The 57671-nt window shown below is 35.4% G+C and carries 61 protein-coding genes (2 of these 61 running past the window's edge); 43 read left to right on the plus strand and 18 right to left on the minus strand.

The features are described 5' to 3' along the window. The 8 genes from AC2A1G_RS09305 to AC2A1G_RS09340 form a co-directional block, all read left to right on the plus strand. Positions 1-87, plus strand: the end of a protein-coding gene (locus AC2A1G_RS09305) for a peptidoglycan-binding protein LysM (RefSeq protein ID WP_484046645.1). It extends 459 nt beyond the left edge of the window; the window shows 87 of its 546 coding nt (coding positions 460-546); its start codon lies beyond the left edge, outside the window; it ends in the stop codon at positions 85-87. A 201-nt stretch (positions 88-288) separates the two neighbouring features. Then, a complete protein-coding gene (locus AC2A1G_RS09310; protein WP_484046879.1) occupies positions 289-834 on the plus strand; it encodes a peptidoglycan-binding protein LysM in 546 nt (181 codons plus the stop codon). An 81-nt stretch (positions 835-915) separates the two neighbouring features. Beyond that, complete coding sequence (locus AC2A1G_RS09315; RefSeq protein WP_484046646.1) at positions 916-1716, plus strand: fimbrial biogenesis chaperone; 801 nt, start codon at positions 916-918, stop codon at positions 1714-1716. 27 nt (positions 1717-1743) lie between these two features. After that, positions 1744-4530 carry a COG1470 family protein gene (locus tag AC2A1G_RS09320; protein ID WP_484046647.1) on the plus strand — a complete coding sequence of 929 codons (2787 nt, stop codon included), beginning with the start codon at positions 1744-1746 and terminating at the stop codon, positions 4528-4530. Positions 4531-4540: 10 nt separating this feature from the next. Beyond that, entirely contained in the window at positions 4541-5977 is a 1437-nt protein-coding gene (locus AC2A1G_RS09325) for a hypothetical protein (protein WP_484046648.1), read from the plus strand. Positions 5978-6001: 24 nt separating this feature from the next. Beyond that, positions 6002-8095 carry a response regulator gene (locus AC2A1G_RS09330; RefSeq protein WP_484046649.1) on the plus strand — a complete coding sequence of 698 codons (2094 nt, stop codon included), beginning with the start codon at positions 6002-6004 and terminating at the stop codon, positions 8093-8095. A 60-nt stretch (positions 8096-8155) separates the two neighbouring features. Then, the gene (locus tag AC2A1G_RS09335; protein ID WP_484046650.1) at positions 8156-8890 is read left to right on the plus strand and encodes a sensor histidine kinase; all 735 of its coding nucleotides are present in this window, start codon (positions 8156-8158) and stop codon (positions 8888-8890) included. Beyond that, entirely contained in the window at positions 8887-9534 is a 648-nt protein-coding gene (locus AC2A1G_RS09340) for a response regulator (protein WP_484046651.1), read from the plus strand. The genes AC2A1G_RS09335 and AC2A1G_RS09340 overlap by 4 nt, the downstream gene beginning before the upstream one ends. A gap of 436 nt (positions 9535-9970) precedes the next feature. On the opposite strand, the gene AC2A1G_RS09345 is transcribed toward AC2A1G_RS09340, so the two are convergent. The 9 genes from AC2A1G_RS09345 to AC2A1G_RS09385 all read right to left on the minus strand — a co-directional run bounded on the left by AC2A1G_RS09345 (position 9971) and on the right by AC2A1G_RS09385 (position 17962). Continuing rightward, positions 9971-10618 (minus strand): MarR family winged helix-turn-helix transcriptional regulator, encoded by a 648-nt coding sequence (locus AC2A1G_RS09345; protein WP_484046652.1) that lies wholly within the window; start codon positions 10616-10618, stop codon positions 9971-9973. 207 nt (positions 10619-10825) lie between these two features. Beyond that, positions 10826-11524, minus strand: a complete 699-nt coding sequence (locus tag AC2A1G_RS09350; protein ID WP_484046653.1) for an SDR family NAD(P)-dependent oxidoreductase — start codon at positions 11522-11524, stop codon at positions 10826-10828. Positions 11525-11619: 95 nt separating this feature from the next. Then, positions 11620-11901, minus strand: a complete 282-nt coding sequence (locus tag AC2A1G_RS09355; protein WP_484046654.1) for a TIGR03643 family protein — start codon at positions 11899-11901, stop codon at positions 11620-11622. Continuing rightward, entirely contained in the window at positions 11901-13379 is a 1479-nt protein-coding gene (locus AC2A1G_RS09360) for a cryptochrome/photolyase family protein (protein WP_484046655.1), read from the minus strand. Before AC2A1G_RS09360 ends, AC2A1G_RS09355 begins: the two co-directional genes overlap by 1 nt. After that, on the minus strand, positions 13367-14668 hold the full coding sequence (locus AC2A1G_RS09365) for a DASH family cryptochrome (RefSeq protein ID WP_484046656.1): 1302 nt from the start codon (positions 14666-14668) through the stop codon (positions 13367-13369). The genes AC2A1G_RS09360 and AC2A1G_RS09365 overlap by 13 nt, the downstream gene beginning before the upstream one ends. Beyond that, complete coding sequence (locus tag AC2A1G_RS09370) at positions 14620-14775, minus strand: DUF2256 domain-containing protein (protein ID WP_484046657.1); 156 nt, start codon at positions 14773-14775, stop codon at positions 14620-14622. The genes AC2A1G_RS09365 and AC2A1G_RS09370 overlap by 49 nt, the downstream gene beginning before the upstream one ends. After that, entirely contained in the window at positions 14776-16098 is a 1323-nt protein-coding gene (locus tag AC2A1G_RS09375) for an ABC1 kinase family protein (RefSeq protein WP_484046658.1), read from the minus strand. Then, on the minus strand, positions 16099-16758 hold the full coding sequence (locus tag AC2A1G_RS09380; RefSeq protein ID WP_484046659.1) for a TetR/AcrR family transcriptional regulator: 660 nt from the start codon (positions 16756-16758) through the stop codon (positions 16099-16101). An 835-nt stretch (positions 16759-17593) separates the two neighbouring features. Next, on the minus strand, positions 17594-17962 hold the full coding sequence (locus AC2A1G_RS09385; protein WP_484046660.1) for a prevent-host-death protein: 369 nt from the start codon (positions 17960-17962) through the stop codon (positions 17594-17596). A gap of 87 nt (positions 17963-18049) precedes the next feature. On the opposite strand from AC2A1G_RS09385, the gene AC2A1G_RS09390 reads away from it, so the two are divergent. The 6 genes from AC2A1G_RS09390 to AC2A1G_RS09415 all read left to right on the plus strand — a co-directional run bounded on the left by AC2A1G_RS09390 (position 18050) and on the right by AC2A1G_RS09415 (position 23009). Then, positions 18050-18424 carry a hypothetical protein gene (locus AC2A1G_RS09390; RefSeq protein ID WP_484046661.1) on the plus strand — a complete coding sequence of 125 codons (375 nt, stop codon included), beginning with the start codon at positions 18050-18052 and terminating at the stop codon, positions 18422-18424. Positions 18425-18467: 43 nt separating this feature from the next. Next, positions 18468-18869 carry an SdrD B-like domain-containing protein gene (locus AC2A1G_RS09395; protein WP_484046662.1) on the plus strand — a complete coding sequence of 134 codons (402 nt, stop codon included), beginning with the start codon at positions 18468-18470 and terminating at the stop codon, positions 18867-18869. A gap of 535 nt (positions 18870-19404) precedes the next feature. Then, complete coding sequence (locus tag AC2A1G_RS09400) at positions 19405-20499, plus strand: fatty acid desaturase family protein (protein WP_484046663.1); 1095 nt, start codon at positions 19405-19407, stop codon at positions 20497-20499. Between the two features lie 18 nt (positions 20500-20517). Further along, a complete protein-coding gene (locus AC2A1G_RS09405) occupies positions 20518-21696 on the plus strand; it encodes an acyl-CoA dehydrogenase family protein (RefSeq protein WP_484046664.1) in 1179 nt (392 codons plus the stop codon). A 3-nt stretch (positions 21697-21699) separates the two neighbouring features. Next, complete coding sequence (locus tag AC2A1G_RS09410; RefSeq protein WP_484046665.1) at positions 21700-22428, plus strand: PIG-L deacetylase family protein; 729 nt, start codon at positions 21700-21702, stop codon at positions 22426-22428. After that, positions 22425-23009 (plus strand): class I SAM-dependent DNA methyltransferase, encoded by a 585-nt coding sequence (locus AC2A1G_RS09415; protein WP_484046666.1) that lies wholly within the window; start codon positions 22425-22427, stop codon positions 23007-23009. The genes AC2A1G_RS09410 and AC2A1G_RS09415 overlap by 4 nt, the downstream gene beginning before the upstream one ends. Here AC2A1G_RS09415 and AC2A1G_RS09420 read toward each other — a convergent pair. Continuing rightward, positions 22979-24163 carry a glycosyltransferase family 2 protein gene (locus tag AC2A1G_RS09420; RefSeq protein WP_484046667.1) on the minus strand — a complete coding sequence of 395 codons (1185 nt, stop codon included), beginning with the start codon at positions 24161-24163 and terminating at the stop codon, positions 22979-22981. The genes AC2A1G_RS09415 and AC2A1G_RS09420 overlap by 31 nt on opposite strands. Before the next feature lie 232 nt (positions 24164-24395). Between AC2A1G_RS09420 and AC2A1G_RS09425 the strand changes: the two genes are divergently transcribed. The 10 genes from AC2A1G_RS09425 (at position 24396) to AC2A1G_RS09470 (ending at position 32138) form a co-directional block, all read left to right on the plus strand. Continuing rightward, positions 24396-24821 (plus strand): hypothetical protein, encoded by a 426-nt coding sequence (locus tag AC2A1G_RS09425; RefSeq protein ID WP_484046668.1) that lies wholly within the window; start codon positions 24396-24398, stop codon positions 24819-24821. Between the two features lie 566 nt (positions 24822-25387). Further along, a complete protein-coding gene (locus AC2A1G_RS09430; RefSeq protein WP_484046669.1) occupies positions 25388-26500 on the plus strand; it encodes a glycosyltransferase family 1 protein in 1113 nt (370 codons plus the stop codon). Next, positions 26493-27596 carry a UDP-galactopyranose mutase gene (gene glf, locus AC2A1G_RS09435; protein WP_484046670.1) on the plus strand — a complete coding sequence of 368 codons (1104 nt, stop codon included), beginning with the start codon at positions 26493-26495 and terminating at the stop codon, positions 27594-27596. Before AC2A1G_RS09430 ends, glf begins: the two co-directional genes overlap by 8 nt. Then, a complete protein-coding gene (locus AC2A1G_RS09440; protein WP_484046671.1) occupies positions 27586-28764 on the plus strand; it encodes a hypothetical protein in 1179 nt (392 codons plus the stop codon). The genes glf and AC2A1G_RS09440 overlap by 11 nt, the downstream gene beginning before the upstream one ends. A gap of 138 nt (positions 28765-28902) precedes the next feature. Continuing rightward, positions 28903-29028 carry a hypothetical protein gene (locus AC2A1G_RS09445; RefSeq protein WP_484046672.1) on the plus strand — a complete coding sequence of 42 codons (126 nt, stop codon included), beginning with the start codon at positions 28903-28905 and terminating at the stop codon, positions 29026-29028. Positions 29029-29041: 13 nt separating this feature from the next. Continuing rightward, the gene (locus tag AC2A1G_RS09450) at positions 29042-29245 is read left to right on the plus strand and encodes an alpha/beta fold hydrolase (RefSeq protein ID WP_484046880.1); all 204 of its coding nucleotides are present in this window, start codon (positions 29042-29044) and stop codon (positions 29243-29245) included. Between the two features lie 165 nt (positions 29246-29410). Beyond that, positions 29411-29827, plus strand: a complete 417-nt coding sequence (locus tag AC2A1G_RS09455; RefSeq protein ID WP_484046673.1) for an OsmC family peroxiredoxin — start codon at positions 29411-29413, stop codon at positions 29825-29827. Positions 29828-30021: 194 nt separating this feature from the next. Beyond that, complete coding sequence (locus AC2A1G_RS09460; RefSeq protein WP_484046674.1) at positions 30022-30864, plus strand: AraC family transcriptional regulator; 843 nt, start codon at positions 30022-30024, stop codon at positions 30862-30864. 225 nt (positions 30865-31089) lie between these two features. Next, positions 31090-31509 carry a hypothetical protein gene (locus AC2A1G_RS09465; protein WP_484046675.1) on the plus strand — a complete coding sequence of 140 codons (420 nt, stop codon included), beginning with the start codon at positions 31090-31092 and terminating at the stop codon, positions 31507-31509. A gap of 143 nt (positions 31510-31652) precedes the next feature. Continuing rightward, positions 31653-32138, plus strand: coding sequence for a hypothetical protein (locus tag AC2A1G_RS09470; RefSeq protein ID WP_484046676.1), 486 nt, complete (start codon positions 31653-31655; stop codon positions 32136-32138). A 458-nt stretch (positions 32139-32596) separates the two neighbouring features. Here AC2A1G_RS09470 and AC2A1G_RS09475 read toward each other — a convergent pair whose 3' ends face one another. Further along, positions 32597-32824: a hypothetical protein gene (locus AC2A1G_RS09475; protein WP_484046677.1), complete on the minus strand. Its 228-nt coding sequence runs from the start codon at positions 32822-32824 to the stop codon at positions 32597-32599. Between the two features lie 571 nt (positions 32825-33395). Next, entirely contained in the window at positions 33396-33737 is a 342-nt protein-coding gene (locus AC2A1G_RS09480; RefSeq protein ID WP_484046678.1) for a winged helix-turn-helix transcriptional regulator, read from the minus strand. Between the two features lie 103 nt (positions 33738-33840). On the opposite strand from AC2A1G_RS09480, the gene AC2A1G_RS09485 reads away from it, so the two are divergent. The 3 genes from AC2A1G_RS09485 to AC2A1G_RS09495 all read left to right on the plus strand — a co-directional run bounded on the left by AC2A1G_RS09485 (position 33841) and on the right by AC2A1G_RS09495 (position 36652). Beyond that, entirely contained in the window at positions 33841-34587 is a 747-nt protein-coding gene (locus AC2A1G_RS09485; protein WP_484046679.1) for an SDR family oxidoreductase, read from the plus strand. A 523-nt stretch (positions 34588-35110) separates the two neighbouring features. Next, complete coding sequence (locus AC2A1G_RS09490) at positions 35111-35701, plus strand: Crp/Fnr family transcriptional regulator (protein WP_484046680.1); 591 nt, start codon at positions 35111-35113, stop codon at positions 35699-35701. A gap of 198 nt (positions 35702-35899) precedes the next feature. Continuing rightward, positions 35900-36652, plus strand: coding sequence for an SDR family NAD(P)-dependent oxidoreductase (locus AC2A1G_RS09495; protein ID WP_484046681.1), 753 nt, complete (start codon positions 35900-35902; stop codon positions 36650-36652). A 186-nt stretch (positions 36653-36838) separates the two neighbouring features. Here the strand turns inward: AC2A1G_RS09495 and AC2A1G_RS09500 are convergent, their stop codons facing one another. The 3 genes from AC2A1G_RS09500 to AC2A1G_RS09510 form a co-directional block, all read right to left on the minus strand. Then, positions 36839-37597 (minus strand): SDR family NAD(P)-dependent oxidoreductase, encoded by a 759-nt coding sequence (locus AC2A1G_RS09500; protein WP_484046682.1) that lies wholly within the window; start codon positions 37595-37597, stop codon positions 36839-36841. Positions 37598-37944: 347 nt separating this feature from the next. Continuing rightward, positions 37945-38514, minus strand: a complete 570-nt coding sequence (locus AC2A1G_RS09505; protein ID WP_484046683.1) for a Crp/Fnr family transcriptional regulator — start codon at positions 38512-38514, stop codon at positions 37945-37947. Positions 38515-38713: 199 nt separating this feature from the next. Beyond that, on the minus strand, positions 38714-39109 hold the full coding sequence (locus AC2A1G_RS09510) for an NmrA family NAD(P)-binding protein (RefSeq protein ID WP_484046684.1): 396 nt from the start codon (positions 39107-39109) through the stop codon (positions 38714-38716). A gap of 93 nt (positions 39110-39202) precedes the next feature. Between AC2A1G_RS09510 and AC2A1G_RS09515 the strand changes: the two genes are divergently transcribed. The 9 genes from AC2A1G_RS09515 to AC2A1G_RS09555 all read left to right on the plus strand — a co-directional run bounded on the left by AC2A1G_RS09515 (position 39203) and on the right by AC2A1G_RS09555 (position 48869). Further along, complete coding sequence (locus tag AC2A1G_RS09515) at positions 39203-39961, plus strand: SDR family oxidoreductase (protein ID WP_484046685.1); 759 nt, start codon at positions 39203-39205, stop codon at positions 39959-39961. Between the two features lie 20 nt (positions 39962-39981). Further along, positions 39982-40899 (plus strand): helix-turn-helix domain-containing protein, encoded by a 918-nt coding sequence (locus AC2A1G_RS09520; protein ID WP_484046686.1) that lies wholly within the window; start codon positions 39982-39984, stop codon positions 40897-40899. 122 nt (positions 40900-41021) lie between these two features. Further along, entirely contained in the window at positions 41022-41591 is a 570-nt protein-coding gene (locus AC2A1G_RS09525) for a Crp/Fnr family transcriptional regulator (RefSeq protein ID WP_484046687.1), read from the plus strand. 99 nt (positions 41592-41690) lie between these two features. Then, positions 41691-42533: an SDR family oxidoreductase gene (locus AC2A1G_RS09530; RefSeq protein ID WP_484046881.1), complete on the plus strand. Its 843-nt coding sequence runs from the start codon at positions 41691-41693 to the stop codon at positions 42531-42533. Positions 42534-42757: 224 nt separating this feature from the next. Then, on the plus strand, positions 42758-44335 hold the full coding sequence (locus AC2A1G_RS09535) for a Na+/H+ antiporter (RefSeq protein WP_484046688.1): 1578 nt from the start codon (positions 42758-42760) through the stop codon (positions 44333-44335). A 771-nt stretch (positions 44336-45106) separates the two neighbouring features. Then, positions 45107-46003, plus strand: coding sequence for a helix-turn-helix domain-containing protein (locus tag AC2A1G_RS09540; protein WP_484046689.1), 897 nt, complete (start codon positions 45107-45109; stop codon positions 46001-46003). A gap of 100 nt (positions 46004-46103) precedes the next feature. Next, on the plus strand, positions 46104-46907 hold the full coding sequence (locus AC2A1G_RS09545; protein WP_484046690.1) for an enoyl-CoA hydratase/isomerase family protein: 804 nt from the start codon (positions 46104-46106) through the stop codon (positions 46905-46907). Positions 46908-47029: 122 nt separating this feature from the next. Beyond that, a complete protein-coding gene (locus AC2A1G_RS09550) occupies positions 47030-47851 on the plus strand; it encodes an SDR family NAD(P)-dependent oxidoreductase (RefSeq protein ID WP_484046691.1) in 822 nt (273 codons plus the stop codon). Positions 47852-48047: 196 nt separating this feature from the next. After that, positions 48048-48869, plus strand: coding sequence for a helix-turn-helix domain-containing protein (locus AC2A1G_RS09555; protein WP_484046882.1), 822 nt, complete (start codon positions 48048-48050; stop codon positions 48867-48869). Between the two features lie 12 nt (positions 48870-48881). Here AC2A1G_RS09555 and AC2A1G_RS09560 read toward each other — a convergent pair whose 3' ends face one another. After that, positions 48882-49799 (minus strand): helix-turn-helix domain-containing protein, encoded by a 918-nt coding sequence (locus AC2A1G_RS09560; protein WP_484046692.1) that lies wholly within the window; start codon positions 49797-49799, stop codon positions 48882-48884. Between the two features lie 37 nt (positions 49800-49836). Further along, positions 49837-50640: an SDR family oxidoreductase gene (locus AC2A1G_RS09565; RefSeq protein WP_484046693.1), complete on the minus strand. Its 804-nt coding sequence runs from the start codon at positions 50638-50640 to the stop codon at positions 49837-49839. Positions 50641-50852: 212 nt separating this feature from the next. Between AC2A1G_RS09565 and AC2A1G_RS09570 the strand changes: the two genes are divergently transcribed. From AC2A1G_RS09570 to AC2A1G_RS09590, 5 genes are all read left to right on the plus strand, one after another. Next, positions 50853-51587: a hypothetical protein gene (locus AC2A1G_RS09570; protein WP_484046694.1), complete on the plus strand. Its 735-nt coding sequence runs from the start codon at positions 50853-50855 to the stop codon at positions 51585-51587. A 33-nt stretch (positions 51588-51620) separates the two neighbouring features. Continuing rightward, entirely contained in the window at positions 51621-52160 is a 540-nt protein-coding gene (locus tag AC2A1G_RS09575; RefSeq protein ID WP_484046695.1) for a carboxymuconolactone decarboxylase family protein, read from the plus strand. A gap of 188 nt (positions 52161-52348) precedes the next feature. Beyond that, positions 52349-53173, plus strand: coding sequence for an SDR family NAD(P)-dependent oxidoreductase (locus tag AC2A1G_RS09580; RefSeq protein ID WP_484046696.1), 825 nt, complete (start codon positions 52349-52351; stop codon positions 53171-53173). 135 nt (positions 53174-53308) lie between these two features. Then, positions 53309-54166, plus strand: coding sequence for an alpha/beta fold hydrolase (locus AC2A1G_RS09585; protein ID WP_484046697.1), 858 nt, complete (start codon positions 53309-53311; stop codon positions 54164-54166). Positions 54167-54217: 51 nt separating this feature from the next. Beyond that, the gene (locus AC2A1G_RS09590) at positions 54218-55108 is read left to right on the plus strand and encodes a helix-turn-helix domain-containing protein (protein ID WP_484046698.1); all 891 of its coding nucleotides are present in this window, start codon (positions 54218-54220) and stop codon (positions 55106-55108) included. A 146-nt stretch (positions 55109-55254) separates the two neighbouring features. Here the strand turns inward: AC2A1G_RS09590 and AC2A1G_RS09595 are convergent, their stop codons facing one another. Then, positions 55255-55611, minus strand: coding sequence for a winged helix-turn-helix transcriptional regulator (locus tag AC2A1G_RS09595; protein WP_240199589.1), 357 nt, complete (start codon positions 55609-55611; stop codon positions 55255-55257). 102 nt (positions 55612-55713) lie between these two features. Between AC2A1G_RS09595 and AC2A1G_RS09600 the strand changes: the two genes are divergently transcribed. Together AC2A1G_RS09600 and AC2A1G_RS09605 are read left to right on the plus strand one after the other, a co-directional pair. After that, complete coding sequence (locus tag AC2A1G_RS09600; protein ID WP_484046699.1) at positions 55714-56607, plus strand: MBL fold metallo-hydrolase; 894 nt, start codon at positions 55714-55716, stop codon at positions 56605-56607. Between the two features lie 133 nt (positions 56608-56740). Beyond that, positions 56741-57671 carry the 5' portion of an L-dopachrome tautomerase-related protein gene (locus tag AC2A1G_RS09605; protein WP_484046700.1) on the plus strand. 143 nt of this gene lie beyond the right edge of the window, so 931 of the gene's 1074 nt are visible here — the first part of the coding sequence; the start codon lies at positions 56741-56743; its stop codon lies off the right edge, out of view.

Here is a 57671-nt window from a genome sequence, read left to right on the forward strand (position 1 = left end):
GCTGCAGAATCATCTTCTTCTAAAATTTTAGGTAAACCAGCTGGAACTTATACGCAGACGGTTACGTATACTGCTACCGCATTGTAATTATTTTTGGAAATAGTTTATAAGATAAAGTCTTCATCATTTAAATACTGAGGGCTTTCTTTTTAGATCAAATGAATAATCCTTGTAGTTATTTTACTACATCAACTTCCATTTTCAACTACAAAAAAATCTTTGTCGCCGCTGTAGATTTGCAGTGTTCAAAAGAGAACAATTAAATAAAATAAAAAAATAAATAGTATTATCATGAAAAAAATCTTAATCTCAGCTTTAACTTTCGGAGCAATTATATTAGGAACTAACGCTGTTCAGGCACAGAATTCCACCGCAACTACAGCAGTAAGCATTATCTTGAGCGATGTGATCTCTATCGATTCCGGAAGTACTGCGATTGGAGGTACATTAGCCTTTACTTACGCTTCTGCATTAGATTACAACTCGGCACAAACTGTTGCTCAAGCCAATGCTTTGAAAGTAACTTCAACTAAAGCTTTTAATGTAAACGTAAAAGCAGGTGGCCCTAATTTTATCAATGGAGCCAACTTCATCCCCGTAGATGTTTTGACGATTAAAGCTGCTACATCTTCAGGAACAATGGGCGGAACAAAAAGTACTGTTGTTTTATCTCAAACCAATCAGCTATTAGTTGCAAATGCTCCACTTGGAAGCGCATTAACACTTAATTTGGATTACACTATTCCTGCTGCAGAATCATCTTCTTCTAAAATTTTAGGTAAACCAGCTGGAACTTACACGCAAACAGTAACTTATACTGCGACTGCTTTATAAGAAAATTTTTAAGATTGTAAAGGTTCCTTTAGTTACGTTTCAGTAGTTTTGGGAATCTTTTATTTTTAAACAATTTACACCATGCGCAAGTTTATTAACCTTTTTATTTTCGTGATCATCACAGCAGCTTCTTCAGCTCTGGCACAAAGTATCTCTATGTCACCTACACGTCTGTTTTTTACGGGCAGTCCAGGAGAAAAAGTGACCCAGACAGTCACGCTGCAGAACAGCTCAGACAAAGATTATGTCTTTAATCTCAACTATAAAGATTGGGTAAGAGACGAAGACGGAAATAAAGTTTATCTTGATGCAGGAAGTTCAAAAACTTCCAATGCTGCCTGGATGTCAACTTTAGAAAACGCTGTCACAGTTCCTGCGAAAAGTACAAAAGAGATTGTAGTAACCATGCAGATTCCGGCAAATGCGTCTAAATCTGCTGTCACAAACAGCATGCTTTTCTTCACGCAATTACCACAGCAGGCAGATCAGGCAAAGGCTAAAAACGGGATTGGGATCATCACATTATTTGAAGTCGGACTTCATATCTTTTATACACCATCAGGAAACCTGGTTAAAAGCCTTGATATTACAAATATCGCAGAGATTTCTTCTGAAAATACTGTAAATAAAAAAGTCGCAGTAAGCATCCACAACGACGGAGACACGATTAATGATGCGACCGTTGAGTTTGAACTGACAGATACTGACAGCGGCAAGGAAATAAAATTACCTGCAATTTCAATATCCATGCTTCCCGGAGCCAATCAGGTCGTTCAATTTTATTTACCGGAAAATATTTCAGGAAATTTCCTTGGTGTGGCCATTATCAAAATGGCAGGATCTAACGATTTGCGTGTAGGCGAGAAAAACTTTAAATTTTAAAATTAAGTCTTAAAACCACTAAATAGAATGTCGATATTAATTCTTAGGAGAACAACTTTACTTTTAGCATTTGTTCTTTTAAACTTTTCATTTGCTTTTTCGCAGGATAAAAAGGATATCAAAATCTATTTTGAAAAAGACAGTGTAGCAGTTGAGAAAGGTTCAACTTTTACCAATTTCCTGGTTATTGAGAATAAAAGTTCTGAAGCTGTCACAATTCAGAATATCACGCCTCAGGAAAATTATCCGGGATTGTTGTTCTATCCAAAAAATGAATTGATAATCGATGCCGGACAGTCTAAAAATCTGCCTGTAAAACTGATAGCCAATGTGGATTTTATGAAACTAAGATCCAATGAGATTAAATTCAAGATTTCTTACCACACTCCATTGGTAACCAGAACTGAAAGCACATCATTTTTAATCAAAAAGGATGAAAACAGAAACATCGCAATTTACACGGAGGCTTTTGAGAATTTTATTAATCCTAATGCGCCGGACTCTTCAATATTACTCACTGTAGAAAACCAAGGCTATAGTAAACGAAACGTAAAGATTGATTTTCAGTCAATACCCGATGGTTTGGAAATGATGCCAAAACAACAGACTGTTTCTTTGGAAGCTTTGGAAAAACAAACTGTAGAGATCAAAATTGTAATCAGAAAACAGAATACACTTTTCCCAGAGTTTAATATCAATGCAGTCGCCACGGATCTTTTTAATAATGAAATTGTGGGAAGCAACACGCTTCATTTACTCATCTTATCAAACAACAGGCAAATTGCCAGAGGACCTGAAGCTGTAAATGGAAGTAATTTTGCTGAAATGAGCTACAACGAAAACAGCTCAGGTTTCAATTTTCTTCAACTAAGAGCAAATACAGCATTTAGAGTAAGCGAAAACGTGAAATCGCGCTTCAATATTGGTACAGATTACTTTATGGAAGGAGGTCTTTATAACATCTATGATACTTGGTTAGAATTGGAGAGAAAAAATACGGTATTACGTGTTGGAAACATCAACAGTACGGATTACGAATACCCGATTTTTGGAAGAGGTGCAAAAATTTCCACCAAATTTGGTAATAATAAACAGATTGAGTTGCTTGCGCTGGAAAATAATTACAATCTTTACAGTACATATTTCCAGCAAATAAATGGGTCTAACGTGTTGGGTGCAAAGTACGGGTTTGGAAATGCCAAAACTTTAAATGGAAAAATTTCATATATATACGACCACGATCCACGCTTGAATGTGGATACACAATTGGCAAATGCTGTAACGTCTTTTTTAATAAAAGGCAAACACACCATCCGGGCGGAAGTTGGTCTGAGTCATGAAAAAGGTATTGTAAATAAGGATGAAAATGCGGGAGGCCTGGTGGGGGCAAATTATGAAGGACGAGTTGGGAAATGGGATTTGCAATCTACTAATTCATTCGCTACCAAAAGTTATGCAGGGATCAAAAGAGGATCTTTTTTCTCAAATCAACGTATCGGGAGACAATTTTCTGATTCTCAACGAGCATTTTTACAGTACCAGAACTCACAGATAGACCCCGGTTTTCTGAGTTTGCAGAATGCGCCTTATCAAACTGAGATCAGTACTAATTTGCGCTATTATTTTAACAGCACCGAAGCATTGGCAACAGGTTACCAGTTTATCGGAAAAAACTGGAATTTTCTTGTTTCTCCAAAAGTTGAAAAGCAAAAAACAGCTAATTTTTATACATCACACGAACTTTTTTCTTACAGACTGGAAACCAACATGAGCACAACACTAGGTAACCATGCGATCAACCTGACTGCGGAATATTCCTATTCAAATGCGGATAATCAATCAGACTGGTTTAACAGTTTAAGAACAACTATTTCGTACAGGTATAAATCGTTCTCTCTGAATGGAACAGCACAATGGAACGCATCCAATGTTTTTGACTTAAATTCTTATTATAATACTGACCGTAATTTTGCCAATTACAATGTATACGCCTCGTATAACTTCCATATGCTGGGTAATAATTTGACAGGATCTTTTTCAGCCGGAACTTTTTATTCGGAGCTTTATAAAAATTTAAACACCAACGTCACGGGAAATCTGGAATATAAGATTTCACCTTCTTGGTCTGGTACGGGTTATTTTAATTTGTCAGGTTATAAATCTATGGCTGAGTATTCAAACAGTGGCAGTTATTATCAGTTCAGAGTGGGTATTAAAAAATATTTTGCACCAGCCACCGCTCTTGGAAATCATAAAGTGACATTTCAGTTCTTTGAAGACAAAAATTTCAACGGACTTCCGGATTCAGGCGAAAAGGTTTTTGCTGACGAGATTGTAAAACTGGACGATTATATCGCAATGACAGATAAAAATGGAAAAGTAGTTTTTCAAAATGTGCCTGAAGGTCTTTACACATTGAAGGTAAACGAAAGTGCAGGTGCCAGATTAATGATGGATCCTGTGATTATGGTCAGTAAAAATATCAACCGAAAGGTAGGTCTCGTAAAAAACATCAGGGTTAGTGGAAAACTAACCGAGATTAAGCAGGCTTACGATGTTTTGGATACTGATGTAACCGGTATAGCTGTGTATGCAAAAGGTGAAGATGGAGTAATCAATACAGCTTTAGTCAACCAGAAAAATGAATTTGAGTTTTTCCTGAAAGATGGAAAATATGAAATCTATATTGAAAATGACAAGTATAGTTATACACAACCAAGGCAGATCATTCAGGTGACAAAAGAAGGTTATTCAGCAAATGTCATTTTTGAATACAAAAAGAAAGACACAACCATTAAGGTGAAAAAGTTTTAAATTTAGAGGTATGAAAACGATGAGGTTTTTTTTAACGGGAATTTTAACTCTGTGCTTCGGATCATCAGTCATGAAAGCTCAGGATATATTTCTGACTATTCCTGAAAATAATATTTATAACAGAACAGAATTCACGTCAGTGCCTACAAGGGTAATGTCGAACCCCAACAGAACAAACTGGATCTACGGCTTTTTGGGATTTGGACCGGTAGCTCCCACATTTACCTCTACATCAGGGCAGAATTTTACGATGCCTTCTTCTTCAGCAACTTTACCCGCCAGCATTCTTACGTGGCAATTGGAAAGTATGGGAGGGCAGTTGCCGGGTACAGGAGTTTCTGGTTCTTTACCAGGTTTTCAGTCTTTTAGTCAAAGTCCTGTAAAATGGTTTGAACCACCGGGCTCCGTGTTTTTGGGAGGAGGATTCAACAGGGGTAATATTAATTTTACATTTAAAATTCCTGCCGCACAATTTTCTGCGAATGCCTTCCGGGCTGGGAATTACTCTATGGATATTGCTCAGAATTATAATGATTTCACGCCAATTAATTTTAAAACAGTGTTAGTCATTCCCTCATCGGTACGCTGGCTTACAAACTCTCTGACGAAGTACATCGAAGTATCTTCTTTGAATGACTACCGCGGAACAGCCACGAAAGTTTGGGATTTGGGAAATACAGAATTCGCAAACACTGTAGATTTTAATTTTTGGGCAAAAGCAGCTTCCACAACGGTTCAGTTCACTTCCTCCAAGGGCGTTCCGGGAACCAGAAATATTGCCAGTATTAAATTGGGAAGTAATGGATCTGCTCTCACTACAAAAGCTTTATCTTCCACTTTTCAGAATTTTTCAGCAACTAATTTAAATGTTGTAGCAGGTAACAGAAACAGCTTTACACCAGAGCTGTATATTTCAGCTGATGATTTTGAAAACTATTTTTTTGAAGCTGGAACGTATACATTTGAGTTGAATCTTAATGCAAGAAGTACAGATAATTCAATTAACAGTCTTCAAAATACAGCTGTTCAAATGAAGGTGCTTCCCAGGTCGGAGATTACAATCCCAAGTTCAGGGAAAAATGTAAATTTCAATTTTAATACAGCAGCATTATACACAAATGGTCAGTCACAGGTAATTCCCAATCAAATTACATTATCTAATAATGAAAGTTTTGAACTTTATGTGAAATCAGACGAAAATTATTTTAAGAAAGGTGGCCTTCAAACCAGCATCAACTCAAATATATTGCAGATTGGGATCGATGGAAGTTCTGTAAACGCACCATTATCCAAAACTCCACAAAAAATTCTCTTTAACGGCACACCAGTTCTGGACCGCCAACTGAATGTGAAATATACCATATCTCCAGCGGATGCCCAGAGTTTGGTAGGAAAGGAGAACAGTACTTACTCCATCAATGTTTATTACAGCTTTACGGCAATTTAATAATATCTTTTTTCAATTTTTTTTATGGACAGCTTTAACAGAAATGATGATTCTTCGAATCAACTTGAAATTGATAAATTGAAAATTTTTGAAACAAGATATGCTGATGTTTTTGATTTTTTAGTGTACACAGCTGCAAAAATGACCAATACGGAACACTGCAGCATCAGTATCGTGTCGGAAGAAAAGGTTTATGTTATCGCAACCAGTGATTCCTCTCCTAATCAGATTTATCCGCAGAATTCTCATTTTCATCCTGATGGTGAGACCTCTGTCTATGAATATAAAATGGCAGAATTTGAATTTAACAGGAGCTTTTTGATCCCGGATTCCGGTGACTATTTTATTGCTTACTTAAATTTATTTGACAGGGAAAATAGAAATCTGGGTAAATCAGAAATAGAAATCCTCAACAAGGTTTTAAAGGAGGCGTCAAAGTGCTTTTTGAGTAAAGAAAAGGAACAGTTTCTAAATAATGATGATGTGCTTTTTGAAACATCCAAAGATGACATCACCGAACGAAAAAAAATGGAGGTCGAGATATTGGAAGCGAAAGAGATTGCAGAAAAAGCTTATACGCTGAAATCTGAATTTGTAGCAAACATGAGTCATGAGATCAGAACCCCTTTAAATGGTATTATTGGTTTTACCGAACTTCTTTTGGAAACAGATCTCGACGAGACACAAAGGCAGTATTTGGAAATTATCAACCAATCTGGCGTATCCCTGTATACCATAATCAATGATATCCTGGATTTCTCAAAACTTGAAAAACAAAAACTTGATCTGAACCTTGACAAAGTTGAGATAGAGGAGCTGGTTTCAGAAGCTTTTAATATTGTTTCTTACAACAATAGCAAAAAGCATTTGGAAATGATCCTGGATATTGACATTGCGATTCCTGCATATATTTGGACTGATGCAATGCGTTTAAAACAGGTATTTGTCAATCTTTTGAGCAATGCTCTAAAATTTACGGAGGAGGGTGATATTGTATTATACGTTAAGGTATTAGATGATCTGGGAGACGGAAAAAAGAAAATTCGTTTTGGAGTTCGCGATACAGGAATTGGAATTAATAAGGAAAAGCAGTCTGAAATTTTTGAAGCATTTTCGCAGGTAGACAGCAGCATCAGTAAGAAATATGGGGGCACAGGTCTTGGGCTCGCAATATCTAATCAAATCTTAGCACTTCTTGACAGCGTTTTACAAGTGGAAAGCGACCAGGGAAGAGGGAGCGATTTTTACTTCGATATGCAATTTGATACGCAGGAGGAAGAATATGATCTAAGCCTGAGCGGTATTAACAAAGTACTGATCGTTGATGATAACGAAAACAACAGAAAAATCCTGAAAAGGATGTTGGAACGAAAAAATATAGAGGTAACGGAATCTGACAGCGGCCTGAAGGCATTACTTCTGATCATGGAAAGATCTGATTACGATGTGATTATTATGGATTATCATATGCCCGTCATGGATGGACTTGAAACCATTAGAAAAATAAGAAATATGATTCCGGATACTTCTGATGTTGCTCCGTATATCGTTTTGTATAGTTCTTCTGACGACACTGAGCTTCAATATGCATGTGACGAATTGGAAATTGAAAATCGTTTGATCAAACCGATTCGTATGAAGCAGATGTATCAGATTTTGTCCGCTTTAAAGACCTCTGAGAAGAAAGGGACTAAAAAAGCAGAAAATAAGGTGACTGAAGTGAATTTACAGGAAATAAAAATTTTAATTGCTGAAGACAATGCTGTTAATTTGCTACTTACCAAAACTTATTTAAAAGATATTCTTCCGCAGGCATTTATCATAGAGGCAAAAGATGGAACTGAAGCAGTTGAGCAATACCAAAAAGAAAATCCCGATCTTATTTTAATGGACATACAGATGCCGCAGCTTAATGGCATTGATGCAACAAAGCAAATAAGATCTCTGGAAAAAAATATTGAAATTCCTATTATTGCATTAACAGCAGGCAGCCTTCCCGGAGAAAAGGAGAAATGTATGCAGGGCGGAATGTCGGACTTTCTAGCTAAGCCATTGTTGAAACAAACCCTGTCAGATATGATCCGAAAATGGTTAGGTAATGAAATAGATAAAAAGTAAATCCTATATTTAGATTGTTAAAAAACATTAAAGTGGAAAATTTACCATTATAATTAGTTTATGGATGATCTTATCAATGAATTACGGTTAAAAATAGAAAAGCTGGAAAACGAAATCAGTTTTAAGAACGGACTGATATCAATATTGTCTCATGACTCGAAAGAATTGTTTGGAAATTTTCTGTGGCTTTTAGAATCCCTCGAGCAAAAGATTGTAAGTGAGCAGGATTTTTACAACCTGTTGCCACAGGTTAAGAGTGATGCCCGCAAGAATCTCCAGACCGTGCAGGATAGTACTGCATGGTTAAAAACGCAATACGGAAACTTTAAGGTTAAACCTGAGAAAATCTTGGTGACAGATCTTTTTCATCATCTGGAAGAGAAATACGCTATTAAGCTGGAAGCGAAAAGCATTAAATTTTATTTTAAAGGAGATCACAATTCTTTTATCACAAGCGATAAATTACTATTGGAATATGTTCTAGATAAAATTTTCAACAATGCAGTAAAATACTCATCACCTGGACAAGAAATATATTTTGAGGTGATTTCAGAGGAAGATCAGACCATACTTTCTGTGATTGATTCCGGAACCGGAATTAGTGAGAAATACCTCACCACAATCTACAGCTATGATAATCCTGTATTTCAGGGTACCGCCGGCGAAAAAGGAGCAGGACTAAGTTTGAAAATTGTAAAAAATTTCATATTCTTGCTGCGGGGAAATATTGACATACAGTCGGCTGAAAGTAAAGGAACTACTGTCTCCCTTTTTTTACCTAATTTTAATACATGAAGGATTTGAAACCAAATGCCCGTATTGTTGTAGCAGATGATCACGGTATTGTCCGGATGGGTTTGATACAGACAATCAAACGACTCAGATCTGAAGCCATTATCCTGGAGGTGGAAGATTATAAATCGCTGTATAAAATAATTCAGAAAGAAGAGCTGGATTTGGCTATCATGGACGTAAATATGCCAAATGGTACTGTACAGGAGGCTATTGATTACATTAAAATTCACCAGCCTCAACTGAAAATCCTTCTATTTTCCTCACAGGATGAAGAAGTCTATGCATTACGATATCTAAAGATGGGAGCTGGCGGTTATTTAAGCAAGCAAAGTTCTGGAGAAACAATCGAGGCAGCTTTAAATGCGATGCTCACAAAGGGTCGATATATTAGTGAGAACGTAAAAGAGGCAATGTTTGTAGAATCATTAACTGGCACAGGAAAAAATTCTCCTTTTGAAACGCTCTCAGACCGTGAACTACAAATTGCTACAAAACTTGCAGAAGGTATTACTCTAAAAGAAATTTCCAATCAGTTTAATCTGCATTCATCTACTATCAGCACGTATAAAAACCGACTTTTTGAAAAGCTTAAAATACGGTCTATACCAGAACTTGTAGAGATTCTTAGGTTATATAACCAGTAAATATTTTAATGCCGCTCATTACCAATAATGTAAATCGAATTTTCTTTTGCGGCTGCAGACAGGAAAAGTTTGCATTCTTACAATAAAATAGATCAGATTTTTCAGCGGTATGGTAAAAGATAAAATCTGGAAGTTGTTGATAAAAATAATTTACTAATAGTAACTACGGTGTAGACGAAATCCACTTAGCAAATCCGTTACAGATGCAAACCAATCGAAGGGTGTGATGATGGGTTTGATTTCTTCGTTGATGCAGTTCAACAAACGAGGCTTCGATGTGCATAATTTAAATAATTGTTATTCTAATGTTAATTCAGTCAGTTTATTCGGCATAGAAATTTTCTGGGAAACATCCCATCAAATGCTAATGTAATGGAAGAAGTTTATTTTTGACGCCATCTTGTAATTAAAGTTAAAAAATCAGCTGCTCATTAATTTATCCAAAAACTTTGATAATCTCTCCAATATCTGCGCCTTTGTACTCAGTATAAATATGTGAATGAAACTCATTCAGTTTTTTCAAAATCCGCAGAAGTTCATTCTTCTCATCTTTTTCAAGCTTTCCGGATAAAATTTTCGAGGTTAAATTCACATTAGCAACCGAGGCGTGGAAAATTTCCTCGCCTTTTTTGGTCAGATTTAATCGTTTACTTCGCTTATCGTCTTCATCATTTTTTTCTTCCAGAAATCCTGCTTCCAAGAGCCTTTTGATAATTTGAGTTCCGGTTTGTTTTTCGTGTCCGTTTTTTTCAATTAATTGAATTTTTGTTAAAAATGGTTCATCTTTCAAACGATACAAATAAGTAAATTCCTCATTAGCTAACTCTGGGAATTCTCCCAAACCTTTTCTAATCAATAATTTAGAATATCTTCCCAATAACAGGATTTGTTTACAAATTTCGTTTTCAGTAAATGAAACCTGATGATTTTCATTTTTAAAAAGCTTGGTCGGACTTTCTTCAGCATATTTTTTATCATTCATCCACACCCGAAAATCATCAACAGTAGAGTTGGGTTTGCAGGCGCCAGAATGTTCAAATTCTTTTACTTGATGGAGCAAGTCTATGAAAAAGTCGGTTTGCATAATTATTTTGGTAAAGATATTAGTTTTTGTTTTTAGAGGGAATTTACAACTAAAAAAAATCATTAACCACAAAAGTCATAACAGAAAAATAGTAAAAAGACATTTCTTAAAGGACAAAAGAGATTTACTTCGTAGCAAATTCCTTTTCGGAACTTTTGCTAAACTTAAACAGAGTAAAATCTTTTGTGACTTTTGTGGTTTTAAAAATTATAGTTTCACACTGCCCATTCCACCGTCAATTCCGATGATTTGTCCTGTAATCCAAGTTGAATTTTCCGATAATAAAAACTCAACCATTTTTCCGATTTCATCCGCATTTCCAACTCTTTGCAACGGATGTCTTTTCCCGGAAGCTTCGCGTTTTTCAGGTGTTGAGAGAAGTTGTGAAGCTAGATTGGTATCCGTTAAAGATGGTGCAATTGCATTCACTCTGATTTTCTGAGCAGATAATTCTGCCGCTAAACTTTTCGTTAAACCCTCAACAGCACTTTTGCTCGCAGAAATCGAGGCGTGGAAAGGCATTCCCAACTTTGTTGCCACCGAACTGAACAAAACAATCGACGCACTTTCCGATTTTTTTAGATTAGGCAATAATTTTTGAATTGTTTTCACCGCACCCAAAACATTAATTTCAAAATCATTTTGAAAATCATCAACCGAAAGTCGATTGAAAGGTTTCAGATTAATACTTCCCGGAGCATAAACCAATCCGTCAATTACATCCGGAAAATTAATTTCGTCCAGATTTCCAGAAAGAATATCCATCGAATGAAATTCAATATTTAAATTTTCAACTTCAGGATTTTCAGTTTTAGAAATTCCAATGACGTTATTATTCGCCGACAAATTTTTTGCAGCAGCAAATCCAATTCCCTGTCCACAACCGATGATGGCTATATTTTTCATATTTTAATTTTTGTTGAATATTCTGTTGCCACAAATGCACGAATTAAATTGTTTATATTATTCTCAAAAAAAAGTTCGTGCATTCGTGGCATTTTTCACCGCTTAGAAATTTTATTATGACTGATTGTGCGTTGTCTGGTACATTTAAACCGCTCAATTTCAGGATTTCTCTTCATCAGATGTTTCTGGCTTACTCCCGAATTCACTCTTTTTCTCCAAAGCCGAAAACTCGATGGTTTCAATTCTCTTCTCATCAATTCAATCACTTCAGATTCGGTAATTTTAAACTGAAATTCTATCGCTTCAAACGGCGTTCGGTCTTCCCAAGCCATCTCGATGATGCGGTCGGTCTGTATTAAATTAAATTCTTTCGCCATTATTTTAAATTTTTAATCGTCCGTTTTGCAATTTTAAAATGTTCAGATTTTTTCTCGTCCGTCATTTTATCCAAAGTTCGTAACATCATTCCCAATCTCGGATTTGTTTTAAAAAATTCTCGGTTGTCATTCACAAAATTCCAAAAGAGAGCATCCCATTTTTCCGTCCAGTCGCCATCGGCATAATCACTCATTTTTTTAATGTAATTGCTTCCGCTGATGTACGGTTTTGTACTCATTTTTCCGCCGTCAGAAAAGCTGCTCATCCCATAAACATTCGGAACCATCACCCAATCATAAGAATCGATGAACATCTCCATAAACCATTGATAAACGTCATCTGGATTGAGTTTCAGCAGATTCATAAAGTTGGCAAAAATCATTAATCGCTCGATGTGATGGGCATAACCTGTCTCTAAAACTTTCAAAATCGTGCTGTCAATCGGCTTAATTTCAGTCTTTCCCGTATAAAAAGATTCGGGAAGCAGATTGTGATGTTTCCAGTAATTTTTATTCCGTTGATACGTTCCCTGATAGAGATAAATTCCTCTCACAAATTCTCGCCAACCCAAAATCTGACGCACAAAACCTTCCAAAGAATTGACCGGAATTTTATATTCTTCCGCATAATCAATCGCCTCTTTCAAGACATTTTCCGCAGTCAAAAGTCCGATATTCAGCAATGGCGAAAGCACACTATGATGCAGAAAATGGTCACGCTCCACGATGCTGTCTTCATAAATTCCAAAATCGGCAAACCGCAGTTCCAGAAACTGATTCAGCCAATTTTCTGCTTCCTCAAAAGTGACCGGATAGAGTTGATATGACGTTAAATTGCCATAATTTTCATTGAAGTTTTTCTCTGTATAAATTTTTGCTTCCTCATAATATTTGCTGTTTTCAGGAAAGTGAACGGACGGCGCTTTCTTATTCTTAGGATATTTTTTTCGGTTTTCTGTATCGAAAGTCCATTTTCCGCCGATTGGTTTTCCGGCTTTCATCAGAATATTTCTGGAAATTCTCTGCTGCTTGTAGAAATCGGTTTGATGATAAGATTTTTTATCTTCAAAATACTCTTTCAAATCTTCCCGAGTATTGATGAATAAAGGACTTTCAAGAATTTCTAATTCCAATTTCGTTTCCTTAATTCTCTTTTCAAGCCAATTGTCGCAAACATCCGTGATGAGAATTTTTTCAAATTTTTCTCTTTCTAAATGTTTAATTAAATTTTGAATATCAGAAAGTGGGGAAGTGCTTTCAATATATTCTACCTGGAATTTTGCTTTGGTCAAATATTCCTCATAAAACATCATACTCGCTCTGTGCAGCGCAATTTTCTGTTTGTGAAATTTGTATTGTTTAAAAAATAGAAATTCTTCAACCAAGAAAACAGATTGATTTTTATCCAGATAATCCGTGTCTTTAAAAAGCTGATGCGGAAATATCAATTGCGCCGTTGAAGATTCTATTTTACCCATAAATCTCTGAATTTGTGGTCTGAATCGTATTGTTCTGCCTGTTTTTCCGCATTGAAAGTTCTGCTTCTCGGGTCATTTCCAACTCCGGCGAGATAGATCCAGTTTCCGTAATTGCTGTGAACATCATAATCGATGAGCATTTCTTCAAAGTAAGCAGCGCCAATTCTCCAATCCTGTTTCAGCATTTTGCAAAAATAGGAAGCCACATTTTGCCGTCCGCGATTGCTCATCCAGCCTGTGTTTTTTATTTCCAGCATATTGGCATTGATAAAATCAGACTCTGTTTCGCCATTTATCCACTGATTGACTAAATTTTCATCAGATTTAAATTCATAATCCCGTTCTAAAATTCCATTTCGATGAAATATTTTATCCCGAAATTGCATTGAAGTATATTTAAAAAAGTCACGCCAAAGGAACTCAAAGACCAGCCAATACGTTGATTCATTGCTTCCAAATTCAGTTTCATATTTCTTGATTTCGTGGAAAACAGATACAGCAGACAGACTTCCGTTGGCGAGCCACGCAGAAAATTTGCTGCTGTAATCTTCATCAATTAAACCATTTCTTGTTTCTTTATAGCGACTGATATTTTTAGTTTCAAAAAAATAATTATTCAAACGTTGCAATCCTACCGTTTCGCCACCAGAAAAGGGAAAAGCCGTGGATTGATGCATTTCAAATTCATCAAAACCCAAAATCTGTAATGTAATTTCGTCGCTGTTTATTCTTAAATCTAAATTGGACTTATTGTAAGCCAATTGTTCAGAATTAAACTCATTTCTGATTTTAAAATCTTTCTCTACTTTTTGTCTGAATGTTGTGAACAGTAAAGGAATTTTATCTAATTTTTCCTTAACAAAATGAGTTTCAAGCAAAAGTTGAGAATAAGATTTTACCCATTTCACATCTGGGAAAATTAGTTTTATTTGATTCTCCAGTTCAATTTCTTCCTTTGTCCATTCTCTCTGACAGAATATTTTTTCAACTTCAAAATGTTCAGAAATCTGTTTGAAAATATCTTGAGTTTGTCCAAATTTTTTAAGAAACGGAATGTTCTTTTGTTTTAAATTATTTTCTAAATCTAAAACCGTTTCCAACAAAAATTTAGCCCGAAATTTTCCAATTTTCCTAAATCCAAATTGCGTCGAACTTAAAAAACTTTCGTCAAAAATGTACACGGCAAGAAAAGGCAAATCTTCCTGCATCACGTTGAAAAGCGACTCGTTGTCTCTGATTCTTAAATCATTGCCGAACCAGAGGATATTGATTTTTTGTTTTTCCGGCATTTTTCGCTGCAATATTTTACTTCATTCCAATTTTTTTTCCACTTTTTCCGCCAATTGAACGGTAATCCACAGACTTTACAAGTCTTTGAAGGTAAATTGGCAGGCATTTATTGCATGAAATTTTTGTATTGATTAATGACGATATTTTTTGCTTTCAAATCGTGCATCATATTATACAGACCAAAAAATGTTCGGTTTAAATAAATAAAATGTTTCGAACCCCTGTTGGTATTCATCCCTTTCATATCGCTGAGTTTGGCGTATCTCTGACCCAAATCTGCAATTTCCTGAAAGAAAGATTCATCTGAAAAATCAAAAACTTCTGCATTGAAAGGTCTCGTGAACAATTCCAGCAGTTCATAGAATAATTTGGTAAAAAACGTCTGTTCCTGAGGCGAATCATCCGAACGTAAAATCTCCAGTTCGAATAGTTTTTCTCTGAAAATATCAGGATTATTCAGATTCTCACGTTTAGCCAATTCAAAATAAGGTTTGTAGAAGTCATTAGGAATTTCTTTGATGCATCCAAAGTCAATCACAAGCAATTTTTTATCATCCGAAACCAAGAAATTTCCGGGATGCGGGTCAGCGTGAACCTGCTTCAAAACGTGCATTTGGTACATATAGAAATCCCAAAGTGTCTGTCCGATTTTGTTCAAATCTTCCTGAGAATTATCTAATTTTGTGAATTCTGAGAAATGTTTTCCGTTCATCCAATCCATCGTGATAATTCTTTCGCACGAATATTCCGGATAGTATTTTGGAAAATCAAGATTAGGAAGATGAGCACATTTTTCAGAAATTTCCTGACTTCTCTTCAATTCCAAATCGTAATCTGTCTCTTCAAACAATTTATTTTCCACTTCCTGAAAGTAAGATTCAGAACCCTCTTTTTTGATGTTAAACATTTTCATAGCAATGGGTTTTACTATTTTCAAATCGCTAGAAATGCTTTCTCTCACGCCTGGATATTGAATTTTAACGGCAAAATTCTGACCATCTTTCTTTGCTTTATGAACCTGTCCGATGCTCGCCGCATTAACAGATTCATTCGTAAATTCATCAAATAGATCTTCCGGATTTTTACCAAAATATTTTCTGAAAGTCTTCTTTACCAAAGCTCCAGAAAGTGGCGGAACCGAAAATTGTGACAAGGAAAATTTTTCTACATAAGCCTGCGGAAGTATGTTTTTCTCCATACTCAACATTTGGGCAACTTTCAAGGCAGAGCCTTTCAGCTCTTTCAGAGAATCGTAAATGTCGGTCGCATTATCTTCATTTAAAGTTTTTCTTGCCTCGTCCTCATCTTTATCCTTTGTGATTTTATTTCCGTAATATTTGATGTAATTAACGCCCACTTTTGCACCCGCTTTAAGTAAACTGCTGGTTCGTTCTAATTTTCCTGTTGGTATTTTATTGAGTGTCTTCATCTAATTCTTTTTAAATTTTTCTTTAAATAAAAACTTCCCGAGATCAACTACTTTTCTCAAAGGTTCATTATCCATCAGTTCAAATCCGGTATCAATAGTTTTTTCAATGAAAATATCTGTTTTTTCGAAGGCTGGAGAAGTGTCTTTTTTCCAAAACTCAATAGCGGAAACCAAATGAATCCACAATGCTTCTTCACGTGCTTTTTCGTGGAAATTTTTCACATCATTTTTCGCTTTTTGAATCATTTCCCAATCGTTAAAATCAAGGGTTTTGATGAATTGCCTATGCGTTTCTTTTAGCTGATTCGAAATCTTTGCTGAATGTAATTTGTCATTTCCTAAAATCATCAGAACCAAAGAACGGTTCATCGTCATATTTTCAAAAAAGATAAAATAGACATTCAAAAGTTTTTCTTTCGAAGTTATTTCATCAGAATTGTTAACCTCCGAGGCCAATTCTACAGACTTATTCAAAAGATTGACCAACATTGATTTTTCAATCTGTTCAAAGCTTGAAAAGTAATCGTAAAAGTATTTTTCCTCGAACTCATTGTCTTTTGCGAATCTGTAAATATTTTTTGGTCTTTCGCCATGATTCAAAATGTAATCGCCATACAATTCAAATATTTTATCTTCTGTTATCTGATTTTCTTTTTCCATATTTAAAAATTTACATCAACAAATTTAGTAATTTATTTTACTATAATTTTAAATAAAGTATATTATTTACTTATCATAATTATTCATATATCGTATCACAAGCCAATTCAGCATGTTTTGCAAAAGACTTTTAAGTTATAACATCTGACGACTTACTACTAAAGTATATTTGAAAAGACATTGCTGTTTAGTAATTTGAAATTTTACAAATGATACTGACTCCACGAAACATATTTTCTCAAAAAAATTGATCAGTACAAAAAAGATATATTCAACATTTCTAAAATTTATCTGCATAGCTTCATGACCAGAAAAATCTTTTGCCAACAATTATCTGTCAGACCTTGAAGCCCTAGATTGAGATGTTTAATCAAAACAAAGGTTATTTATTTCTGACAATATGAGCTCATAAAGATTTTACCATAAGAACACACTTAATGAATTGATTATTTTTTAAGTAAAAGAATGCTGTCTACTGATGTAGCAGGTAAATTAATATAGCTTTACCTTCAAATAGTTAAACTCAGAAAAACTATGAAGCTAATTATTTTCTTATTCGGCTCAAATATTTAGTTGAATAACTTTGTTGCTTTATAACGAAGTTTTTAAATTATTATTTTTTGTTTTAAAATGAAAATGAAACACTTTTAAAATGTGTGAAATTTTTAATATTTAAAAATGTTAAGTGAATCGAAAGGCAAATTGATTTTGGTTTTACTAAAGGTGAGATAAATTCGGAGAATTGCAACTGAAAATTGATACTATCTTATAGCCTCGTAATATTTGGAGACCTTTTTTAGATACAATAGGACTTTATTTTCTTAAGATTAAAAATTTATCTTCCTCCGCACAAATCAAAATTTGATATAGCCAGCATTAAAAAAAAATCTACGAATTTTAACTCCAAAGCTTTACGGTCTAAAAGATTTCTGCGATATTCATAGGAATGTAAAAGCTTATGGAAATTCCTGTAGCTTATCAGTTGGTGATCTGACAGAATTACTCTGCCATTTCCGTTTTTACATTTGATGAGTTTGTCACTTAATGTTCTTATCTTGAAAATAACTTCCAGAATTTTACCTCGTGACCCTTTTGCTTCCTGATGTCGTTCAATAATGTTAATTTTGAAAGGTTTGAATATAAGAGTGTGAAAAGCAATGTGTGAAGCAGAATCCTGAGTATCCAATTCAATTATATATTCCATAATTTTCTAAATAAATCTTATTTTACAAATGATGTGCCGCTGAAATTAAGCTCTCGGTTGCTATTATGAACTGATTGAAGATTGTTGATGGTTTCCGTTGCTACAGGTTTAGCATTAGAAAATGGTAGAATTAAAGAAGCCAGAATTGCTTTGGGTGGAGTTGCCCACAAGCCTTGGCGCGTAAAAGTAGCAGAAGATTTTTTGGTTGATAAAGATGCAACACGGGAAAATTTCCTGCAGGCAGCAGAAATGATCCTGAAAGGGGCAGTCGGTTTTGAACACAACAGTTTTAAAATCGGATTGGCCAAAAAAGCGATTGTCAGAAACTGCATGATGGCTCTTGATCCAAAATCGCAACGTCCATGTACGTGTTTTAACTTTAGATTGGGCAGATCTAGGTATCACAGTTACCAACGCTGGCCTTGTAAAGAGGTTTGTTCAGGAATTTTCAGGGCAGAGTGATCTTTCTTTTACTGCTTATAATGCAGAATCAATCAATCTGAGAATGCCAATCAGTGGTACTGTTTTTACTGACAATAACGGTGGAGTTCCCAATGGGATTTCATATCAAAACGCTACAGTAATTCTTAATAGCAGTAATGGAAATACAGTTTCTTCTGCGATCACAGATGTCAACGGCTATTATGCATTTAACAATATTATTCAAGGTAACTATTCAATTAATCTAACTCTTCCTGCCGGTTATCAGGTGATGGGTAATAGTGATGGCCAGGCTTCCAACATTATGAATATTCAGGTAGGAAACGTTCCTGTTCAGAATAAAGATTTTGGTATTTACAGACTTCCGTGTGTGAAACCCGGAGCGTTAGGTACGCCGGCAAGTTTCGCAAAAATGGGAATTCTTACAAAAAAGAATATTTCTGTACCTAACCACACACGGCGCTGATTGGCGCTATCTCGGGCACAATTGTTTTTGATACTGCTTCGAATACACTTGCTGTCTACGACGGTGTAAATTGGAGTTACTGGAAATAAGACAGACAATATTGATAATCGTCAAAACAGTCACCACGTTTTAAAACCAGATGATTTTTTATAAAGTGCTCCTTGTCTGGAGCATTTTTTTTGCCATTAAAAAGACTTTCAATAAAACTTTATGGATTGAAATTGTTTGAACTAATATATTTTAGATAATTACTTTGAACTTAAAATTAAAGGATATCTATATTTTCCGGTAGATAGTATAAAATATGATAAATTTTCTATCATGAGATCACTTTTGCTGTCAATATGAAATCAAATAAAAGAGAATTATATTAATGACATAGAAATGATTTTATCAAACCACAAGAGGGAATGATTATTGTATTATGTTAAATACTATCTGGCATCTTGCCGGAATACTTAATATTCTCCTTATTCCAACGCATGATCTTAGCACATCTGTTTGTTCGCGAAAAGTTGATCAAATACGATAGGTTATGTCACAAAAAGTCAAATTCTCATCATCTTCCAATTCCCGTTTTTATGCTACCGTAAGAAGCAGGGTGGATTTATTTTTCAGCCAGCAGCAGCTCAGTCAGCACGCAAATGCTCCAATGTGGCGCAAAACAGCTTTCTTTTTAACAGGATTCACCGGAATTTATTTGGTTATAATTTCAGGGTTAATGCCTCTGTGGACACTGATTCCGCTTTCTGTTTTACTCGGAATGTTCAGTGCTTTTGTGGGCTTCAATGTTTGCCATGACGCAATTCATGGTTCGCTGTCAGGAAATAAAAAAGTAAATAAAATGTTCGGTTTTATTTTTAATCTGATCGGAGCGAATCCTTATGTCTGGAGTATTACCCACAATATAGTTCATCATACTTACACCAATATTCCAGGTCATGATGAGGATATTATTGTTGCACCCGGACTCATCAGAATTGCTGAGGAGGATGAAGTAAATTCGATTCAGAGGTTCCAGCACTGGTATGCATTTCCACTTTACAGTCTTGCTTCGCTGTCATGGGTTTTCCGTAAAGATTATCTTAAGTTTTTCCAAAAAAAAATCGGTTCTCATCAAAACAAACACCCTAAACTGGAGTATTTTAATTTATTCTTTTATAAGGCATTGTATTATTTTCTATTTATCATCTTACCACTTTTGGTTTTAGATATCACATGGTGGCAGTTTCTGACAGGATTTTTACTCTTGCATATTGCTGAAGGATTAACGATGGGACTTGTTTTTCAGCTTGCACATGTGGTTGAGGGTACAGATTTTCCGGTTCCTGATGATAAAGGATATATCGAAGAAGCCTGGGCAGAGCACCAGATGCGCACAACGGCAAATTTCGCCACCCACAATAAAATCGCAGCCTTTTTTCTCGGCGGACTCAACAGACAGATTGAGCATCATTTGTTTCCAAAAGTTTGCCACATTCATTACGGTGAAATTTCAGTAATTGTAAAAAAAACAGCATTGGAATTCAATTTGCCTTACAACGAAAACAAGAGTTTTTTGTCTGCATTGCGTTCGCATTTTATCACATTGAAAAGATTTGGTAAAGAGGCCGCTGTTCACCAGTATTGATTTTTATAAAAATTAAATTTGAAAAATAAACACAATAAAAAGCACAAATCAGATTTGGCAGAATTAATCAGTTCTGCCAAAACGATAGGAGATTCATCACAGGTCGAAGCTGCAGAAACAGATTCTGTAAAATTCTTTCCCGAAGATACTTTGGATAAAATAAAATCTGCAAAACTTTTAACGGCAAGCATTGCCAAAAATTATGGCGGACAGAATTTAGGTCTGAAATCCGGAACCAATCTTGCCCTACTTACTATTCTGAAAAACATTGGCAGGGGAAATCTTGTGATGGGAAGGGTGCTGGAAGGTCATATCAATGCACAGATTTTAATCAACCAGTTTGGTACGCATAGGCAAAAAAAGAATTTTGCTGAAGATGCTTTCGATGGTAAGCTTTTCGGCGTCTGGAATACTCAGGCGCAGGATGGAACATTTCTTACCAAGGAAAAAAAAGATACTTTTCATTTAAGTGGTTCAAAAACCTTTGCAACCGGAACAGATTATGTTTCTCGACCGATTGTAACCGCTGCCAGAAAAGATGGATCATGGCAAATGTGTGTGGTTCCCCTGGATGAGATCAACGTAACGAATGATTCAACATGGTGGGATCCGATGGGAATGAAAGCGAGCAGAAGTTTTAAAATGACATTCTCTAAAGCACAAATTTCCAAAATTAATCTCCTGGGATCTGCAGGTGAATATTATCAGCAGCCCGGTTTCAGCGGTGGTGCGATACGTTTTGCGGCAGTTCAGCTGGGTGCGGCGGAGCAACTTTTAGATGAAACAAAAAAATATCTCAAAAGTTTATTCAGAACTGATGATCCTTTTCAGAAAATGCGTTTGGGACAAATGGCTATTGCCGTAGAATCCGGAAATCAATGGTTGAATGCTTCGGCTGTACATCTTGACCGGTATATGGAAAATCCGACAGCTTCTGAAGGCGAAAACTTTATCATGTATGCCAATATGATGCGAACTGCAATCGAACAGATTTGCACAGAAGTAATTAACCTTTGTCAGAAATGTGTTGGCGCACGTGGCCTCAATAAACCTTATCATTTTGAACGAATCATCCGTGATCTGAGCACTTATCTTCGTCAGCCTGCACCTGATGCGGTATTGGCAGATGTTGGAAAATATATTTTACAGTCAGATATCAGTTCAGGGGAAATCTGGAATTTAAATTTAAATAAATAGAAAATGATTCAAAACAATTTTGAAAATATACCATTAGCGCCGGAGCAGTGTGTCACTGGATTTGGAACGACGCTCATTGTGGCTCCGCATGCAGATGATGAAAGTTTAGGTTGCGGCGGGGTGATTTCACTTCTGCGGAAATTTGGACAAAACGTTTATATTCTCCTGCTTAGCGACGGTACTTTATCCCATCCCAACAGTAAAGAATATCCAGCTGAAAAACTGAGAAATTTAAGGGAAAAGGAATTGCTTGATGCAGCTGAAATTCTCGGTGTACCGGCTGAAAATATTGTTTTCTGCAGGTATAGAGACAGAAATGTTCCATCAATCAATCATGAAGGATTTGAAAATGCCGTAAAAAGTATTTCAAAAGTGATGGGAATGATTCAGCCGCAAAGTATTTTCGTTCCATGGCGGAGAGATCCGCACCCTGATCATCAGGCAGCTTTTCAGTTGATTAACGCTTCGGAAACTTCGAATGCAAAAATATATGAATATCCAATCTGGCTTAAAGAATTGGGGACAGAAGGAGATGAACCATCCCAGGATGAATCGATGCCTTTCCGTTTAAATATCAGAAGTGTGCTTGCTCAGAAACAGGAAGCTATTTCACAACACCGCTCGCAGATTAACGGTTTGATTAGCGATGATCCCGAAGGATTTCAGCTTTCTCAGGAAATGCTCAGTCAGTTTAATGTTCCCTACGAAACTTTTTTTATATCGAAATCATGAATGAAAAACAATCTTTAGATTCAGAATACTTCAAAAAAGTCTATGACGCCAACGAAGACCCATGGAACTTTGAAAAAAGCGAGTACGAAGCCAAAAAATACGCAGCTACCATCGCAGCACTTCCCAAAAAACACTATGAAAATGTATTGGAAATTGGTTGCTCCATCGGGGTTCTGACGCAGTTGCTTGCAGAAAAAAGCACTCAGCTATTGGCAACAGACGTTTCACAGAAAGCTTTGGACATGGCTCAAAAACGATGTGAAAATTTAAAAAATGTTAGTTTCGAAAAAATGAGTTTTCCGCAGGAACTTCCCGAAGATCAATATGATTTGATCATGATTTCCGAGGTTGCTTATTATCTTTCTCCGGAAGACTGGCAGTCTGCGATTGGAATCTTATTTGACAAATTGAAGTCAGAAGGAAATATCGTGTTGGTGCACTGGTTACCTGAAGTCCACGATTATCCACAAACCGGTGACGAGGTTCATGATACATTTAATGAATCACTGAGAGACAGAATGGAAAATGTCTTTTCCGACCGTGCAGAAACTTATAGAATTGATGTCTGGGCAAGATCGTAGCCCGAAAATTCCTGTAACTTACTCTGTAAATCTTTAATGGCGTTATCAATATGTACAGGTGGAAATCTTTTTCTGCCTGTCATTCTTTTTAACTGCATTACCTTTTTATACCATTCACCAAAATATTGCTCCTGAAGAAAAGATATGTAGATTTCGCTGTTTACAATAATTTCAGGGGCAATTTCTTTCATCGATTTTTGAAAATCTGACTCTGTTGGGCTTTTCAGATTCCATAAAGTTATGAGATTTCGTTTTTGAGTAAGCCTGTAAGTGATGGATGCAGAGGATTCAACAAAATAATCTTCAATATGGTTTCCTAAATTTTTCCAGACATTCAACTGATAGGAAAGCCCAACTTCTGTACGGCCTACGCACCTTGCGGAAGTATGTACTTTCACTTTGTGGCTGTGACGGATTCTCGCATCCACGCTTTCCAGCCTTTCAAAAAAAGCGCAGTCTTCAAGATACTTCACTTCTGGAACTCCGCCTGATCGGGAATAGCAGTCTGTAGTAATCGCAAAGCTTCCGTTAAAATGCTGGTGATGTCTCGGATTGCAATCAAAACTTCCGTTCATTATTTTTCCTTCAAGTTCGGCAATCAGCAGATGATATTTTTCGTCCCTGAAATGATGTAAAAGTGTAAATTCATCCAATCCTGAAAGTTCCTCATCTGATAATAAAATTCTTCCTCCAACTGCTTCCGCACCATTTTCAATTTCATGAAGTGTTTGTGCAATCCAGTCCGGAGCAACCATGGTGTCCCCATCTGTTGTAAGAATAATGCCACCACCATTTTTTGAAAGTCTTAAAAACGCAGATTCCATCAGCTTTCTTCTTACATAACCGATATTTGCCTGCGCCGGTAAAAGTTTCACTTCTTCTAAATAAATGTTGAGATGTGGATGTTTTTTTTGAAACTGCTGAATCAGATTCACCGAATTATCTGTACAGTTATTGGCTAGAACCAGAATTTCGAATTGTTCTGGATTGATGCATTCACCGAAAATATCTACCTGATCAGCAAACGAAGCCAGTGTTTTTAAAATATATTTCTCTTCATCCTTCACCGGAATTACGATGCTCGACTTTACATTTGGTAAAATATCGGTTTCTGAAAAAAATGATTCGTCAGACTGTTTTATAGGATTTTTCATATATTACTTTATGGTTATCAGATATTCAACTTCAGATGAGACAACATTTTAAAAAGAATTTTTTGACTTTAATTATAATTGGAAAAATAATCCGTAAGTTTCCTGAAAAGTTGAATTTCAGTAAGATATTTGCAATTCCGGTACCAATAAACATCAAAAAAGCGGGAAGGCGGAAGTTTTAAAAATATTTAAATAAAATGTTGGAGTTTTAAATGATTAAATTGAAAAAATTATGATAAATATAAAAAGTAAACGTGAAAAAATGAACGCCGTCTTTACGAAACATCATCTTAAAGGTTTGCCTTTTGATGCGGTTATTCATCACTTCAGCGAGAAAGATCAGAATGAGCATATTCACGACCATCCTTTCAGTTTCACGACACATATTTTGAAGGGAAGCTATGTTGAAAGAATCTATGAGATTCACGAAGACGGAACCTACACTTCTGAGATCCTACACAGAAAGGAAGGTACATCGCACTTTGTTCCTGCAAATACGATACATGAAATCATTGAACTTCCCGAAGGAGAATGTTTTACAATGATCAGACCTCATGAAAGAGAAAAAGAAACTTATTTCTACCGTTTTGAGGAAGGAAAAGTTTTTTTTAGACGTTGGAACCAGCGTAAGTTCAGAGAATATACAGGTGAATTATAATTTTAAAATTGAAGCTTTAGCGCTATCCGAAACAAATAGAACATAACCTGGTAGAATTTCTCTTAAAAATATATACCTGGATCGAACTGATCAGTTTTTTAGAGATAAAATGTACCAGATGAAATTTGAATTTTTACTTATTTAAAAATAAATCTTACTGTACTTTAAAAACTCATTTCCAAAATGTTAAATATCTGATCTCAGGGTCAAGACATAAAACAGTTATTATTGAAACTACTGCTACGATAAGAGCTTTAAGCTTAATATCTTTATGTAAAGCTCAATTGTCTTTAAACCGTTTTCAAAACTATTTACCAGAATAATTCTTCTCTGCTTTTTAGTAAGTTAATATTTTAAGGCGACTGTTTTCATATTATTAATCTGAAACAATTTCGCTCCATGAATATTTTGTAAAAAACTTTATAAAATAAACACTTCAACTTCGATTTTAATCAACTCAAAACGAATTGATTAACATTAAAACCAATTTCCTTGTGATTACAATCATACTGCTGCTTCACTTTAGGTCTTTAAATTGTTAATACATAATCAAATCAAATATATTTATGAAATATTTACTATGTTTTAGTCATTTATCATGGAACTTTGTGTACCAAAGGCCACAACACCTCCTTACAAGATTTTCAAAATACTATAAAGTTTTTTACTTTGAAGAGCCCAAAATCGGAGACTCAGACCGTTATACCGTCAATTTGCAGGATGGTGTCTACATCGTAGAGTTGATAATTTCAGGATTTGACGATTTTACCAACCGTAGAACTCAAAACCTGATTTTACAAGTAATGAATGAGTATGATATAAATGAATACATCACCTGGTATTATACACCAATGGCATTGCAGTTCACAGACGAGCTCACACCTGAGAAGATTGTTTATGATTCTATGGACGAACTTTCTGCATTCAAATTTGCTCCTCCACAACTTATATCATTAGAGCAGGAACTTTTCGATAAGGCTGATGTTGTTTTTACAGGCGGTCATTCACTCTATCAGGCCAAGAAATACAGACATCATAATATTCATGCAATGCCAAGCAGCATTGATAAAGAGCATTTTGGAAAAGCAAGAATCAGTCAGGATGAACCTGAAGATCAGAAAGGAATCGGTTTTCCGAGATTAGGCTTTTTTGGAGTTGTAGATGAACGCTTTGATATAGAACTGCTGAGAAATGTATCTGCTAGCCGTCCGGACTGGCATTTTGTCATTATTGGTCCGGTTGTAAAGATCAGTCCCGATGATTTGCCACGTGCAGAAAATATTCATTATTTAGGATCAAAAAACTATTCAGATCTTCCGGCATACATTGCCCATTGGGATATTGCCTTGATATTGTTTGCGCTGAACGAATCTACAGAATTCATCAGCCCAACAAAAACTCCTGAATATCTTGCTGCAGGTAAGCCGGTGATTTCCACAGCAATTAAAGATGTTGTGAATCCGTATGGAAATGCAGCATTGGTACAGATTGTAGATGATGCAGAATCATTTATTTCCACTGCAGAAAAGATTATGACAGATCCAGACAGAGATCACTGGCTGCGTACCGTAGACCATTTCCTTGAAGACGAATCATGGGATCACACTTTTGAAAAAATGAATACTTTAATCAATACAATCGAAATAACAAATAAACAAAAACAGATCAACCATGTATGATTTTTTAATAGTAGGATGCGGTTTTGCCGGAGCAGTGATGGCAGAACGCCTTGCAGAGGAAGGAAAAAAAATCTTAATCGTTGACAAGCGCAATCACATAGCCGGAAATGCCTATGATTTTTATAATGAGGAAGGAATTCTGATTCATAAATATGGGCCGCATATTTTTCATACCAATTCCGAAGACGTATTTAAATATTTAGGGAAATTTACAGAATGGAGACCTTATGAACACCGTGTTTTGGGCAGTGTGGATGGCCAGTTGGTTCCGATACCAATTAATCTGACTACAATCAACGAATTGTACGGTAAAGATCTTACTTCAGATGAAGTTACAGATTTTCTTGCCTCAAAAGCAGAAAAAAGAAATCCCATTCTTACCTCTGAAGATGTAGTACTGAATGTTGTAGGAAAAGAACTTTATGAAAAATTCTTTAAGGGTTATACCAAAAAACAGTGGGATCTTGATCCTTCTGAGCTTGATGCCTCAGTGACAGCCCGTGTCCCGACAAGAACGAATAAAGATGACAGATATTTTACAGACAGTTTTCAGGCAATGCCCAAAAATGGTTATACTGAAATGTTTAAAAAAATGCTGTCTCACAAAAATATCAGCATCATGCTTCAGACCGATTATCAGGATATTATGGATGTGATTCCATTTAAAAAACTAATTTATACAGGACCTATTGACAGTTATTTTGATTACTGCTACGGAAAGCTGCCATACCGTTCGATTGATTTCAAATTTGAAACTTTAAATCAGACCAATTATCAGGCTACAGGAACGGTCAATTTTCCTACTTCAAATCTATACACAAGAATTACTGAATTTAAGTTTTTGACAGGACAGAAAAACGATAAAACAACCATAGTTTACGAATATCCGACAGCAGAAGGTGATCCTTATTATCCCATTCCCAGAAAGCAGAATCAGGAAATTTACAATCAGTATAAAAAACTTGCGGAAGAGCATCCAAACGTACTTTTCACAGGTCGTTTGGGAACTTACAAGTATTACAATATGGATCAGGTTGTGGCACAATCCCTTGCTCTGTTCAGGAAAATAAAAAATAAGGAAGAGTATGTTCAGTAATGATTTTCCTGCTTCCAATGTAAATCCGTTCAACAGTTTTCTGATGGGCGGATTTGAATGTGCAGACCATCAGAATACTTTCGGAGAAAGAGTAGATCTATATGAAACTTCCGGTCATGGGTTTCATTTGGAGGAAGACTACGATCGCCTGAAGTCACTCGGAATGAAAACAGTGCGTGAAGGAATCCGTTGGAGTGCCGTGGAAACAAAACCTTATCAGTACAACTGGTCTGAAGTGGAAAGATTGATTGAAATTTCGCAAAATAAAAATATTCAAATCATTTGGGACATCTGTCATTTTGGTTATCCTGACGATCTTACGCCGCTTCATCCTATGTTTGCCCGAAGATTCAGTAGTTTATGTCAGGCATTTGTCATCAGATACCGCAGTTTGGTTCCTGAAGGAAATTTGATTATAACTCCGATTAATGAGGTGAGTTTTATTTCATGGCTTGGCGGTGATGTGAGAGGAACTTCACCATACTGCGTTGGCCACGGCTGGGAAGTGAAATATGCGCTGATGAAAGCTTATATAGAAGGCATAGAAATGATGAAAGCTGTAGATTCTTCTGTAAGGATCATGGTTACAGAACCTCTGATCAGCATTGTATCCAATAATCAGGCTGATGCATTTTCTGCTTTATCTGCTGAAGAGAAGCATTTTGAGCAGTTTCAGGTGCACGATATTTTGTCAGGAAGAATCTGTCCTGAATTGGGAGGTAAACCCGAATATCTGGATATCATTGGAGTTAATTTTTATTACAACAACCAATGGATCAATGAAACCCATGAATTCTTGCCTTGGGCAGAAGTTCCGCCAAATCCGCAATACCGGCCACTTCACGAGTTGCTTGAATCTGTTTTTCTGAGATACGGAAGACCTGTTGTGATTTCAGAAACAAGCCATCCCGGTGAAGACCGTGCAAAGTGGATCCGCTCAATTACTAAAGAATGTCTGTCTATTCTGAAGGCAGGGCTCCCACTTTTGGGCTGCTGTTTTTATCCGGTAGTTGACCGGCCAGACTGGGATGATCTCAGCGACTGGCATCACAGCGGTATCTGGGATATATTTGATACTTCAACTTTAAGAAGAGTGCCGGATTCAGAAAGCATTAACGCCATTACAGAATTTAAAAGAAAACTAAATTCTATTCTGGTTGCAAACTGATAAGACAGAACCGGTTTTGTCAAATATTTACAGTTTACAGAAGAAAACGCATTTAAGAAAATGTTTAAAAAATATATAAAAACATCGTAACATTTTATTGCAAAAAAAGAAGCAATATCAACCACTAAATTAATATTTATGAAAAATGAAAATTCCGGAAACGAAAAAATTATCCAGCTGCAGGATTTTACAGTTGATAATTTTGATGAAGCACTAACCACAAATCAGGGTTTAAAAATCAGCAACAATTTGGATTTTAACTAAGGAACTCGAAAATATTAAAGTCCCAACGCTTTTAATTTGGGGAAAAGAAGACAGAATTACACCAATTAATGTTGCTGAAGAATTTAATAGACTTATAAAAAATTCGACTTTATGTTACATTGAACAATGTGGACACGCACCAATGATGGAAAAACCTTCAGAATTTAATCTGATATTGAAATCATTTTTGGAAGAACCTGCCCAAACCATCTCGTAAATAAGGTTTCATAATAGGTATTGAAACAGATTTAAAATAATCTGATCCTAATTTTTTGCTGAACCAAATAGCCAAATATTTGACCTTTTACACAATATCATTCTATTCAATGTGTTGCATCTTTGTACTGTCAATAATGGCAATACAATTTAATATACAAAAGAAATGAAACGTACAGCAAAAGCACACTGGGAAGGAAGTGTAAAAGAAGGAAAAGGCAGTTTAACAACACAGAGCGAAATTTTAAATCAGACCAATTACAGTTTTAGAACTCGCTTTGTTGGTGACGAAGCTGGAACCAACCCCGAAGAATTATTGGCAGCGGCACACGCAGGTTGCTTTACTATGGCAGTCAGTTACGCATTGACAGAAAAAGGAATCACAGCAAATTCTTTGGATACTGAAGCAATCGTATCAATGGATAACGCAGGCATTACAGGAGTACATCTTTCCATAACGGGTAATGTGCCGGAAATCAATAATGAAGAGTTTGAAACAATCACAAAAGCTGCAGAACGAAACTGTTTGATTTCAAAAGTTTTGCAAGTACCTGTGACTTCTGAAGCTGTTTTAGTTTCATAAAATAGGGCAGATAAATTGATTTTTCTCCACCTACCAACGATGTCTCGTTCAACATTTTTATCTATATTTGATAGGGATGTTGAATGAGCATTGTTTTTAGATTACTACAGGATTTTAAAATCCAATTCTATGCTTCTGCAAAATAATTATACTTTACAATTAATTGAAAACAGTAAAAAAATAGATTTTCGAAAATGGTTATAGATTATAAAAAATTCGATTTGTTTGGGAAGACACTTATTCAAAAAATAGACTTAAAACCTCCTTTTGAATTTGTTTTTCCTGTAGCGGAGCAGGCCTGCTTTTTATATATGCTGAAGGGAGAGATGGAATATCATTCGGAAGAAGATAATCTGAAGGTTGAAAACCATCATTCTCTTTTGCTCAACTGTATAAATTCAGGTAAACGAATACAGAATACAGATTCGGAAAGTGAAGGAGAGATTGTCATCGTAACATTCCATCCGGACATACTTAAGAAAGTTTATGATAAAGAAGTTCCGTTGATTTTTAAGCCGAAAAGTCAGGTGACAAACCAATCCCGAGGAACTATCAATAATGATTTCTTGATTCAAAAATATATAGAGGGTTTACTTTTTTATTTTGAAAATCCATCATTGGTCAATGATGAAATTTTGGTGTTAAAGCTTAAAGAAATCGTTCTTTTGTTATCTCAAACAAGTGATGCAGAAATCATACAATTAATTCTTTCACAACTTTTTTCTCCGATAACCTACTCATTCAAACAAATTATAGAGGCCAATCTTTTTTTACAGGTCGGTGTCGAGGACTTGGCACAAAAAACAAATTTAAGCACTTCCTCTTTTAAAAGAGAATTTAAAAAGTTATACGACGATTCTCCGGCTAATTATATCAGAACCAAACGACTGGAAAGAGCAGCTGAATTGCTTCTGGCAACCCACGAAAGAATTACTGATATTGCTTTTGATTGCGGATTCAATGATCTTACAAATTTCACCAAAAATTTCCACGACAGGTATAATATGTCTCCTTCAAATTACCGCCAAAATCGATAACAATAAAATGGGATAATGGATTAGTATTCGATTATTTCAAAACATAGATTTTTTAGTTAAGTTTATAAAATGAAGAAAAGGCTCGAATCATTTTATAAGCAGAAATTTGATGATTTACCATCATTGCCACCTATTGGTGCAGGTGATTTCAATGTTTTTTCTTGATAAGAAACCAGCGGTGGCAGGATTCCAGCCCCATATTCTCATTATGATTTTTTTAAAATAATGCTGATTGACGGAAAACATCATTGTCATTATGCTGATAAAACTATTATTCTAGAAGGAAAAACACTTCTTTTTTTCAATCCGACAGTACCTTACCGCTTTGAGCGGCTAACAAAGAATGCTGTCGGTTTCTTCTGTATTTTCAAAGAATCTTTTTTTACCCAAAGTCATAGGAATGGAGTCGGAGGTTTGCCCGTTTTTTCACACGGAAATAAGTCGGTGTATAATCTCAATGAAAAACAGGTTATGGACGTCGCTAATTTATTTGAAAAGAGGAAAGAGGAAAATAACTCCGATTATCAATTTAAATATGATTTGATACGAAATTATGATGCATATGTAAGGGCATTTAGTAAGCTGGAGTTATTGCGCACCAATTATGAACAATGGGAAACTATAACAAAATCGACAGATTTTTAAGGTCTACAATAGAATAGGGAGCCGCGATTTTAAAAATTGCAGGACTTTTTTTGAGCTAAATAGTAAAATAACTGAACTAATCTGCAAAGCTATTCTATAACCTTTGATGCAATTTTACATTATAAATAAAACAAAAAAAAATTATGGGATTATCAATCGTAGGTATTTTTCATACCATTATCGGCGTCATTGCAATTATTGCAGCTATCATTTCTTATGTGCGGTTTGGTAAAATAAACCTGCAGCATCTTACAGGGAAAATCTATTTTTACTTTACCGTTATAACTTCGCTTAGTTCATTGGCATTATTAAAGCACGGTTTCAACCCTGGACATATTTTTGCAATATTTATTGTGATTTTAGTTGTGGGTGCTTATTTTCTACATCAAAATAAACAAGGAAATAACAAGAGCCGATATTTTGAAAACTTTTTGCTTTCGTTTTCCTTTTTCCTGTCTTGGGTGCCTACAATCAATGAAACTTTCAATCGTGTTCCTGTTGGTCATCCTATAGCAAACGGACCTAAAGATCCTATAATTGGACAAACGGTTCTTTTAATTTTCCTCTTATTCATCGTTGGTTCGATTATACAGTTCAGAAAACAGAAAAAAATAAATAAAATAGTTTAAATTTAATAAAGAATCCCGTCTTGCAAAAGGTAAAGTGGCACCCAAAATAATGTTTTCAAAACCGAACCATGTGTTAATTTTTACATCATCCTTTTCATAATATGAACGAACCAGGCTATTTTCGATTAAAAATAAACTTGATGTGACTTGACCTTTTTTAACAAAAAATTCACCTTTTCTTTTGACTTGGGTTACAATACGTTCTTCAAGTTTCTTTTCAATCTCCGGTGATACAAATCCGTAATACAAATTTAATGAAATGATTTGTGAATTGATTGAGATAAATTTAATCGTTTTGAGATTTTAAGAATAATTATAATATTTTGCGGATTTTGCGATTGTGAGGCAAAACAAGCACAAAGTTTCAATTTTGCACAAATGTTGAATAGAAGAACAATTGTTAAACTTTACAGTTTAAGCCCACTATTGCAAAACCTTTGAGGGTAGTGTTTTTTGATTTAATCTTGTCCACGAAAATTGAATTTTCCTGTTTTTTTATCAATATAGCCAAATTTCGTATAGTAATAAGTAATCCAAATTACTTCATTTTTGTAATAATCTTTATTAAAATTGAAATAAATTATTTGAGGATTTGTTTTCCATAATTCTTTTCCATTTTTATCAAAAGCAGTAATTGATACTCTTTCTTCGTCGAGAATAAATTTATTTTCCTCGCTACCAATCAATGTTTAATTTTTAATTATGTTTGGTTCATTATAATGGGAAATATATGGAATTGTATCCTGAGCTAAAACTTTACTAAAAAAGAAAACTAGAATATAAGTCAGAAAGAGTGAATTTTTAAAAATTATTTTTAAAAATTTATTTTGTTTCATATTCTTTTTGACGGTGTTTTGCGGCTTAAGCAAGATTGCGATTCAAGCGGGCTAGGAAGTTCTTTACCAAGATACAATTTCTTCAGGAAAACAAAACTTCCGTTTACCAAAAATCTAGCTTAGCCATTGTTGGTGGAATTCCTCTATTTGTAGTCGCTTTATTTTTCTGTGAATACTTCTAATTTTTCAGGATTTTACTTCATTGATATTTAATACTCTATCCTTGACCAACCACAAGATCACTTTTCTATCATTGTTTGAAATTCTTTAAGAGTCAGTAAACTTAAACAGTTTTAGGTTCTTTTTCATTGGGTCGTAATTAGCATTATTGTTTTGTAGATATTTGAAATATCTTAGAAATTTTTAAAGAATATATTTCTCAGAACTAATATTTATAAATTAAATTATTACGTCTGACCATTTAATTTTTCTCATCAAGAATAATCACTTTTCTATGTTCTCTTCCCCAATTAATCATTGCTCCGATGATATTTCCGAAAGTTCTGCAATATTCTGTCGGTTCATATTCTATTAAAACGGGTGTTTCAGGATAAACGGTACGTTTCACCAGCTTATTCAATTCCATATCTTTAAGCTCTTTAGAAAGCATTCTTGTGGTAATTCCGGTGATGCTTCTTTCGATTTCGCGGAAACGTCTGTTGCCGTTACAAAGCGAATTGATAACAGGAATTCTCCATTTTCCTCCAATGAAATATAGGGTGTCCTGCAATGCTCTTAATTCTTCAGATTGGTCTCTTTCCATAGCTGCAAAGTTAAATGATATAACGAATGATACTGATATACTCTGTGATACTGGTTACAAAAGTATATCAATTTGAAATAACTTTGTCAAAAATTTTAAAGAAATGAATAGATTTTACAACAAAGTAGCCATTGTAACAGGCGGGAACAGTGGAATAGGGTATGCAACTGCAAAAGAATTAATTGCAGAAGGTGCTAAAGTAATCGTTACAGGTAGAAGAAAAGAAGCTATCGAAAAGGCAGCAGAGGAATTAGGTGCAATTCCTTTCGTAGCAGACCAAGGAAAATTGGAAGAAATAGATTTTTTGAAAAATGAAATTGAAAATCAATTCGGAAAAGTTGATATTTTGTTTATCAATGCAGGAATCACTGGAACTTTAGATTCTATTGAAAATATGAGTTCAGAAAATTTTGACAGTGTGATGAATATCAATTTTAGAGGTGCTTATTTTACATTGAGTAAATTCATTCCTATGTTAAATGATGGCGCATCGGTTGTTTTTCTATCTTCAAATGTTGCCACAACTTACAAAGCCAATAGTTCGGTTTATCAGGCGAGTAAAGCGGCTTTGAATTCGATTGCAAAAACTGCAGCAGCGGAATTGGCATCAAGAAAAATCCGTGTGAACATTGTAAGTCCCGGACCAACCAAAACCGAGATTATGACCAAAGCAGGATTAGACGAAAAAACCTTGGAAGGTTTAAATGATTGGATGATTAATGTAATTCCTTTAAAGAAAATGGGAACTGCAGAAGATGTTGCGAAGGCTGTTGTTTATTTATCCGATAATAATGTTGCCAGTTTTATGACTGGAACAGAAATCCTGATTGACGGTGGAATGGTATTGTAGTTTAATGCTGAGAAAAGTCTTATCGGAATCAATATTCTATAATTTGAAGATTCAAATGAAATTAATTAAAGCTGAGGTCTACGCTTCAGCTTAATTAATTTCGTCAGGTAAAATATTAACCAGTTATTTTCAATGATTGAAATATATCCATCTGAAAAATAAAAATGATATTTCAAAACGAAAGGGCTTCCGGGAAATGTTACAGAAGCTTCAGCTGATAAGATGTTTTCATTTTCGTTTAATCTAAGGGTTTCATAGTGGCTTTGTATTCTTTATTGGCTTTGTCAATCCAGTTTCTATTTCAGCTTTTCTGTTGTGGGTTTTGCCTTCATCAAATACCTCGGTATTTTCGGTAAAACAATTGGCATATGCTGTGCTGCCAAATTCGTTTTGTGCTTTCACTAATTCTGAGATAATGTTTGGTAAATTTATTTTTTAATTTTATAATATTTCGAACTTAATTTCAATTAGCTTTGAAGATGAAAAACCTCTTAGTATATTGCAAAACCGTATTTATTTGTAAATGTCCAATTTTGAAGCTTTTTACGACTACATTCAAAAACTGTCAGGAGAAATACTTTCTGAGGATGAGAAGTTGGTAATCGAGACTCATATGAAACCCAGAAGGTTCAGGAAAAAGCAATATTTTCTGCAGGAAGGAGATGTCTGCAAATACACAGGATTTATAGTAAAAGGATCTGCCAGAACATTTTCTGTGGATAAAGATGGAAATGAAAATATTCTTAAACTAAGTGTTGAAAACTGGTGGCTGGCTGATTTTGAAAATTTTTATCATCTTACGCCAAGTCAGTACAACATACAGGCAATAGAGGATTTAGAAGTGTTGCAGGTGACCAATGCTCAGGTTGAAGAATTTTTTAAACCTATCCAGGCATTTTCGGCAATGATGGAGGTCATCAAGCAGAACAATGCAATTGCGAATCAAAACAGGATGCAAGCTGTTATCCGTTATACAGCAGAAGAACGTTTTTCTGATTTTGTCAATAATTATCCTCACTTTTTACAACGGTTTCCTCAAAATATGATTGCATCCTATTTAGGTTTGTCTCCTGAAACACTGAGCAGATTGCGAAAAAAAATAAATTCAAAATAGAAATTTATACTCATATCTTCTCTCTTTTATTTTCCTGCTTCTAATTTCAAAAAAAATACTTCCAGAAACATCAACTCTTTGACTTGATCTAGATCAAGTGTATTTAATGATTCAGGTCAAGATTGCATTTGTCCTGTAGAAATACCTTTGTACTTATAATTCAGAAAAGAATATTTGAAATTTTTAAAATATACAATTATGAGTAAATTAAAAAACAAAGTAGCAGTAATTACAGGCGGGAACAGCGGTATAGGCTTTGGTATTGCAGAAGCATTAAAAAATGAAGGTGCAACTGGCGCGATTGTGGGTAGAAATCAGGAAACTTTAGACAAGGCTTTAGCGCTTCTTGGAGATGGCTTTATTGCAATCAATGCCGATGTAACGAAAGCTGAAGATCTTGAAAGAGCGTTTGAAGCAACAGCAGATAAATTTGGCAAGATTGATATTTTGGTCGCCAATGCTGGTGCTGGAAGCGTAGGAACGGTTGCAACTACAACTGAAGAAGATTATGATCGATTAATGAATTTGAACCTGAAAGCAGTTTATTTCACAGTTCAAAAAGCTTTACCTCATTTGAATGATGGTAGTTCTGTTATTCTTATCGGATCAAATGCTGCACATCGCGCTTATGCTTCTTTCACACTTTACGGCGCTGCAAAATCTGCTGTAATTTATTTGGCGAAAGGATTTTCTACGGATCTTTTAGACAGAAAAATAAGAGCGAATGTGATAACTCCTGGTACGACGGATACTCCGGCATTTGAAAAGTTTATTCCTGCTGAACATATAGATGCAGTGAAACAACAGTTTGCTGAAGCCGTTCCGGCGGGCAGGATAGGGCAACCTTCTGATATCGGAAGTGCTGCAGTGTTTTTGGCATCCGACGATTCTTCTTTTATGCTTGGTGCTGAATTGCTTGTTGATGGAGGAATGACTTATCTGGTAAAATAATATGTCTTAATCCTTATTACAGAATGATGATTTAATCTAAGTAATCCTCTAAGATTAAAAATGCCGAATAACGATAAAATTATTTGGCATTTTTATTCATAAATTTAAACCTTCTTCAAAAATCAAAAAGCACAAATAATTGAATATTTGTGCCTTAAAGTTTTAATTTCTAATTATCAATATGTTCTAAAAGCCATACATCCCACCAGAAACAGAGATCTGCTCACCTGTTATCCACGCTGCATCATCAGAAGCTAGAAATACAGCAGCTTTTGCAATATCTGCCGGCAGACCTCTACGTCCAAGCGGCGTTTTTTCTACAAACATTTTTTCATAATCGCTTCCGGCAGTCACACCCGCACTAGCTGCACCTTCTGTATCTGTAGCACCCGGCAAAATAGAATTGATGCGGATATTTTTTTGACCCAATTCTTTCGATAATGCAATGGTGAAAGCATCTATCGCAGCCTTAGTAGAAGAATACAGCGATGCATGAGGAAGTGGAGATTTACTTGCGTCTGAACTGATATTGATGATGTTTCCACCATTGTCTCCAAAAAGTTTAAGAGCTGACTGGATGGTTAAAATTGTTCCTAATACATTCACGTTAAAACTTTTGTGGAAATCCGACACCGTAATCTGTTCAATTCCTGCATATCCTTGAGATACTGCATTGTTAACCAAAATGTCCAGCGTTCCGAAAGCTTTTTTGGTTTCTTCAAACAATCTGTTGACATCTGCTTCATTGGAAACATCTGCCTGCACAGCTATCGCCACACCGCCGTGGTCAGTAATTACCTTAACTACATCTTCCGCAGCTTCTTTGCTTGAAGCATAATTTACGACAACTTTTGAACCTTCGTGAGCGAAGTATTTTGCAATAGCAGCACCTATTCCTTTTGCAGCACCGGTAACTATCGCTACCTTGTTTTCTAATTTACTCATAATTGTATATTTTAAATTCTTCAGATTATTTTCTTTCTGATTTATATGCAAAGTTGCGGCATCATAGCTCTCTGTGCATTGATACTCATCAGGGATTAACGGTGACAAATGTCAATTGAAACCCGTGAGTTAAATCAGAAAAACTGATTAAATGATTGTAAAATATAAGTTTATGCGAAATGTGAAAAATGAAAAAATTCGGGAGAGGGTAGAATAGCAAAGGCGTAAAGCCTTCGTTAAATACTTTTTAATTTGTTAAAAGCTTTAATATAGAACAAATCGGATTAAGATTTCAGTAAAGAAATTTTGCTACGTTTCACAAAAATGAAATCATCAGGAATAAGAATCTACTTCAATGCGTTTTTCTTGATCCTACTCAAAGTTTCAGATGTTAATCCTAAGTAAGAGGCAATCATATTTTGTGAAAACCGCTGTAGAAAATAGGGGTATTTTTTCACAAGGTCCTCATAGCGCTCTTCAGCAGAGTAGTTAATGGCCTGCATTCTTTTCTGCGATGCGATAGTACTGTTTTGACTAGTTATGTCGGACATTGCTGAAAATGCAGGAATATGTTTGAGAAATTCTTCAATTTCCGCATTTGTTGTTTTCCGGATTTCAAGTTCCTCCAGCGCTTCAATATGAAATCGGCTTGGTGTTAACTTATAAAAGCTTTCAAAATCTGTAAGCCACCAGTTCTCTATCGACAATCTTAGTATATTTTCGTGTCCTTTTTCGTCCACTGTAAAAGTCTTTGCAGAACCTTTCACAATAAACGCAATGAATTTGCACACGTCACCTTCTTGTAAAAAGTATTGTCTTTTTCGGAGTTTTCCCGGTTTAAAATGTGTTATCAACAAAAGCTTATCATTTTCTGACAGCAATTTGCCTGAAATTTCTTGAATGTAATCGAAAAACATTTCAAAATTGGACATTGTAATAGCAACTAATGACCTGCAATTTACTTAATTTAAAACATATCTCAATATCGAAATATCAGATATCGATAGGTTAAATTGATCTGCAGATTCTCTAAAAAATATAAAACCGCATATCGCCTTGAACGTCTATGCGGTTTCATTTTATTTAGATTTAATTAGACTAATAATTTGATCCAACTTAATTTGCGGCAGCCTGTAATTCTTTGATTTTATCCACACCTTCAGTATCCAACCATTCTTCGAAACTTGTCAGCTTCGGCATCCACGATGAAATTAAATCATAATTGATAGGATCATAACCTTCTTTAGCGATCATCTCTACCAATTGTGCAAATGTTTCACTTTGTTGATAAAGCATTTCGACAGGAACCTGTATGAATTCGATTGGCTGATTTAATTTGTCTTCTAATAATTTCAAAACCTGTTTTGGGGTAAGCAGTTCACCTCCAAAATCGATTGTTTTTCCATTAAAATCATCGTGATTCTGAAATATAATACGGGCAAAAGTTCCGATATTTTTTGTAATATCATATATTAGGTACAATAAAGTATATAGTAACCAAACTAAAGACATCCCACGATTTTGTTATAAGAAACCTCAGTTGTGTTACAAACAACATTTTAGATAGAATGACCTTTGTTTTTCAAACATTTAAAATTAAAAGAAATGAAAAAAGCATTAATTACAGGAGCGAACAAAGGCATTGGTTTGGAGGTAGCAAAACAATTATTACAAAAAGGGTATTATGTTTATCTGGGGAGCAGAGATTTAAATAACGGTAAAGAAGCCGTTGAAAAATTAAAAAATGAAGGGCTCGAAAATGTTGAATTGTTAGAAATAGATGTTACGAATCAGGATTCGGTAGACAATGCCCGGATTGAGTTGGGCAAGAAAACACAGATACTGGATGTACTGATCAATAATGCCGGTATTAATGGAATAGAATTTAATGATGGCAAACCAGTAATGCATACTGCAACAGAAACCGACGTAGATGTTTACAAGAAAGTTTATGAGGTAAATGTGTACGGCGTGATTAGAGTTACACAGGCATTTTTAGATTTATTGCGAAACTCATCAGCACCCAGAATTGTCAATGTAAGTTCCAGCCAAGGCTCGCTTACTTTACACAGCGATCCGAATTTTATTCATTACAACTTCAAAGGCTCGGTATATCAATCTTCGAAGTCAGCATTAAATATGTATACCATTGTGCTTGCGTATGAATTGAAAGATTTACCTTTTAAGGTAAATGCAGTTAGCCCAGGTTCTACAAAGACAGATTTTAACCATAATTTGGGGCAGGGTTCTGTGGTAGATGCCGGCAACCGAATTGTAAAATACGCCATCATTGGCGAGCACGGGCCGACAGGTAAATTTTTCTCTGAAGATATGAATACGGATACCGGTGAAATTCCGTGGTAGAAAATCACTAAATTTATGAAATGAAAAAGGACAAAAATATTCCTTACCATTACAATTCACTTACAGAATTGCATCGGATGCTTGGGTTACCTAAACCCTTGCACCCGTTGATTAGTTTTTTTGATAATACCAATAGAAAGATAGATAATAGCAACATCGCAGACCTGCGAACTTCAGCATTTTACAAGATCTCTTATAAATCAAATCTTACCGGGCAGTTAAAATACGGGCAACATTATTATGACTTTGATGAAGGCGGATTGTTTTTTGTATCGCCTAACCAGGTAACTGCAAACAGCGATAATAACGGCGACCATTCTGGTTATACGTTATTAATTCACCCAGATTTTTTATTGTCTTATCCTTTGGCAAATAAGATAAAGCTGTATGGCTTTTTTAGCTATTCTGCCGATGAAGCATTGCATCTTTCAGATAAGGAAAAAGATACTATTATTTCAATTTTCAAAAATATTGATGAAGAATTGCAAAGCAGAATTGATGATTTCAGTCAAGATGTAATGATCTCACAAATAGAAACTTTGCTCAATTACAGCAATCGATTTTACAAGAGACAGTTTATAAACCGAAAACAAGTAAATAACGACCTTTTACAAAAAATGGAGAAAATTTTGGAAGAACTGTTTAAAGATGAAAATCTGGCAATCCAAGGTATTCCGACAGTCCAGCATCTTTCCGAAGGCCTCCATCTTTCGCCAAGTTATCTGAGTGATATGTTACGTTCTTTAACAGGGCAAAATGCACAACAACACATTCAAAACAAGATTATTGAAAAAGCAAAAGAAAAATTATCTACTTCTGATTTATCAATTTCAGAAATAGCTTATGAATTAGGTTTTGAATATTCACAATCTTTCAGTCGCTTATTTAAAGCTAAAACCAGTCAAAGTCCGATAGAGTTTAGGGCTAGTTTCAATTAGACAACATCATCTAATCTTTGTTAAACTAAAAAACCTTTCACGAATTTCATATATACCCAGCCTAAATCACTTTTTACCAAATGGTAACTTCCTAATTAAAATCGCTTCCTAACTTTACAACAATGGAAAAGTTAATTGAATATATACTGCATTTTGGCAATTTGAACCAACAGCAAATCGACTTTATCAAAAGCAAGGTCACTGAATTGGAATTGAAAAAAGATGATTATTTTTCCGAAGCAGGAAAAATTCCAAAATACATTGGTTTTGTTTTGGAAGGCGTTTTTCGTTTTTGCTACTACAATAATAAAGGCGAAGAAATCACTTATTATTTTATCAGCGAAAACAGTTTTGTTTCAGACCAGCAAAAATTTGATGCACAAGCAGCAGCGACTGAGTACATCCAAGCTGTGACAGATTCTAAAATGCTGGTGTTCTCTAAAAAAGATTGGGACGAGATTTTAAATACAATTCTGGATTGGGATAAGATTTCTGCTAAAATAACACACAAATGTTTAACCGAAGCGATGGACAGAAGAAGTCCATTGGTTTCGGAAGATGGAACTACCCGTTATCTGTCATTCCTCGAAAAATATCCAATGCTTATCAACCGTGTTCCGCTTTCATTGGTCGCTTCATACTTGGGCGTTACCCAACAATCGTTGAGCAGAATCAGAAAGAACATCCGCTAAGATCTCTTTTTACCAAATGGTAAATGTTTTGGTTTTTAAAGTGCGGAAATTTGTATCATTAATTTAAAACAAAATATAATAAGCAAAAAAATAGTATTAATTACAGGAACAAATAGCGGATTTGGATGGCTTACCGCAAAGAGCGTTGCAGCCTTGGGACACCAGGTTTATGCTACAATGAGAGATACAAACGGTAAAAATTCAGATAAAGCAAAAGCTCTTTCAGAGACAGAAAACATCACCGTTTTGGATGTTGCACTTACGGACGAAAACAGTGTGCAGAACGCCATAGACACCATTATCGAAAAAGAAGGAACAGTAGATGTTTTGGTAAACAATGCGGGATTTAGCAGAAACGGTGTGGCCGAAAGTTTTACCACCGCCGATGTGCAGGAAATATTTGATATCAATGTCATCGCACCTTGGCGATTGATGAAATTGGTGTTGCCATTTATGCGTAAACAATCCGAAGGTCTGATCATCAATATCACCAGCGGATTTGGTACCGTATCGTTTCCTTTTGCAACAATGTACAGTGCTTCAAAATTTGGTTTGGAAGGTATCAGCGAAGGTTTACATTATGAAGTAAGACCTTTGGGTGTGGACGTTGCTATCCTACAACCAGGTGCTTTCCCAACAGAGATGTCACAAAAATTCAACCCTGGTTCCGATGCTTCGGTTAACGATGCTTATCAAGCCATAGCAGATTATCCTAATAAAATGGGTGCTGCTGTTGGTAAAGCATTCGAAACTCTAAAACCTAATCCGCAGGATATTGCAGACGCAGTTGTAAATTTAATAAGCTTACCCAAAGGTCAGCGCCCGATAAGAACTAATGTTGACCCTTTCACAGGACAATACATTAAAGCTGCAAATGATGCAGTACAAGCTGAATATGATAAAGCGTTAACAGCTTTTGGAATGGGAGATTTGTTGAAGTAAAGTATTGAAACCCTCAAATTTTTATTGCAGTGTTCCATCCTAAATCCGATGCAGATTATAGGTCAAAAATAATTTATTATACCAAAGCAAAAACATTTTTTGCTTTGGTATTTTGTTTAATAAGTAAAGAATAAAAAAGTAACAGCTTTTTGATGAGATCAATATCATTAAAATATAAAATTTTTAAAAATTTGATATATATTTAAGTATATAAAATGTTCCATATGCTTAAAGATTTTGAATTTTATCTTTTCCTGGTTTTCTTAATTACGATGCTTATCATGCTGGCCAATAAAATTAAAGTTGCATATCCTGTTTTACTGGTATTGGCAGGACTTGCTATAAGCTTTATTCCTGGTGTGCCACCCATTAAAATAGAGCCCGAATTACTGTTCATCATTTTTTTACCTCCTTTATTATATGAAGCTGCCTGGTCAACCTCATGGAAAGAGCTTTGGCGATGGCGCAGGATTATTTTCAGTTTTGCTTTTGTCGTTGTTTTTTTTACAGCATTGTCAGTTGCTGTTTTCGCAAATTATTTTATTCCCGGATTTTCTCTGGCTCTTGGGTTTTTATTGGGAGGTATTGTTTCTCCACCGGATGCCGTTAGCGCCGGAGCAATTTTAAAATTCGTAAAAGTTCCCAAAAGACTGGCTTCCATTCTGGAAGGTGAAAGTTTGCTGAATGATGCTTCTTCTCTTATTATTTTCAGATTTGCAATGATAGCTGCTGCCACAGGACAGTTTGTCTGGCATGAAGCGGCCGGAAGTTTTGTGTGGATGTGCTTTGGAGGATTAGGAATTGGGCTTGCTATTGCGTATTTCTTTCTGAAGATGCACAAAATTTTACCTACCGATTCAAATATAGATATTTTGCTGACTTTTATTGCGCCGTTTTCTATGTATCTTGCTGCTGAACAGCTTCATGCATCGGGAGTGTTGGCGGTAGTAACAGGTGGGTTGTTTCTTTCATATCGAAGTCATGATTTTTTAAGCAGTGCGTCACGAATACGTACGGTAACAGTCTGGGAGAGTTTTTGCTTTCTGTTAAACGGAATTGTTTTTATGCTGATTGGTTTAGATCTGCCGGAAATTGTTTCCGGCCTTGGAAATACAGATATTTATACAGCGATAAGGTATGGAGTTGCAGTTACCGTTGTACTCGTTGTAGTAAGAATTTTTGCAGGTTATGGTGCATTGATTACAACTTTAGTTATGAGAAATTTTATTACCGTTGCAGATCCGCAGTCACCAGGCTGGCAAACTCCTTTAATTATTGGATGGACCGGAATGCGTGGCGTAGTTTCCCTAGCAGCAGCGTTATCCATTCCCATGACGTTGGATGATGGCTCTCCGTTCCCACAAAGAAATATGATCCTTTTTATTACATTTATTGTCATTCTGTTAACGCTACTTTTACAGGGGCTTACCCTTCCTTTTTTACTTAAAAGATTTCCTCCGGTAGACCGGGATTTTATAAGAAGCACGAAAGAGATAGATTACGACATTCAGAACAGTCTGGCAAAAGTAGCGATTGATAAAATCCGGAGCGACTATGCTGATAAAATAGAAAGTTTTCCGACGTTGAAAGATCAGTTACAGAAATATGAAAATCAGTTTAACAGTTCTGAAATTATTCTGAATTATGAGGAATATAGAAATATTTATATTGATATTCTCGACACTCAAAGAAGCTGGCTTATCAATAAAAACCGTGAAGAACTCTTACTTGATGAAAATATTATTAGAAAACATCTGAGACTTTTGGATCTGCAGGAGGAAAGATTGAATATGAAAAGCTAAGACTTTGCTAAAATAGTTTTGAGACCTTTTTTTTCAGAATAAAATCTTTGAAACTGTTGAACATTCTATTTTGCCTTTATAAACCTGTAGAAACTTACTGATTCAATGGGGAAATGAAATTTACAGTTAATCCGTATTTTAATAGATAATAAAAATATTGAAATAGATTACCGTCTTCATAGATTAAAATCATTTACTTACAAAAATATTGTTATAAAGAAAGAATTTTTCTTTTAAAATCATATTAGAATTACTATATTTAGTATCAGTTATAATAAACCAAAAGAGAAAAAATACTAGAACCTTAATGAGATTTCAAACCATACTTCAATGCTGATGAAGTCTCTGATGTAGCACTGTTAGGCTGTATATTTTACATAGGCTAAAGATTTCAAGTGAAAAAATTCAAACCATAAAATGTCAAGCTGTAACAGTTTGATGAATAATTTTGTTATGTCTATAAAAAAAGAGACAACTAGTAAATAGTTGTCTCCTTAAGTGATCAAGACGAGCGTATCTTCAAACACTTTTATTGATGATTTAGTTCGTTTAAGCCAAATTAAACAAGAATTGACTTTCAATAATTTAGGATTAAATTTCTTATAGTTGTAAAATTATTTGCAATATAATTTTAAACATTTAAAACAATCGAAATTTTCATAATTTGATTTTAGCTTACTTCGATTGTCTTTTAATTATAATTTTATTGATTATTTTCATTGTAGTAAACTTTACATTCAAATTCTAAAACTAATTTGCAATTTTGTAAATATGAAAACATTTAGTGATTTATCTGAATATAACAAATATCTGAATCTCTTAGGTCCTTTGCATCCTTTAATGGACAGCAGAGTGTGCAAACAGGCAATTCCTAATTTTCCTAAAACAAGCAAAGAAATTCAGGTTAATCTTTTTAAAATATCATTAAAGAAGAATTTCACGGGAGATATTAATTACGGAAACAATAAATACCATACAGAAAATGGCCTCATGCTTTTTAGTGAACCCGGACAAGTGGTTTCCTGGGATAGCCTAACGTTTTGGGATGGTTATGCTTTTGTTTTTCATCCTGATTTGATTAAGAAAAATCCTGTTTTTAATAGAATTCAACAGTACAAATATTTCAGCTACGAAATAAATGATGCTCTGTTTATGACAGAGAAGGAAGAGGAAACCATTACATGGCTTTTTACAAAGATTCATTATGAGTTGATTGAAAATAAAAGCAATGCCAATATCGATGTGATTTTATCTTTGCTAAATGTAATTCTTACTTACGCAGAACTTTTCTACGAGAGACAATTTAAGGAAAAGTCTTTAGGTGAAATTTCAGTTAGCTCAAAAATAAAAATGCTTTTACAGGAACATTATCGTGACCTATCAGTAGCGGTTCAGAATATTCCGACTGTTTCATCGATTGCCGAAAAACTTCATCTTTCTTCCAATTATTTAACTGAGCTTGTGCGTACGGAAACAGGGAAAAGTACAATTACTATCATTCACGATTTTGTTGCAGAACAGGCCGAAATTTTATTACTTCAAACTGATTTGAATATCAGCGATGTAGCTTTCCGATTAGGATTTAGCAATGTGCCTTATTTTTCAAGGTTTTTTAGAAAGGTTAAAGGAATTTCCCCTACAGAAGTCAGGAATCAGAGAAAAGGATAACATATTCCACGATTTGTGTTAAAAATCAAAAGTCTGTCCGATTAATTTTGAACAGACAATAATTTATGTCTTAAGATTAACATTAATTAAAATTATTACTATGATTTTTACAACACAGAAAATAACAGAAAGCTATTGGAAAGTAGCCATTAATCATCCTCCGGTAAACGTATTCGACCCTGAATTTTCGGTTCAGTTAAGAACATTAATGGATGAATTGGAAGCCAACGAAAACTTAAAAGTAGTGGTTTTTGAAAGTTCCAACCCAGAATTTTATGTCGCTCACGCAGAATTGGTCAATATTTTTGATTTTCCCAAAGGTGAGGGAAAAACCGGACTTTCAAAATCCTGGCCCGATGTTGCAAAACGTCTCGAACAGGCTCCGTTTGTAAGCATTGCTTCTATCAGAGGAAGAGCGAGAGGTTTGGGAAGCGAGTTTATTCAGGCTTTTGATATGCGTTTTGCAAGCAAGGAAAAAGCCGTTTTTGCACAGCCCGAAATCGGAATCGGTTCTTTTCCCGGCGGTGGCGGATTGGAGCGTCTTCATCTTTTAACAGGAAAAGCCAGAGCTCTGGAAATTATTCTGAGCGGAGACGATTATGATGCCCAAACTGCAGCTGATTATGGTTGGATTAACCGTGCATTTCCCGATAATGAATTGGATGCATTTGTAGAAAATTTAGCTAAAAGAATCGATTCATTTGATTTGAAAATCATCAAGAAAATAAAGGCAACGATGAACGAAAGAGTGATTATTCCTAAAAATAAACATATTATGGAAACGCAAATAGCCTTCTTCGCATCATTAACAGAGCCTGAAGCAAGAACCAGAATTAAAAAACTCTTAGACCAGGGATTACAGACCTATGGCGATGTCGAACTTAATCTTGGAAAATATTTATAACCAGATAAAACTTCCGTAATTCTGTGCTATTCTTCCGCTGATTTGAGCTACAAGATTGGCTCTGATACGAGATAACTTTGTCCTATCAAAATTAAAAAACAAAACAATTAAAATTTTTAAAAATGGAAAAGACAATTTTTATCACAGGAGCATCAAGAGGATTCGGAAAACTTTGGACAGAAGCATTCCTTAAAAGAGGTGACAAAGTAGCGGCAACATCAAGAAATATTGAGGCTTACAAGGATTTGGCAGAACAATATCCTGAAACTTTCCTTCCTATTTCTTTGGATATCACAGACAGAGAAGCGGTTTTTGAAGCAGTAAATAAAGCGAAGAATCATTTCGGAAGTCTGGATGTTGTTATTAATAACGCCGGTTATGGCGTTTTTGGAGCAGTGGAAGAAGTGGGAGAGAAAGTAACAAAAGATGTTTTTGAAGCCAATGTCTTCGGGACACTTTGGGTAACGCAGGCGGCTTTACCGATTTTCAGAGCGCAGGGAAATGGTCACGTGATTCAGTTATCAAGTGTTTTGGGCGTTTGGAGTTTGCCGACTTTAGGAATTTATAATGCTACAAAATTTGCAGTGGAAGGTTTCAGCGAAGCTTTGGCAACAGAAGTGAAAGACTTCGGAATTCACGTTACGATGATTGAGCCCAACGGCTATACTACAGATTTTGGCGGAAGTTCAGCGGTTCACGGCGATGCTATTCCTGCTTATAATGCTTTGAAATCAAGCTTGGGAGAAGCTGAAGGTCTGTTGCCCGAAGATTATGGAAAACCAGAAGCAACGGTTCCTGCGATTTTAAAATTAATTGATAGCGAGAATCCGCCATTACGTCTATTCTTGGGAAAAGTGGGATTAAGAAAAACAGAAAGAGTGTACGCCGAAAAACTTCAGGTCTGGAACGACTGGAAAGAAGTTTCCGAAGCAGCTCACGGATAAGTCAGTTACTATACAAAACAGAAGTGCTTGTCATTTCTGTTTTTTTATTTATTAAATTTGATAACGACTAATAATCTTCTTATTGAAGAAAATATTAACCAATTAAATATGGAAAAAATCAATCATTATAAAAGCATCGTAGAATTACACGAGAAAAAGTGGATTCGAACCTCCGAAAAATCCTCTTTTGAGTTTGATGACCTGCAAAGAATTAATGACCTATTCTGTCGGGGAAGACCGGTTTACAGGAGATTTTTATATGATTGGTTTAAAGAAAATCAAATCTGGTTATGTTTTATACGGAAAAACAAAATATGACCACAACAATGGTTCGGCGGTTTTTATGAAACCAAGACAAATCATTGAAGTTCGCAATGTTCAGTTTGCTGAAAAAGGCTTTGTAATGTTTTTCCACGAAGATTATCTGTCGGGACATCCGCTGAATGAGCAAATTAAAAAGTACGGTTATTTTGAATATGAAATTAATGAAGCCCTTCACATTTCGCCTTCGGAAGAGGTGATTATGTGGGAACTATATGAGAAAATCAGAAGAGAGTATGAGGAAAACTCTGATGAATTCAGCAGGGAAATTATCCTCTCTCATATCGATTCTATTTTAAAATATTCTGACCGTTTTTACAAAAGGCAGTTCATAGACCGAAGCATAAATGTTTCAGGAACGATGGTGAAAAAATTCCTGACGGTTCTAGATGATTATTTCAAAGCTAACAAACATATTGAAGACGGTTTGCCAAGCGTTAATTTTATGGCCAATCAATTGGCAGTTTCTTCCCGTTATCTCAGTGATATTTTGAAACAGGAAACCGGAAAAACTGCCTTGGAACACGTTCATATTTACTTGATTAAAGAAGCTAAAAATCTGTTGCTGAGTTCGGAAAGCAATGTTGCAGGAATTGCCTATGATTTAGGCTTTGAAAGTCCGTCTTACTTTACCAGATTATTCAAAAAAGTGGTTGGGGTAACGCCCGTTCAATATAAAAAGGAAGCGGTTAAGTAGTTTTAAATATTTTTAATTCTGCTCAGGAAACTGTTTCCTGAAATGCAGCGGAGAAATTCCGGCTTTGGTTTTAAAAATTTTGGTAAAGTGGGAGGGATGTTCAAAACCGAGTTCGTAAGCAATTTCGCTTACCGATTTTGTAGTTCCCAAAAGTATATTTTTTGCTTTGTCAACCAATTTCAGATGAATGTGCTCTATCGTCGTTTTGCCTGTGAATTTACTGAGCAAATCTGATAAATAGTTAGAAGAAAGATTCAGTTTTTCGGCGAAATATTTTACTTCGGCAATCCCTTTTTCAATCAATTGTTCATCATTAAAATAATCATTAAGGAGAATTTCAAAACGCTGGGTCACATCATTTCCGGTTTTGTTTCGGGTAAAAAACTGTCGGTCATAAAATCTATCAGAATAATTCAAAAGCATTTCAATTTGATTTAAAATTAAACCTTGAGTGTGGCGATCGATATTCTGGGAATATTCTTTTTTAATTCTTACAATGACCTCATCAAGCAAAATTTTTTCATCTTCCGAAATGTGAAGCGCTTCATTACTTTCGTACTGGAAAAAGCTATAATTCTGAATTTTTTTGCCTAAATCTGAACCGTAAATAAAATCAGGATGAAATGCCAGAAACCATCCTTCTTCAATCTCTGTATCTGCACTCGGGCTCATCACCTGATTCGGAGCCGTAAACATCAAAGTCCCTTCCTGAAAATCATAATTTGAACGTCCGTATTTTAAACTTCCTTTAAATTTTTTGTAAACAATCGTGTACAAATCAAGGCTGTACAGATAGTCTGCAAAATTTTCGTCGGAACGGCTTACGTTTTTCAAATCAATCACTGTAATCAAAGGATGTTTCGGACTTCCATAATTGTAAAAAAGATGAAGGTCTGCAACAGATTTTATGGAAATAAAAGCTTCTGGCATTTTCCTGATTTTAGTTAAAATTAAAGTTTTCTAATGATTAATTCTGCATCAGTCTCATAAAATCTTCTTCGGAATTTTTGTTTTTCAAATCGATATAAAACTGCGCATCTTCGCCAATCACATATCTTAATTTGGAAAGTTTGTCCGTTGCAGCACCGAAAATAGTTTCTGCAACTTCTTCTGCGCTCGCTTTTGGAAGATGTTCTGTACGTTTGGTGAATTTCGGGATAAATGCTGCCAATTTCGTATTGTATTCTTCAATTGTGTTCTGAATCATCTCGATTCCGCTTCTGAAATTGGTGGCGATACTGCCCGGTTCTACGATTTTTACATCAATTCCAAATGAGGAAACCTCAAAGTGTAAAGCTTCGGAAAATCCCTCTACTGCAAATTTCGAGCTGTTGTATAAACTGGCAAACGGCCCCGCTGTAATTCCTCCAAACGAAGAAATATTAATGATTGTTCCTTTTTTCTGAGTTCGCATTATCGGTAAGATGGCTTTGGTAACATTCATCAGACCAAAAACATTGACTTCAAACTGTTTCTGAATCTGTTCAGGATTTGAAGATTCGAAAACGCCCATCAATCCATAGCCTGCGCTGTTTAACAAAACATCAATCGAACCGAATGTTTCTGTTGCTTTTGTTATCGGTTCCTGAATTTGCTGTGGATTTGTGACATCCAGTTTTACCAATAGAACATTTTCAAGAAGATTCAGTTCTTTTTCGTTTTCCGGCGAACGCATTGCAGCGATGACATTCCATCCGTTTTGCTGAAATAATTTTGCGGATGCTTTTCCCAATCCCGATGATGCACCGGTGATGAATACTGTATTTTTCATAATGAATTTGTTTAAAATTTCTTAGACAAAGTTCCGATAAGCAAACACGAATCGCTTGTCGATTTTACGGAATGTCTTATACATTTCTACGATTTCGGTTGGGTAATTCTGTGCTATTCTTCCGCTGAAATGAACTACACTTTAGGCTGTAAGCCGAGCTAACTTTGTATCAACAAAACGAAACAATTTAATAACACTTTAAAATTTAAAAAATGGAAACCTCAACTCAAACATTGGTAAATAAAGTTTTAGCCGCTCACGGAATCAACAGCGCTGCAGAATTTCAGACGGTAAAAATCCACACCCAAATCGGTGGTGCGGTCTGGGGAATGAAAGGACACGAAAATGCATTGAGCGATGTACAGTTTGTCGGTTCTTTAAAAGAGCAGAAAAGCATATGGGAAAATATTTTTAAAGAAAATTATACCTCATCTTTTGAACCCGGAAAAGTTCAGTTATTTGACGAAAACGGACAACTTATAGAATCTTTGGAAAACCCGAGAGAATCGTTCAAAGGTCATACCGTGGAAACGCCTTGGACAAGAGCTCAGCTTATTTATTTCTCCAGTTATGCAACCTGGAATTACGCAACGGCTCCTTTTAATTTTCTGGTTCCTGGAGTGGAAATCAATCATCTTGGATTTTGGAATGAAAACGGTGAAATATTGGATAGGCTGGAAGTGATTTATCCCGATAGTTTCGCTACTCACAGCAAACGACAGATATTTTATTTTAATGAAGACGGACTTTTAAAACGTCACGACTATTGGCCTGCAGTTTTGGGCGGCTCTTCTGCAGCACAGATTATTGAAGATTACAAAGAATTTGAAGGCATAAAAACCGGAACAAAAAGAAATATTTATGTTTTGAATGATGAAGATAGCTCTTACAACAAAGACTTTGTATTGGTTTCTATCGATATTCTGGATGTAAAATTTGAAAAATAAATTATAAAAAATAACATTAAAAATCATAAAAAAATGAAAACAATTTCAGTACCCGAAAAAGGGCAATTAAGTTTTACTGCACAGAGTATTTTAGAATCTGTAGAGAAAAAAATGGGGAAAATTCCCAATTTGTATGCAACTATTGGTTATTCGTCATCCGCTTTAAAATCGATGTTGGAAACCGAAGCATCTTTGGCGCACGACTCATCTTTTACAGCGAAAGAAAGAGAAGCTATTAATCTAGTCGTTTCGCAAGTCAACGAATGTGATTACTGTTTGGCGGCGCACACGACTTTAGCGAAAATGAGAGGCTTTACAGAAGAAGATACGCTGGAAATAAGAAAAGGAAGTTTTTCTGAGGCAAAATTAGATGCTGCGATTAAGTTGGCTCACTCCATCGCAAACAATAAAGGAAATGCAGGAAACGGAGCTTTAGAAAATTTCTTCAACACCGGATACGACGAAAAAGCTTTGATTGAATTGACTGCTTTGGTAGCATTGAGAAGCTTTACCAACTATGTATTTGCCAATACACAGATTCCTATTGATTTTCCTCTGGCACAAGCTATTTAAGAAGTGTTTTAATATAAGTATTTAGTTTTAAGTGTAAGCCTTTCGGATGTATTTTCGGGAGGCTTTTTTTATTTGTAAATTTTTTCCAAAACGTATTTCTGTGCTATTTTTCAGCTAAAATGAGCTACCTGTTCCGTTGGGTTTGATGATAACTTTGCTTCATTAAATAACACTAAAAAATTAAAACAATGAGTGAAATAGTTTTTATCACAGGAGCATCAAAAGGATTCGGAAAATTATGGGCTGAAGCACTTTTGGAAAGAGGAGACAAAGTAGCAGCAACAGCAAGAAATATTGCTGCATTACAAGATTTGAAAGATAAATACGGCGACAATATTTTGCCTTTAAAGCTTGATGTCAACAACCGTTCAGAAGTTTTTGAAGTAACGGAACAGGTAGAAAAATATTTCGGAAGAATTGATGTCTTGATTAACAATGCAGGTTTTGGTTTATTCGGAACAACGGAAGAAACAACAGAACAGCAGGCGAGAGAACAGATGGAAACCAATTTTTTCGGTTCGCTTTGGGTAGCACAAGCTGTTTTACCCGTGATGAGAAAGCAAAAAAGCGGACATATTATTCAGATTTCCAGCTTTTTGGGATTAACGACTTTACCGCTTTTAGGATTGTACAACGCTTCAAAATTTGCAGTGGAAGGATTGATTGAAACCATTGGCTCGGAAACGGCACATTTGGGAATCAAAACCACTTTAATTGAACCTAACGGATTTGCAACGGATTGGGCAGGAGCTTCTGCGGTTCAGACTTCTTCGGATATTGCAGATTACAATCCTGTACGTGAAGCATTTGCGGAAACAGGCGAAAATCCTGACACTTGGGGAAAACCGGAAGCGACAGTAGAACCTGTTTTGAATCTTATTGACAATCAAAATCCTCCACAACGATTATTGTTTGGGAAAATTGCTTATCACGTTGTGAACGAGGTTTACACAAAAAGATTAGACGAAATCCAAAACTGGAAAGAGGTGAGTATTGCGGCTCACGGTCATTAATTAAATTTAAAATCTAAATCGGCGGAAAAATAACAATGTTTTTTTGTGCTAAAGTTCCGCTGATTTGTGAAATTAATTCTAGCCAAAAATTCTCAACTTTGAATTATTAAATAACAAAACAAAATCTCAATACTTATGAAAACGATAGCCTTAAACGCAGAAACACAATTTGCAGAAATCAACAACAACAACAACAACAACAACAACAACAACAAAATTGCTTACAGACAATTCGGAAATGGCGCTCCCTTGTTCTTTGTGAACAGATTCAGAGGAATTATGGACACTTGGGACCCCTTGTTTTTAGATTCTTTGGCAGAAAAAAATACCGTTATTCTTTTTGATTATCCGGGAATCGGAAGTTCAGAAGGAGAGTTGCCTTTGGATATTGTAGAAGTGGCAAGTACGGTTCCGGCTTTGGCAGACCATTTGGGAATCGATAAGTTTAATGTTTTGGGTTGGTCTTATGGCGGATTGGTGGCGCAGGCTGTTACTTTTCAGAATCAGGACAGGGTTTTGAATACCATTTTAATTGGAACAAATCCTCCGGGAGAAAATGCAGTTCCAATAGAACAGGTGTTTTTTGACCACGCTTTAAAACCAATTAATGATTTGGAAGATGAATATTATCTGTTCTTTGAGCCGGCTTCCGAAAAAAGCAGACAGGCAGCCCAGGAATCTCACGACAGAATCGGGCAGAGATTAGAGCGTTCGTTGATTCCTTCTACAATGGAAGTTTTCCAGAGATATATTGCGGGTTCGGGAACAATGAAAGAAGATAAACTGAACTTTAGAGAAGGCTACAAAACATTGAAATCTCCCGTTTTGGTTATTTCCGGGGACCACGACATCAGCTTTGCGACAGAAAACTGGTTTCCGTTATTGAAAAATGCACCTACAATGCAGCATATTATTTTGAATGACGCGGGGCACGGTCCTCAACATCAGCATCCGGAACTTACGGCAGGATATATCAACCTTTTTTTAGGATAATAGTAAATCCTGTTTCCGGTAAATTATTTTAACTTAGATAAAATTAAACCGATGCAACATTACAAAACCCTTACCGAATTACATTTGGGTAATCATTGGGACGCTCCGGAACATCCGCTTTTCAGTATGATTGGCTGTCAGTCGGAGTGTAAATTGGGGAACAGAGAGTTTACCACAGATTGTTATGTGATAGCTTTCAAGAAAATAAAATCAGGGATTTTTATGTACGGCCGCACACCGTATGACCACGACAACGGCTGTCTGTTTTTTGCGAAACCGAGACAGATTATCGAGATGAAAAATCTTGAGTTTGAAGAAAAAGGCTATATGCTGATGATTCACGAAGATTATCTGAATGGCCACGAGCTTTTCAAGGAAATTGAAAAATACAGTTTCTTTGATTATGAAGTGACAGAAGCTTTGCATCTTTCTCCAAAAGAAGAGCAGATTATCCTAGAGCTTCAATCGAAAATTCAGGGAGAATATTTTAATAATCCTGATGAATACAGCCGTGAGATTATCTTAAGTCATATTTCATCGATTCTAAAATATGCGCAGCGATATTACAAAAGACAGTTTATCGACCGAGCGCAAGTGACTGGAAAGACAGCTTCAAAATTCAATGATGCGTTGAGAAAATACATCAGCGAAGGTTTATTGGAGAAAAACGGACTTCCGAATGTCGCATTTTTAGCCGACCAGCTTTTTGTTTCGCCAAGATATTTAAGTGATTTATTAAAGCAGGAAACAGGAAAAACCGCAATGGAACTCATTCATATTTTTATGATTTCTGAAGCGAAAAACCTATTGAGATTAGGAGAAAAAGGAGTTGCTGAAATCGCTTATGAATTAGGCTTTGAAAATGCCTCTTATTTCACAAGATTATTCAAAAAACAGACGGGAATGAAGCCTTTGGAATTCAGGAAGTCGCAGATGAATTAAGAGCTCGTTGAATACTTTTGACGATTTGTCAATTCGAGTGTTTTTTCGCAACAAAGTGAAGAAAAAATGTATTGAGAATTAATCTTAATTTTGAGGATTTAAGGTCATTAGAATTAATCAAAATAAAAGTCACAGGAAAGTAAAAACTACTTTCCTGTGACTTTTTTTCTATGTTCCAGTCCCCAGTCTTTCATCGCCATAATGACTTTTTCCAGAGACAGGCCGTGTTCTGTGATTTCGTATTCTACCGTTGGTGGAAACGTGTCGTGTACGGTTCTGGTAATTAAAAGATTTGTCTCCAATTCTTTTAGTTCTTTTGATAAAACCTTATCGGTTATTTTGGGAATTTCTCTTGCAAGCTCTCTAAATCTTTTACTTCCAAAAGATAAAGAAACGATAATCGGCAATTTCCATTTTCCTTTTAGTATCTCTAATGCGTCCTGTATGGGAAGCATTATTTCCATACAGGTTTTTTGTTCAGTACCGTCAGTTACTCTAGCCATAATAATCCATTGCTTACTTAAAAGATAGTGCTATCAAAAAGGATAGTAATATCTTTTAGATAGTTACTTGCTTTAATTTTGTATCAACAAATTTATAAAAAAATGAATACAATCAACAGTATTAAAAATTCTGGATATTTTAAATTCCAATTAGGACAACTTCATTTGGCTGTGATTACAGATGGAGTCATAGAGATTGAAAACATTCAGCCAATGTTTGCTCCAAATATTGAGAAAGAGGAGCTCAGAAATTTTTTAAATGAAAGTAGGCTTCTTGAGGACAAATTAGAATTGGCAGGCAATATTCTTCTAGTAATGAATGGAGAAAGGAACATTCTTATCGATACAGGGAGCGGTGTACTCTTATCTCCTTCCACTGGAAAATTAATTGAAAACCTTAAGAATTTAGGAGTCAGCCCTCAGGATATCACGGATATTGTCTTTACACACGCCCATCCTGATCATATTGGAGGTGTTGTTGATAAAGACGGAAAATTAGTTTTTGAGAATGCTGATTATTACATTTCAGAAACAGAATATAACTTTTGGATGTCTGATGAACCTGATTTTTCAAAAGGTACAAAGAATCAGTTTTCAGATTTTGAAATTCAGTTTGCAAGAGACCATTTCAAGCCAATTGGTGCAAAACTTAATTTTTATTTAGATGACGCTAATCTTTTTGGCTTTCTTAAATTGGAACACGCTCCGGGTCACACACCGGGTCATACAATAATTACTATTTCATCCGAAGGAGAAGAATTGATACATATCGCTGATACTTTTCAGCATATTATGTTGATAGAGCATCCGGAATGGGGTAATCAAATTGATTCCGATTTTGAACTGGGTATTGAAACACGTAAAGCAGTTCTAGAAAAATTAGCATCTACAAAACAACTTCTTTTCGGAGACCATTTGCCTTTTCCCGGTTTAGGTTTTATTGAAAAAAATGAAAAAAGTTATCGCTTTGTTCCGAAAGCTTTTTATACAGTTTAGAATTAAATCCTTCCATTGCGAAGGATTTTTCATTTTCTGTAAATCTGTGCTATTCTTATCCCGAAATGGACTATTTATTCAGCCGTAATGCTTCTACCTTTGACTTATCAAAATCATTGAAAATCAAACTAAAATGAAAAATAAATCCAATCTTCTTACCTTATTTCTTTTCTTCGGAATTGCGAACGCACAATTAGAAAAAGCAGCAACATCAGATATCGTCTGGAATGGTGTTACAACTAGTTCGGACGGAAGAATCTTCGTTAATTTCCCAAGAATCGAGGGCGATAAAGGAATGAGAATCGGAGAAGTTCTGAAAAACGGAAAAATCATTCCCTATCCAAATGAAGATTGGAACAATTGGGAATCGGGAGCTGATGTGAATGAGAAATTCATAAGAACCAATTCACTGAGAATAGGACCGGACGGTTTGCTTTGGATTGTCGATACGGGAACGCCTTCGATGGGAGAAAATCCTATATCAGGAAATGCTTTGAAACTGGTTTCTATCAATACTAAAACCAATACCGTTCAGCAGATTATTCCACTTTCAGGAATTGCAAAACCTTCGACTTTTATTGATGATTTAAGGATTTCTGGAAATACCATTTATCTCACTGATGCAGGCGAACCGGCTTTAATTATTTTGGATAAAACAACAGGAAAAGGCAGAAGAGTTTTGGAAAATCACCCTTCAACCACCGATAATTTACCCATAAAAGCAAAAGGGAAAATTATGAAAGATGAAAAAGGAAATGAAGTGAGAATCCACGCAGACCAATTGGAGATTTCTCCCGATGGAAAATGGTTGTATTTCCAGCCTGCAAGCGGTCCGCTTTGGAGAGTGGAAACGCAATATTTGAATGATGAAAATATATCTGAAAAAGATTTAGCTTCCAAAGTAGAATTATTCTATAAAACCCCATCAACAGGAGGAACAGCCATTGATGCAGACGGAAATATCTATGTAAGCGATGTAAATAAAAGTGAAATCATCAAAATATCACAGGAAGGAAAAGAAAGTCTGGTCATTAAAGACAGAAGATTGCTTTGGGCAGATGCTT

The organism is Chryseobacterium sp. HNCC26DJ240, assembly GCF_057180485.1.

Bases quoted from the DNA above. Each gene is read 5' to 3' on its own strand.
- AC2A1G_RS09415 (WP_484046666.1), top strand. From the start codon at position 22,425: ATGAATGAAAAACAATCTTTAGATTCAGAATACTTCAAAAAAGTCTAT.
- AC2A1G_RS09345 (WP_484046652.1), bottom strand. From the start codon at position 10,618: ATGCAAACCGACTTTTTCATAGACTTGCTCCATCAAGTAAAAGAATTT.
- AC2A1G_RS09425 (WP_484046668.1), top strand. From the start codon at position 24,396: ATGATAAATATAAAAAGTAAACGTGAAAAAATGAACGCCGTCTTTACG.
- AC2A1G_RS09600 (WP_484046699.1), top strand. From the start codon at position 55,714: ATGAATACAATCAACAGTATTAAAAATTCTGGATATTTTAAATTCCAA.
- AC2A1G_RS09390 (WP_484046661.1), top strand. From the start codon at position 18,050: ATGGTTTCCGTTGCTACAGGTTTAGCATTAGAAAATGGTAGAATTAAA.
- AC2A1G_RS09485 (WP_484046679.1), top strand. From the start codon at position 33,841: ATGAATAGATTTTACAACAAAGTAGCCATTGTAACAGGCGGGAACAGT.
- AC2A1G_RS09595 (WP_240199589.1), bottom strand. From the start codon at position 55,611: ATGGCTAGAGTAACTGACGGTACTGAACAAAAAACCTGTATGGAAATA.
- glf (WP_484046670.1), top strand. From the start codon at position 26,493: ATGTATGATTTTTTAATAGTAGGATGCGGTTTTGCCGGAGCAGTGATG.
- AC2A1G_RS09385 (WP_484046660.1), bottom strand. From the start codon at position 17,962: ATGGAATATATAATTGAATTGGATACTCAGGATTCTGCTTCACACATT.
- AC2A1G_RS09545 (WP_484046690.1), top strand. From the start codon at position 46,104: ATGATTTTTACAACACAGAAAATAACAGAAAGCTATTGGAAAGTAGCC.
- AC2A1G_RS09395 (WP_484046662.1), top strand. From the start codon at position 18,468: ATGCCAATCAGTGGTACTGTTTTTACTGACAATAACGGTGGAGTTCCC.
- AC2A1G_RS09565 (WP_484046693.1), bottom strand. From the start codon at position 50,640: ATGAAAAATACAGTATTCATCACCGGTGCATCATCGGGATTGGGAAAA.
- AC2A1G_RS09550 (WP_484046691.1), top strand. From the start codon at position 47,030: ATGGAAAAGACAATTTTTATCACAGGAGCATCAAGAGGATTCGGAAAA.
- AC2A1G_RS09480 (WP_484046678.1), bottom strand. From the start codon at position 33,737: ATGGAAAGAGACCAATCTGAAGAATTAAGAGCATTGCAGGACACCCTA.
- AC2A1G_RS09465 (WP_484046675.1), top strand. From the start codon at position 31,090: ATGCTGATTGACGGAAAACATCATTGTCATTATGCTGATAAAACTATT.
- AC2A1G_RS09590 (WP_484046698.1), top strand. From the start codon at position 54,218: ATGCAACATTACAAAACCCTTACCGAATTACATTTGGGTAATCATTGG.
- AC2A1G_RS09505 (WP_484046683.1), bottom strand. From the start codon at position 38,514: ATGTTTTTCGATTACATTCAAGAAATTTCAGGCAAATTGCTGTCAGAA.
- AC2A1G_RS09460 (WP_484046674.1), top strand. From the start codon at position 30,022: ATGGTTATAGATTATAAAAAATTCGATTTGTTTGGGAAGACACTTATT.
- AC2A1G_RS09525 (WP_484046687.1), top strand. From the start codon at position 41,022: ATGGAAAAGTTAATTGAATATATACTGCATTTTGGCAATTTGAACCAA.
- AC2A1G_RS09455 (WP_484046673.1), top strand. From the start codon at position 29,411: ATGAAACGTACAGCAAAAGCACACTGGGAAGGAAGTGTAAAAGAAGGA.
- AC2A1G_RS09445 (WP_484046672.1), top strand. From the start codon at position 28,903: ATGAAAAATGAAAATTCCGGAAACGAAAAAATTATCCAGCTGCAGGAT.
- AC2A1G_RS09585 (WP_484046697.1), top strand. From the start codon at position 53,309: ATGAAAACGATAGCCTTAAACGCAGAAACACAATTTGCAGAAATCAAC.
- AC2A1G_RS09430 (WP_484046669.1), top strand. From the start codon at position 25,388: ATGAAATATTTACTATGTTTTAGTCATTTATCATGGAACTTTGTGTAC.
- AC2A1G_RS09515 (WP_484046685.1), top strand. From the start codon at position 39,203: ATGAAAAAAGCATTAATTACAGGAGCGAACAAAGGCATTGGTTTGGAG.
- AC2A1G_RS09370 (WP_484046657.1), bottom strand. From the start codon at position 14,775: ATGCCTGCCAATTTACCTTCAAAGACTTGTAAAGTCTGTGGATTACCG.
- AC2A1G_RS09335 (WP_484046650.1), top strand. From the start codon at position 8,156: ATGGATGATCTTATCAATGAATTACGGTTAAAAATAGAAAAGCTGGAA.
- AC2A1G_RS09330 (WP_484046649.1), top strand. From the start codon at position 6,002: ATGGACAGCTTTAACAGAAATGATGATTCTTCGAATCAACTTGAAATT.
- AC2A1G_RS09555 (WP_484046882.1), top strand. From the start codon at position 48,048: ATGACCTGCAAAGAATTAATGACCTATTCTGTCGGGGAAGACCGGTTT.
- AC2A1G_RS09355 (WP_484046654.1), bottom strand. From the start codon at position 11,901: ATGGCGAAAGAATTTAATTTAATACAGACCGACCGCATCATCGAGATG.
- AC2A1G_RS09510 (WP_484046684.1), bottom strand. From the start codon at position 39,109: ATGTCTTTAGTTTGGTTACTATATACTTTATTGTACCTAATATATGAT.
- AC2A1G_RS09440 (WP_484046671.1), top strand. From the start codon at position 27,586: ATGTTCAGTAATGATTTTCCTGCTTCCAATGTAAATCCGTTCAACAGT.
- AC2A1G_RS09470 (WP_484046676.1), top strand. From the start codon at position 31,653: ATGGGATTATCAATCGTAGGTATTTTTCATACCATTATCGGCGTCATT.
- AC2A1G_RS09495 (WP_484046681.1), top strand. From the start codon at position 35,900: ATGAGTAAATTAAAAAACAAAGTAGCAGTAATTACAGGCGGGAACAGC.
- AC2A1G_RS09320 (WP_484046647.1), top strand. From the start codon at position 1,744: ATGTCGATATTAATTCTTAGGAGAACAACTTTACTTTTAGCATTTGTT.
- AC2A1G_RS09410 (WP_484046665.1), top strand. From the start codon at position 21,700: ATGATTCAAAACAATTTTGAAAATATACCATTAGCGCCGGAGCAGTGT.
- AC2A1G_RS09400 (WP_484046663.1), top strand. From the start codon at position 19,405: ATGTCACAAAAAGTCAAATTCTCATCATCTTCCAATTCCCGTTTTTAT.
- AC2A1G_RS09350 (WP_484046653.1), bottom strand. From the start codon at position 11,524: ATGAAAAATATAGCCATCATCGGTTGTGGACAGGGAATTGGATTTGCT.
- AC2A1G_RS09540 (WP_484046689.1), top strand. From the start codon at position 45,107: ATGAAAACATTTAGTGATTTATCTGAATATAACAAATATCTGAATCTC.
- AC2A1G_RS09340 (WP_484046651.1), top strand. From the start codon at position 8,887: ATGAAGGATTTGAAACCAAATGCCCGTATTGTTGTAGCAGATGATCAC.
- AC2A1G_RS09520 (WP_484046686.1), top strand. From the start codon at position 39,982: ATGAAAAAGGACAAAAATATTCCTTACCATTACAATTCACTTACAGAA.
- AC2A1G_RS09580 (WP_484046696.1), top strand. From the start codon at position 52,349: ATGAGTGAAATAGTTTTTATCACAGGAGCATCAAAAGGATTCGGAAAA.
- AC2A1G_RS09575 (WP_484046695.1), top strand. From the start codon at position 51,621: ATGAAAACAATTTCAGTACCCGAAAAAGGGCAATTAAGTTTTACTGCA.
- AC2A1G_RS09325 (WP_484046648.1), top strand. From the start codon at position 4,541: ATGAAAACGATGAGGTTTTTTTTAACGGGAATTTTAACTCTGTGCTTC.
- AC2A1G_RS09570 (WP_484046694.1), top strand. From the start codon at position 50,853: ATGGAAACCTCAACTCAAACATTGGTAAATAAAGTTTTAGCCGCTCAC.
- AC2A1G_RS09535 (WP_484046688.1), top strand. From the start codon at position 42,758: ATGCTTAAAGATTTTGAATTTTATCTTTTCCTGGTTTTCTTAATTACG.
- AC2A1G_RS09500 (WP_484046682.1), bottom strand. From the start codon at position 37,597: ATGAGTAAATTAGAAAACAAGGTAGCGATAGTTACCGGTGCTGCAAAA.
- AC2A1G_RS09420 (WP_484046667.1), bottom strand. From the start codon at position 24,163: ATGAAAAATCCTATAAAACAGTCTGACGAATCATTTTTTTCAGAAACC.
- AC2A1G_RS09315 (WP_484046646.1), top strand. From the start codon at position 916: ATGCGCAAGTTTATTAACCTTTTTATTTTCGTGATCATCACAGCAGCT.
- AC2A1G_RS09380 (WP_484046659.1), bottom strand. From the start codon at position 16,758: ATGGAAAAAGAAAATCAGATAACAGAAGATAAAATATTTGAATTGTAT.
- AC2A1G_RS09375 (WP_484046658.1), bottom strand. From the start codon at position 16,098: ATGAAGACACTCAATAAAATACCAACAGGAAAATTAGAACGAACCAGC.
- AC2A1G_RS09560 (WP_484046692.1), bottom strand. From the start codon at position 49,799: ATGCCAGAAGCTTTTATTTCCATAAAATCTGTTGCAGACCTTCATCTT.
- AC2A1G_RS09365 (WP_484046656.1), bottom strand. From the start codon at position 14,668: ATGCCGGAAAAACAAAAAATCAATATCCTCTGGTTCGGCAATGATTTA.
- AC2A1G_RS09360 (WP_484046655.1), bottom strand. From the start codon at position 13,379: ATGGGTAAAATAGAATCTTCAACGGCGCAATTGATATTTCCGCATCAG.
- AC2A1G_RS09490 (WP_484046680.1), top strand. From the start codon at position 35,111: ATGTCCAATTTTGAAGCTTTTTACGACTACATTCAAAAACTGTCAGGA.